Source organism: Streptomyces gardneri, assembly GCF_006539185.1.
Taxonomy (GTDB): domain Bacteria; phylum Actinomycetota; class Actinomycetes; order Streptomycetales; family Streptomycetaceae; genus Streptomyces; species Streptomyces gardneri.
On record NZ_BJMN01000056.1, the window covers coordinates 1 to 56,102 of the forward strand.

Annotated in this window: 54 protein-coding genes (1 of these 54 running past the window's edge); 22 read left to right on the forward strand and 32 right to left on the reverse strand. The window is 71.8% G+C overall.

What is annotated here, in order from left to right:
• Positions 1-1,879, forward strand: a 1,879-nt coding sequence (locus SGA01_RS34515; protein WP_255325323.1) for an ATP-binding SpoIIE family protein phosphatase, incomplete at its 5' end; no start/stop codon positions are given.
• A gap of 83 nt (positions 1,880-1,962) precedes the next feature.
• Here SGA01_RS34515 and SGA01_RS34520 read toward each other — a convergent pair.
• Positions 1,963-4,224, reverse strand: coding sequence for a transglycosylase domain-containing protein (locus SGA01_RS34520; RefSeq protein WP_141301729.1), 2,262 nt, complete (start codon positions 4,222-4,224; stop codon positions 1,963-1,965).
• Positions 4,225-4,502: 278 nt separating this feature from the next.
• Here SGA01_RS34520 and SGA01_RS34525 point away from each other — a divergent pair, with 278 nt between their 5' ends.
• From SGA01_RS34525 to SGA01_RS34535, 3 genes are read left to right on the forward strand one after another with little or no spacing between them, the layout of a single operon-like run.
• Entirely contained in the window at positions 4,503-5,027 is a 525-nt protein-coding gene (locus tag SGA01_RS34525) for a PadR family transcriptional regulator (protein WP_141301731.1), read from the forward strand.
• Positions 5,024-5,725 carry an ABC transporter ATP-binding protein gene (locus SGA01_RS34530; RefSeq protein ID WP_141301733.1) on the forward strand — a complete coding sequence of 234 codons (702 nt, stop codon included), beginning with the start codon at positions 5,024-5,026 and terminating at the stop codon, positions 5,723-5,725. Before SGA01_RS34525 ends, SGA01_RS34530 begins: the two co-directional genes overlap by 4 nt.
• Positions 5,722-8,094 carry an FtsX-like permease family protein gene (locus tag SGA01_RS34535; RefSeq protein WP_141301735.1) on the forward strand — a complete coding sequence of 791 codons (2,373 nt, stop codon included), beginning with the start codon at positions 5,722-5,724 and terminating at the stop codon, positions 8,092-8,094. Before SGA01_RS34530 ends, SGA01_RS34535 begins: the two co-directional genes overlap by 4 nt.
• A gap of 128 nt (positions 8,095-8,222) precedes the next feature.
• Here SGA01_RS34535 and SGA01_RS34540 read toward each other — a convergent pair whose 3' ends face one another.
• Complete coding sequence (locus SGA01_RS34540) at positions 8,223-9,197, reverse strand: hydrogen peroxide-inducible genes activator (protein WP_055641548.1); 975 nt, start codon at positions 9,195-9,197, stop codon at positions 8,223-8,225.
• A gap of 134 nt (positions 9,198-9,331) precedes the next feature.
• On the opposite strand from SGA01_RS34540, the gene SGA01_RS34545 reads away from it, so the two are divergent.
• Both SGA01_RS34545 and SGA01_RS34550 read left to right on the forward strand, forming a co-directional pair.
• Positions 9,332-9,886, forward strand: a complete 555-nt coding sequence (locus tag SGA01_RS34545) for a peroxiredoxin (RefSeq protein ID WP_024758658.1) — start codon at positions 9,332-9,334, stop codon at positions 9,884-9,886.
• 16 nt (positions 9,887-9,902) lie between these two features.
• Positions 9,903-10,436, forward strand: a complete 534-nt coding sequence (locus SGA01_RS34550) for an alkyl hydroperoxide reductase (RefSeq protein ID WP_055641549.1) — start codon at positions 9,903-9,905, stop codon at positions 10,434-10,436.
• Positions 10,437-10,518: 82 nt separating this feature from the next.
• On the opposite strand, the gene SGA01_RS34555 is transcribed toward SGA01_RS34550, so the two are convergent.
• The 5 genes from SGA01_RS34555 to SGA01_RS34575 all read right to left on the reverse strand — a co-directional run bounded on the left by SGA01_RS34555 (position 10,519) and on the right by SGA01_RS34575 (position 16,318).
• Positions 10,519-11,265, reverse strand: coding sequence for a hypothetical protein (locus SGA01_RS34555; RefSeq protein WP_141301737.1), 747 nt, complete (start codon positions 11,263-11,265; stop codon positions 10,519-10,521).
• The gene (locus SGA01_RS34560) at positions 11,262-12,749 is read right to left on the reverse strand and encodes an AI-2E family transporter (RefSeq protein ID WP_141301739.1); all 1,488 of its coding nucleotides are present in this window, start codon (positions 12,747-12,749) and stop codon (positions 11,262-11,264) included. Before SGA01_RS34560 ends, SGA01_RS34555 begins: the two co-directional genes overlap by 4 nt.
• A gap of 95 nt (positions 12,750-12,844) precedes the next feature.
• Positions 12,845-13,567, reverse strand: a complete 723-nt coding sequence (locus SGA01_RS34565; protein WP_055641552.1) for an aggregation-promoting factor C-terminal-like domain-containing protein — start codon at positions 13,565-13,567, stop codon at positions 12,845-12,847.
• 379 nt (positions 13,568-13,946) lie between these two features.
• Positions 13,947-15,272, reverse strand: coding sequence for an RNA 5'-3' helicase PhoH2 (phoH2, locus tag SGA01_RS34570; protein WP_055641553.1), 1,326 nt, complete (start codon positions 15,270-15,272; stop codon positions 13,947-13,949).
• 284 nt (positions 15,273-15,556) lie between these two features.
• Positions 15,557-16,318 carry an isoprenyl transferase gene (locus SGA01_RS34575; RefSeq protein WP_055641554.1) on the reverse strand — a complete coding sequence of 254 codons (762 nt, stop codon included), beginning with the start codon at positions 16,316-16,318 and terminating at the stop codon, positions 15,557-15,559.
• Positions 16,319-16,446: 128 nt separating this feature from the next.
• On the opposite strand from SGA01_RS34575, the gene mgrA reads away from it, so the two are divergent.
• On the forward strand, positions 16,447-17,484 hold the full coding sequence (mgrA, locus tag SGA01_RS34580; RefSeq protein ID WP_141301741.1) for an L-glyceraldehyde 3-phosphate reductase: 1,038 nt from the start codon (positions 16,447-16,449) through the stop codon (positions 17,482-17,484).
• A gap of 268 nt (positions 17,485-17,752) precedes the next feature.
• Here mgrA and SGA01_RS34585 read toward each other — a convergent pair whose 3' ends face one another.
• On the reverse strand, positions 17,753-18,535 hold the full coding sequence (locus SGA01_RS34585; RefSeq protein ID WP_141301743.1) for a prepilin peptidase: 783 nt from the start codon (positions 18,533-18,535) through the stop codon (positions 17,753-17,755).
• Here SGA01_RS34585 and SGA01_RS34590 point away from each other — a divergent pair.
• On the forward strand, positions 18,534-18,899 hold the full coding sequence (locus SGA01_RS34590) for a DUF192 domain-containing protein (protein WP_141301745.1): 366 nt from the start codon (positions 18,534-18,536) through the stop codon (positions 18,897-18,899). The genes SGA01_RS34585 and SGA01_RS34590 overlap by 2 nt on opposite strands.
• Here SGA01_RS34590 and SGA01_RS34595 read toward each other — a convergent pair.
• On the reverse strand, positions 18,871-19,992 hold the full coding sequence (locus SGA01_RS34595; protein ID WP_141301747.1) for a putative hexosyltransferase: 1,122 nt from the start codon (positions 19,990-19,992) through the stop codon (positions 18,871-18,873). The two genes, SGA01_RS34590 and SGA01_RS34595, sit on opposite strands and share 29 nt — an antisense overlap.
• 42 nt (positions 19,993-20,034) lie before the next feature.
• On the reverse strand, positions 20,035-20,400 hold the full coding sequence (locus SGA01_RS34600) for a hypothetical protein (RefSeq protein ID WP_141301749.1): 366 nt from the start codon (positions 20,398-20,400) through the stop codon (positions 20,035-20,037).
• Positions 20,401-20,564: 164 nt separating this feature from the next.
• On the opposite strand from SGA01_RS34600, the gene SGA01_RS34605 reads away from it, so the two are divergent.
• On the forward strand, positions 20,565-21,506 hold the full coding sequence (locus SGA01_RS34605) for an endonuclease domain-containing protein (protein ID WP_141301751.1): 942 nt from the start codon (positions 20,565-20,567) through the stop codon (positions 21,504-21,506).
• Here SGA01_RS34605 and SGA01_RS34610 read toward each other — a convergent pair.
• The 13 genes from SGA01_RS34610 to SGA01_RS34665 all read right to left on the reverse strand — a co-directional run bounded on the left by SGA01_RS34610 (position 21,503) and on the right by SGA01_RS34665 (position 30,936).
• Entirely contained in the window at positions 21,503-22,114 is a 612-nt protein-coding gene (locus SGA01_RS34610; protein WP_141301753.1) for an OmpA family protein, read from the reverse strand. The two genes, SGA01_RS34605 and SGA01_RS34610, sit on opposite strands and share 4 nt — an antisense overlap.
• A 9-nt stretch (positions 22,115-22,123) precedes the next feature.
• On the reverse strand, positions 22,124-22,696 hold the full coding sequence (locus SGA01_RS34615; protein WP_141301755.1) for a hypothetical protein: 573 nt from the start codon (positions 22,694-22,696) through the stop codon (positions 22,124-22,126).
• A gap of 31 nt (positions 22,697-22,727) precedes the next feature.
• Positions 22,728-23,336, reverse strand: a complete 609-nt coding sequence (locus SGA01_RS34620; protein WP_255325326.1) for a pilus assembly protein TadG-related protein — start codon at positions 23,334-23,336, stop codon at positions 22,728-22,730.
• Positions 23,337-23,341: 5 nt separating this feature from the next.
• Complete coding sequence (locus tag SGA01_RS42385; RefSeq protein ID WP_229917655.1) at positions 23,342-23,548, reverse strand: Flp family type IVb pilin; 207 nt, start codon at positions 23,546-23,548, stop codon at positions 23,342-23,344.
• 87 nt (positions 23,549-23,635) lie between these two features.
• A complete protein-coding gene (locus tag SGA01_RS34625) occupies positions 23,636-23,767 on the reverse strand; it encodes a hypothetical protein (protein ID WP_371866268.1) in 132 nt (43 codons plus the stop codon).
• 96 nt (positions 23,768-23,863) lie between these two features.
• Positions 23,864-24,751 (reverse strand): DUF5936 domain-containing protein, encoded by an 888-nt coding sequence (locus SGA01_RS34630; RefSeq protein WP_055641565.1) that lies wholly within the window; start codon positions 24,749-24,751, stop codon positions 23,864-23,866.
• A gap of 14 nt (positions 24,752-24,765) precedes the next feature.
• Entirely contained in the window at positions 24,766-25,710 is a 945-nt protein-coding gene (locus SGA01_RS34635; RefSeq protein WP_141301760.1) for a type II secretion system F family protein, read from the reverse strand.
• A gap of 12 nt (positions 25,711-25,722) precedes the next feature.
• Positions 25,723-27,066, reverse strand: a complete 1,344-nt coding sequence (locus tag SGA01_RS34640) for a TadA family conjugal transfer-associated ATPase (protein ID WP_141301762.1) — start codon at positions 27,064-27,066, stop codon at positions 25,723-25,725.
• Positions 27,063-27,449, reverse strand: coding sequence for a TadE/TadG family type IV pilus assembly protein (locus SGA01_RS34645; RefSeq protein ID WP_141301764.1), 387 nt, complete (start codon positions 27,447-27,449; stop codon positions 27,063-27,065). Before SGA01_RS34645 ends, SGA01_RS34640 begins: the two co-directional genes overlap by 4 nt.
• A complete protein-coding gene (locus SGA01_RS34650) occupies positions 27,446-27,826 on the reverse strand; it encodes a TadE/TadG family type IV pilus assembly protein (RefSeq protein ID WP_141301766.1) in 381 nt (126 codons plus the stop codon). The genes SGA01_RS34645 and SGA01_RS34650 overlap by 4 nt, the downstream gene beginning before the upstream one ends.
• Positions 27,827-27,829: 3 nt before the next feature.
• On the reverse strand, positions 27,830-29,086 hold the full coding sequence (locus SGA01_RS34655) for a CpaE/TadZ family protein (protein ID WP_055641570.1): 1,257 nt from the start codon (positions 29,084-29,086) through the stop codon (positions 27,830-27,832).
• Between the two features lie 7 nt (positions 29,087-29,093).
• Complete coding sequence (cpaB, locus tag SGA01_RS34660) at positions 29,094-29,801, reverse strand: Flp pilus assembly protein CpaB (RefSeq protein WP_141301768.1); 708 nt, start codon at positions 29,799-29,801, stop codon at positions 29,094-29,096.
• Between the two features lie 94 nt (positions 29,802-29,895).
• Positions 29,896-30,936, reverse strand: a complete 1,041-nt coding sequence (locus SGA01_RS34665; RefSeq protein WP_229917633.1) for a hypothetical protein — start codon at positions 30,934-30,936, stop codon at positions 29,896-29,898.
• Between the two features lie 387 nt (positions 30,937-31,323).
• On the opposite strand from SGA01_RS34665, the gene SGA01_RS34670 reads away from it, so the two are divergent.
• Positions 31,324-33,045 carry a chitinase gene (locus SGA01_RS34670; protein WP_174867619.1) on the forward strand — a complete coding sequence of 574 codons (1,722 nt, stop codon included), beginning with the start codon at positions 31,324-31,326 and terminating at the stop codon, positions 33,043-33,045.
• 58 nt (positions 33,046-33,103) lie between these two features.
• Here the strand turns inward: SGA01_RS34670 and SGA01_RS34675 are convergent, their stop codons facing one another.
• The gene (locus SGA01_RS34675; protein WP_141301772.1) at positions 33,104-34,438 is read right to left on the reverse strand and encodes a serine/threonine-protein kinase; all 1,335 of its coding nucleotides are present in this window, start codon (positions 34,436-34,438) and stop codon (positions 33,104-33,106) included.
• A gap of 90 nt (positions 34,439-34,528) precedes the next feature.
• Between SGA01_RS34675 and SGA01_RS34680 the strand changes: the two genes are divergently transcribed.
• Positions 34,529-35,887 carry a M14 family metallopeptidase gene (locus SGA01_RS34680; protein WP_055641573.1) on the forward strand — a complete coding sequence of 453 codons (1,359 nt, stop codon included), beginning with the start codon at positions 34,529-34,531 and terminating at the stop codon, positions 35,885-35,887.
• A gap of 133 nt (positions 35,888-36,020) precedes the next feature.
• A complete protein-coding gene (locus SGA01_RS34685) occupies positions 36,021-36,977 on the forward strand; it encodes a hypothetical protein (RefSeq protein WP_141301774.1) in 957 nt (318 codons plus the stop codon).
• Positions 36,978-37,069: 92 nt separating this feature from the next.
• Here the strand turns inward: SGA01_RS34685 and SGA01_RS34690 are convergent, their stop codons facing one another.
• Genes SGA01_RS34690 through SGA01_RS34700 form a run of 3 tightly spaced genes read right to left on the reverse strand, consistent with a single transcriptional unit; the run spans position 37,070 to position 39,389 of the window.
• The gene (locus SGA01_RS34690) at positions 37,070-37,483 is read right to left on the reverse strand and encodes a RidA family protein (RefSeq protein WP_141301775.1); all 414 of its coding nucleotides are present in this window, start codon (positions 37,481-37,483) and stop codon (positions 37,070-37,072) included.
• The gene (locus SGA01_RS34695) at positions 37,480-38,241 is read right to left on the reverse strand and encodes an IclR family transcriptional regulator (protein ID WP_055641575.1); all 762 of its coding nucleotides are present in this window, start codon (positions 38,239-38,241) and stop codon (positions 37,480-37,482) included. The genes SGA01_RS34690 and SGA01_RS34695 overlap by 4 nt, the downstream gene beginning before the upstream one ends.
• Positions 38,238-39,389 carry a sugar kinase gene (locus SGA01_RS34700; protein WP_141301777.1) on the reverse strand — a complete coding sequence of 384 codons (1,152 nt, stop codon included), beginning with the start codon at positions 39,387-39,389 and terminating at the stop codon, positions 38,238-38,240. Before SGA01_RS34700 ends, SGA01_RS34695 begins: the two co-directional genes overlap by 4 nt.
• Positions 39,390-39,512: 123 nt before the next feature.
• On the opposite strand from SGA01_RS34700, the gene SGA01_RS34705 reads away from it, so the two are divergent.
• Both SGA01_RS34705 and SGA01_RS34710 read left to right on the forward strand, forming a co-directional pair.
• Positions 39,513-40,778, forward strand: coding sequence for an alanine racemase (locus tag SGA01_RS34705; RefSeq protein ID WP_141301779.1), 1,266 nt, complete (start codon positions 39,513-39,515; stop codon positions 40,776-40,778).
• A gap of 10 nt (positions 40,779-40,788) precedes the next feature.
• Entirely contained in the window at positions 40,789-42,402 is a 1,614-nt protein-coding gene (locus SGA01_RS34710) for an N-acyl-D-amino-acid deacylase family protein (RefSeq protein ID WP_141301781.1), read from the forward strand.
• A 35-nt stretch (positions 42,403-42,437) separates the two neighbouring features.
• On the opposite strand, the gene SGA01_RS34715 is transcribed toward SGA01_RS34710, so the two are convergent.
• From SGA01_RS34715 to SGA01_RS34725, 3 genes are all read right to left on the reverse strand, one after another.
• Positions 42,438-42,896, reverse strand: a complete 459-nt coding sequence (locus SGA01_RS34715) for a glutaredoxin domain-containing protein (protein WP_141301783.1) — start codon at positions 42,894-42,896, stop codon at positions 42,438-42,440.
• 141 nt (positions 42,897-43,037) lie between these two features.
• Positions 43,038-44,486: a polyprenol phosphomannose-dependent alpha 1,6 mannosyltransferase MptB gene (mptB, locus tag SGA01_RS34720; RefSeq protein WP_141301785.1), complete on the reverse strand. Its 1,449-nt coding sequence runs from the start codon at positions 44,484-44,486 to the stop codon at positions 43,038-43,040.
• Between the two features lie 65 nt (positions 44,487-44,551).
• Complete coding sequence (locus SGA01_RS34725) at positions 44,552-45,034, reverse strand: hypothetical protein (RefSeq protein ID WP_141301787.1); 483 nt, start codon at positions 45,032-45,034, stop codon at positions 44,552-44,554.
• Between the two features lie 114 nt (positions 45,035-45,148).
• On the opposite strand from SGA01_RS34725, the gene SGA01_RS34730 reads away from it, so the two are divergent.
• The 7 genes from SGA01_RS34730 to SGA01_RS34760 all read left to right on the forward strand — a co-directional run bounded on the left by SGA01_RS34730 (position 45,149) and on the right by SGA01_RS34760 (position 52,558).
• On the forward strand, positions 45,149-46,360 hold the full coding sequence (locus SGA01_RS34730) for a pyridoxal phosphate-dependent aminotransferase (RefSeq protein ID WP_141301789.1): 1,212 nt from the start codon (positions 45,149-45,151) through the stop codon (positions 46,358-46,360).
• Between the two features lie 92 nt (positions 46,361-46,452).
• Positions 46,453-46,851 (forward strand): SCO4983 family protein, encoded by a 399-nt coding sequence (locus tag SGA01_RS34735; protein ID WP_141301791.1) that lies wholly within the window; start codon positions 46,453-46,455, stop codon positions 46,849-46,851.
• A 189-nt stretch (positions 46,852-47,040) separates the two neighbouring features.
• Positions 47,041-48,171 (forward strand): hypothetical protein, encoded by a 1,131-nt coding sequence (locus tag SGA01_RS34740; protein ID WP_174867621.1) that lies wholly within the window; start codon positions 47,041-47,043, stop codon positions 48,169-48,171.
• Positions 48,168-49,397, forward strand: a complete 1,230-nt coding sequence (locus SGA01_RS34745) for a toxic anion resistance protein (protein ID WP_141301793.1) — start codon at positions 48,168-48,170, stop codon at positions 49,395-49,397. Before SGA01_RS34740 ends, SGA01_RS34745 begins: the two co-directional genes overlap by 4 nt.
• Positions 49,394-51,010, forward strand: a complete 1,617-nt coding sequence (locus SGA01_RS34750) for a substrate-binding and vWA domain-containing protein (RefSeq protein ID WP_141301795.1) — start codon at positions 49,394-49,396, stop codon at positions 51,008-51,010. The genes SGA01_RS34745 and SGA01_RS34750 overlap by 4 nt, the downstream gene beginning before the upstream one ends.
• Positions 50,997-51,587: a hypothetical protein gene (locus SGA01_RS34755; RefSeq protein ID WP_174867623.1), complete on the forward strand. Its 591-nt coding sequence runs from the start codon at positions 50,997-50,999 to the stop codon at positions 51,585-51,587. Before SGA01_RS34750 ends, SGA01_RS34755 begins: the two co-directional genes overlap by 14 nt.
• A 17-nt stretch (positions 51,588-51,604) precedes the next feature.
• Entirely contained in the window at positions 51,605-52,558 is a 954-nt protein-coding gene (locus SGA01_RS34760) for a poly-gamma-glutamate hydrolase family protein (protein WP_174867625.1), read from the forward strand.
• A gap of 124 nt (positions 52,559-52,682) precedes the next feature.
• Here SGA01_RS34760 and SGA01_RS34765 read toward each other — a convergent pair whose 3' ends face one another.
• Positions 52,683-54,506, reverse strand: a complete 1,824-nt coding sequence (locus tag SGA01_RS34765; protein ID WP_141301797.1) for a phosphoenolpyruvate carboxykinase (GTP) — start codon at positions 54,504-54,506, stop codon at positions 52,683-52,685.
• A gap of 197 nt (positions 54,507-54,703) precedes the next feature.
• Here SGA01_RS34765 and trhA point away from each other — a divergent pair, with 197 nt between their 5' ends.
• Entirely contained in the window at positions 54,704-55,408 is a 705-nt protein-coding gene (gene trhA, locus SGA01_RS34770) for a PAQR family membrane homeostasis protein TrhA (RefSeq protein WP_141301799.1), read from the forward strand.
• 13 nt (positions 55,409-55,421) lie between these two features.
• Here the strand turns inward: trhA and SGA01_RS34775 are convergent, their stop codons facing one another.
• Positions 55,422-56,102, reverse strand: the 3' portion of a protein-coding gene (locus tag SGA01_RS34775; RefSeq protein WP_141301801.1) for a glycoside hydrolase family 26 protein. Its footprint extends 336 nt past the window's final position; the window shows 681 of its 1,017 coding nt (coding positions 337-1,017); its start codon lies off the right edge, out of view; its stop codon occupies positions 55,422-55,424.

Here is a 56,102-nt window from a genome sequence, read left to right on the forward strand (position 1 = left end):
GGCGGGGGCGTCCGCCGCCCCCGGAGCGCCCGCCTCTTCCGGGCCACCCGCCTCTCCCGGCTCTCCCGCCTCGCCCGCTGAGGCGGGCGGCGGCCCGGGCGGCGGGGCCGGCTCCCCCGGCGCCGCGGGCATCGCCGTCGCCGTGTCCGCGCAGAGCCCCGGCGCGGGCCGCGGCCCCGAGGGCGCCGCGCGGCGCGAGGGCGAGCGGCTGCGGTTCGTCGGGGCCGCGACCCGGCGGATCGCGCGCGGGCTCGACCTCGACGAGATCGTGCTCGGCCTGTGCCGGGCGACCGTGCCCACCTTCTCCGACGAGATCCTGGTCTACCTGCGCGATCCGCTGCCGGTGGGCGACGAGCGCCCGGTGGCGCCCTTCGTCCTACGGCTGCGCCGCACCGACCGGCTCCGGTTAAGCGAACTGGAGGGCGAGGAGCTCGTCCTCGTACCCGATCCGGATCCGACCCCCGCGGCCGAACTCTGCGAGGTGCGGTCCGGTGGGGCGCTCGCCGAGGTACTGCGCGGCGTGCGGCCGGTCTTCGGCGACTCCGCCGCCGCCAAGACCGCGCTGGCCGAGCTCCTCGGCCCCGAGCATCCGCTGCCCGGCGGGCTGCGGGCGGTCCTCGCCCCGCTGCGCGGCCGGCGCCGGGTGATCGGCGCCGCCGTCTTCCTGCGCCGCCCCGAGCGGGCCGGTTTTGAGCCGAACGACCTGCTCGTCGCGGCGCAGCTGGCGACGCACACGGCGCTCGGCATCGACAAGGCCGTCCTGTACGGCCGGGAGGCGTACATCGCGGACGAGCTCCAGCGGACGATGCTGCCGGACTCCCTCCCGCAGCCGACCGGTGTCCGGCTCGCCTCGCGCTACCTCCCGGCCGCGGAGACGGCCCGGGTCGGCGGCGACTGGTACGACGCGATCCCGCTGCCCGGCAGCCGGGTCGCGCTGGTCGTCGGCGACGTCATGGGCCACTCGATGACCTCGGCGGCGATCATGGGGCAGCTGCGGACCACCGCGCAGACCCTGGCCGGGCTCGACCTGCCGCCGCAGGAGGTCCTGCACCACCTGGACGAGCAGGCGCAGCGGCTCGGCGAGAACCGGATGGCCACCTGTATGTACGCGGTGTACGACCCGGTCTCGCACCGGATCACCGTGGCCAACGCCGGGCATCCGCCGCCGATACTGCTCCACCTCGGCGGGCGCGCCGAGGTGCTGCGGGTGCCGCCCGGCGCCCCGATCGGGGTCGGCGGCGTCGACTTCGAGGCGGTCGAGCTGGACGCCCCTGCGGGCGCGACGCTGCTGCTGTACACGGACGGTCTGGTGGAGTCCCGGCTGCGGGACGTCTGGACCGGGATCGAGCAGCTGCGGGAGCGTCTGGCGGCGACCGCGCAGCTGACGGGCCCGGACCACTCGCCGCCTCTTGAGGCGCTGTGCGACGACGTCCTGGACATGCTGGGTCCGGGCGACCGGGACGACGACATCGCGCTGCTCGCGGCCCGTTTCGAAGGGATCGCGCCGAGCGACGTGGCGTACTGGTTCCTGGAGCCGGAGGACGCGGCCCCCGGCCGCGCCCGGCGGCTCGCCCGGCGGGCGCTCGCCCGCTGGGACCTGGAGGAGCTGACGGACTCGGTCGAGCTGCTGATCAGCGAGGTCGTGACGAACGCCGTGCGGTACGCGGAGCGGCCGGTGACCCTGCGGCTCCTCCGGACGGACGTGCTCCGCTGCGAGGTCGGCGACGACTCGCCGCAGCTGCCCCGGCAGCGGCGGGCGCGGGACACGGACGAGGGCGGTCGCGGTCTGTTCCTGGTGAACCGGCTGGCCAGGCGGTGGGGGGCGACCCGGCTGTCGGGCGGCAAGGTCGTCTGGTTCGAACTGGCCACGCGCGGCTGAGCATCCCTGAAGACGACATGACGGTGGCCGGACCCCGCGGGGTCCGGCCACCGTCATGTCATGCCGTCCTCACGCCCTCGCCGTCACCGGCCCGGGCGCTGCGTGCCGCTGTTGCCCGTCTGCCCCTCTTCCGGGTCCGGGTCCGGCGGCTGGACGGTCGTCGGACCGGTCGTCGGCGGCTCGGTCGTCGGCGGCGGCGTGGTCGGATCCTGGGTCGGCGGCGTGGTGACGGGGTCGCGCGTCGGCTCCGGCGGCGTGGTGACGGGGTCGCGCGTCGGCTCCGGCGGCGTGGTGCCCGTGGAGGTCGGCGGGGGCGTCGGGTCCGGGGACTCGGTGGTCGGCTCCTCGGTCGGCTCCTCCGACGTCTCGGAGGTCCCGGTGGGCTCCGGGTCCGGCTCGTAGGTGGCCGTGTTGTCGGTCTCCAGGTCGAACTCGGCGTCGGAGCCGCCGCCGAGTGCGCTGGTGGTGTAGTCGCCCCAGATCTGCGCGGGGGTGCGGCCACCGTTGGCGCGGCCCTCGTTGATGGTGTTGGTCAGGGTGACCTGGTTGCCCTTGGTGTCCTCGCCGAAGAGGCCGACGGCGGTGACGAGTTCGGGGGTGTAGCCCACGAACCAGGCGGAACGGTTGTTCTCGGAGGTGCCGGTCTTGCCCGCGGCCTGGTAGTCGCCGGCGGCGCGGAAGCCGGAGCCGCTCTGCACGACGCCCTGCATGGCCTTGGTGACGGTGTCGGCGGCCTCGCGGCTGATGACCTGGCTGCCGATCGCGTCCGCGGGCTCCAGCTTGCGGTCCTTGTGCGTGGCGGCCTTCACCAGGGTCGGGGTGACCCGCTTGCCGTGGTTGTCGAGCGTGGCGTACACGCCGGCCATGTCCATGGTCGAGGCGCCCATGGTGCCGAGGGACATGGCGGGGGTCTCGCCGAAGTCCTGGCCGTCCTTCATGCCGAGGGCGAGGGCGGTCTTCTTGGTCTTGGCCGGGGTGACGTCGACGATCATCTGGGCGAAGACCGAGTTGATGGACTTGTTGGTGGCCTTCTGGACGGTGACGGGGCCGTAGCTGTAGTCGTCCTCGTTCTCGGGCGCGAAGTCGATGTCGCTGCCGACGACCTTCCGCTGGCTGTTGCCGTCGTAGATCGTGCCGAGACCTATGGTCTGCCCGTCCTGGGTCTCCGCCATGTTGTCGAGGGCGGAGGCGAGGACGATCGGCTTGAACGTCGAGGCGGGCTGGTAGTCGCGGCGGGTCGCGTTGGACATCCAGTGCTGGGTGGCGCCGACGCCGCCGTACATGGCGACGACCGCGCCGCTCTTCGGGTCGACGGAGGTGGCGCCGGCCTGGACGGTGGCCTGCTTCTTGTCGCCCTTGCGGTCGAGCTTGGCCTCCAGCTGCCGGTCGACGGCCTTGACGAGGTCCTTCTGCTTCTTCTCGTCGATGTTGAGGGTGATCGTCCAGCCGCCGGCCTTGATGTCCTCCTCGCTGATGCCCTGGCGCATCAGCTCCTGGTTGGCGGCCTCGACGATGTAGCCGGTCTGGCCCTCCATGCCGGGGGCGGGCTTGGGCTTCTGCGGCACGGGGAACTTCATGCCGGCGCGCTCGGTCTGCGAGAGCCAGTCCTCGCCGACCATGTTGTCGAGGACGTAGTTCCAGCGCTCCTCGACGAGCTTGCGGCCGGTGGCACTGGCGGAGGTCCAGTCGTACTGGTTGGGCGCCTGGAGCAGCGAGGCGAGGTAGGCGCCCTGGGCGGTGGTGAGCTGGGTGGCGTCGACGCCGTAGTACGCACGGGCGGCGGCCTGGATGCCGTAGGCGCTGCGCCCGTAGTAGCTCGTGTTCATGTACCCGGCGAGGATCTCGCCCTTGCTCGTCTCCTGGTCGACCTTGACGGCGATGACCATTTCCTTGAGCTTGCGCGTCGCCGTCTGGTCCTGGCTCAGGTAGAAGTTCTTGACGTACTGCTGGGTGATGGTCGAACCACCCTGCTTGCCCTGGCCGGTGAGGGTCGACCAGGCGGCGCGCGTGGTGCCCTTGATGTCGACGCCGTTGTCCCGGTAGAAGCTCTTGTTCTCGGCGGCGACGAAGGCCTTCTGGACCTTCTCGGGGATCTTCTCCAGGCCGACGATCTCGCGGTTGATCTGGCCGGTGCGGGCGAGGATCTTGCCGTTGGCGTACTTGTAGATGTTGCTCTGCATGGTCGCCTCGGCGTTGGCCGTCGGCACGGGGACCAGGAGGTAGACGACGTACAGGGCGCCCATGGCCAGCAGGCAGAACACGAAGAAGGTGCCCAGGAGCTTCTTCCAGGAGAAGAAGCGGCGTATGCCGCGTCTCTTCGCCTTGCTCTTGTCCGGTCGGCCCATGGGTCCTGTCGCTCCAGTCGTCGTGTGTCTCGGCGCCTCGGCTGTCCGGCGTCCACCTCGGATCAGCTCAGCAAGCTAACACCGACGATGCAGACAAAGGGCAACCGATCACGCCTTTTCCGGACGTGAGAATCAGCACCCACCCCCAGAGGAACCGACGCTCGAAAGAGCCCGATGGTTGCCTCTTCGAGCCCTCCGAACCGGGCGCGCCCCAGGGGTCCCGCTCCCCGCCAGGTCACTATGCACACCGCGTATACACCCCGTGTACAGTGACGCGCATGTCCATCGGTCACGCCCTCCTGGGGCTCCTGGAATCCGGACCGCGCCACGGCTACGACCTCAAGCGCGCCTTCGACGAGCGATTCGGCCACGACCGGCCCCTGCACTACGGCCAGGTCTACTCGACCATGTCCAGGCTCCTGAAGAACGGCCTGGTCGTCGTCGACGGCATCGAGGCGGGCGGCGGGCCCGAGCGGAAGCGGTACGCGATCACCGATGCCGGCATCACCGATGTCGCCGCGTGGCTCGCGACCCCCGAGAAGCCCGAGCCGTACCTCCAGTCCACGCTCTACACCAAGGTCGTCCTGGCGCTGCTCACCGGCCGCGGAGCCGCCGAGCTCCTCGACACCCAGCGTTCCGAGCACCTGCGGCTGATGCGCGAGCTCACCCGGCGCAAGAAGGACGGCGACCTCGCCGACCAGCTCATCTGCGACCACGCCCTCTTCCACCTGGAAGCGGATCTGCGCTGGCTGGAACTGACCGCCGCCCGCCTCGACCGGCTCGCCGAGGAGCTCCACCGATGAACACCGCCCCCCAGGACCCCCGGGTCCCGCTCCTCCGGGCCATCGGCCTCGACAAGGCGTACGGCTCCACGCCGGCGCTCGCGGGCGCCGACTTCTCCCTGCGCGCCGGCGAGGTCGTCGCCGTCATGGGCCCCTCCGGCTCCGGCAAGTCCACGCTGCTGCACTGCCTGGCCGGAATCGTGCGCCCCGACGCGGGCACGATCACCTACGACGGACGCGAGCTCACCGCGCTCTCCGACACCGCGCGCAGCGCCCTGCGCCGCACCGACTTCGGCTTCGTCTTCCAGTTCGGCCAGCTCGTCCCCGAGCTGACCTGCGTCGAGAACGTCGCCCTCCCGCTCCGCCTGAACGGCGAGAAGAGGAAGTCCGCCGAGGCCAGGGCCGTCGAGTGGCTGGCCCGTCTGGAGGTCGACGACACCGCGGCCAAGCGCCCCGGCGAGATATCCGGCGGCCAGGGGCAGCGCGTCGCCGTCGCCCGCGCGCTCGTCACCTCCCCGCGGGTGATCTTCGCCGACGAACCGACCGGCGCGCTCGACTCCCTCAACGGCGAACGGGTCATGCGCCTGCTCACCGACGCCTCCCGGGACACCGGCGCCGCCGTCGTCCTCGTCACCCACGAGGCCCGGGTCGCCGCGTACTCCGACCGCGAGATCGTCGTACGGGACGGGTCCGTCCGGGACGCGGAGTGGGCGGTATGAGCCTCGCCACCTGGACCCGCGACCTGGCGCTCGGTGCCCGGTTCGCGGTCACCGGCGGCCGCCCCGGCCTCCTCCGCACCCTGCTGACCGCGACCGGCGTCGGCTTCGGCGTGGCCCTGCTGCTCCTCGCGGTCTCCCTGCCCAACATGCTCTTCCAGCGGGAGGTACGGGAGGCCGTCCGCGCCGTCGACGGCAGCGAACAGATCGACTCCCCCCGGGCCGACTCCTTCCTCCACCTCGGCCGGACGACGACCTACCGGGACGACGTCGTCACCGGACTCCTGGTGACCCCCGAGGGCGACGCGCCGCCGGTACCGCCGGGCACCGCCGAGCTGCCGGCCGCCGGCGAGATGGCCGTCTCCCCGGCGCTCAGCGAGCTGCTCGACTCCCCCGAGGGCGCCCTCCTCAAGGAGCGGATCCCGTACAAGGTCACCGGAACGATCGGACCGGCCGGCCTGATCGGTCCGAGCGAGCTGCGGTACGTCGCCCGGGTCGACTTCCTCACCACCGAGAACTTCGACGGGCGTGGCACGCGCTACGGCTGGTCGGTTCCCGAGGAACCGATGAACGCCTTCCTCGTCCTCCTCGTCATCGTCGCCTGCGTCGTCCTGCTCCTGCCGGTGCTCGTCTTCATCGCGACCGCCGTCCGCTTCGGCGGCGAGCAGCGCGACCGGCGGCTCGCGGCGCTGCGGCTCGTCGGCGCGGACATCGCGATGACCCGCCGGATCGCGGCCGGCGAGTCCCTCGCGGGCGCGCTGTTCGGCCTCCTGGTGGGCCTCGGACTCTTCGCCGTGGCACGGCAGTTCGCGGGCGCCTTCACCATCTGGGACGTCAACGCCTTCCCCTCCGACGTCGTGCCGCTGCCCGCGCTCGCCGTGATCGTCCTCGCCTCGGTCCCGGTCGCCTCGGTCGTGGTCACGCTGTTCGCGCTGCGCGGGGTGGCGATCGAGCCGCTCGGTGTCGTCCGCGTCTCCACGCCCCGGCGCCGCAGGCTGTGGTGGCGGCTGCTGCTCCTGGCGGCCGGCGCGGCCCTGCTCGTCCCGCTCATGGGCGAGGTCCAGGTGACCGAGACCCGCATCGACAGCACGGGCGTCGTCGCCGGCACCACCCTCGCCCTGATCGGCCTCACCACGCTCCTGCCCTGGCTCGTCGAGGCCTTCGTGAAGCGGCTCCACTCGGGTCCCGTGGCCTGGCAACTGGCCGTCCGCAGGCTCCAGCTGAGCAGCGGCACCGCGGCCCGCGCGGTCAGCGGCATCGTCGTCGCGGCCACCGGCGCGATCGCACTCCAGATGCTCTTCCAGGCCATGGAGCGCGACTTCACCGAGCTGACGGGCCAGGACACGTCCCGCGCCCAGATCGCGGTCGGCGCCGACGCGAGGAACGCCGACGAGGCCCGCGGGATGATCGACCGCATCGCGCGGACCGAAGGCGTCGCCGGTGTCATCGGCGTCATCGAGTCGCGCGTCTGGCGGCCCGGCCCCCTGAAGGGGTCCGAGGAGTGGGCCCCGACGACCTCGCTCAGGATCGGCGACTGCGCCTCCCTCGGGCAGTTCGCCACGCTCCCCTCCTGCAAGGACGGCGACGTCTTCGTCTTCCTCGCGCACGGCGCACAGGGCAACCCGGACGACGCCCAGGTCACCGGCGCCGCGCGGCCCGGGGCCACGGTCGTCCTGCGCGACCCGCACCCGCACCCGAGCGCCCCGAAGCCCCCGAAGGGCACGCCGCTGCCGCAGTGGCGCATCCCCGCCACGGCCCGGATCGTGGACTCCCGCCCGGACCCGACGGGCATGTACCAGTACGGCGTCCTCGCCACCCCGTCGGCGATCGACGCCGGGCTCGTCGACGAGCCCGACGCGCAGGCCCTGGTCCGGCTCGACCCGGCCGTGCCGGACGCCGCCGACCACGTACGGAACACGGCGGCGGGCATCGACCCGACGTCCTGGGTCCGCGACCTGAAGGACATCCAGCGGGACGCCGCCTTCTCCAGCGTCCGCACCGGCATCCTGGTCGGCTCCACCCTGACGATGCTCCTGGTGGCGGCCTCGCTCCTGGTCTCGACCCTGGAGCAGCTCAAGGACCGCAAGCGGCTGCTCTCCTCGCTCGTCGCCTTCGGCACCCGCCGCTCGACCCTGAGCTGGTCGGTCCTGTGGCAGACGGCGGTCCCGATCGTCCTCGGTCTCGTCCTCGCCGTGGCGGGCGGGCTCGGCCTCGGGGTCGTCCTGCTGAAGATGGGCGGACAACAGGTCCAGGACTGGTGGGCCTTCCTGCCCGTCGTCGGGATCGGGCTCGCGCTCATCGCGGCCGTGACGCTCCTGAGCATGCCGGTCCTGTGGCGGCTGATGCGGGCGGACGGGCTGCGCACGGAGTAGCCCGTCGAGCGGATGTACGCCGGGTGGGCGCGGGCACCTGGAGCCGGGGGGCTCCGGGAACCCGCGCCCACCCGGCGTACAGGCGTCGGAAAGCCGGCCCGCCACCCGTCCGGCTCGCCCGCGGGAGGTCAGGAACCGCCGTCCACCACCCGCACCGGAAGCCCCCTCATCGCGCCGCGCAGCTCCTGCGCCAGCTCCTCGAACTCGGCGTGCCTGGCCGCCCCGGTCCGCATCGCGAGGGCGATCCTCCGCGAGGGCGCAGGTTCCGTGAAGAGCCCCGTCCACAGGGCGCTGTTACGGGCGGTCTCCACCGTCACGGCGGTGCGCGGCAGCAGGGTCACCCCGAGGCCGCCGGCCACCAGCTGGACCAGGGTGGAGAGCCCGGCGGCGGTGGTGGTGACCTCGGCGCCGTCGGTGCGGCCGGCCTCGCGGCAGATGTCGAGGGCCTGGTCACGCAGGCAGTGCCCCTCGTCAAGGAGCAGCAGCCGCAGCTCCTTGAGGGCCTCGCGCGGGATGTCGTCCCGCCCGGCCAGCGCATGCCCCTGCGGGGTGACGAGCACGAAGTCCTCGTCGAAGAGGGGCAGTTCGGTGACGCCGGGCACACCGAGCGGGACCGCGAGCAGCAGCAGGTCGAGCCGCCCGGCCGCGAGCCCCTCCAGCAGGGAGGAGGTCTGCTCCTCGTGGACCTGGAGGTCCAGGTCCGGGTAGCGCCGGTGGACAAGCCGCAGGACGGTGGGCAGCAGGTACGGGGCGACGGTCGGGATCACCCCGAGCCGCAGCACCCCGGTGAACGGCGCCTGGGCCGCCTCCGCCTCCTCCAGAAGCTCGGCGACCGCGTCGAGGACGGCCCGCGCGCGCACCGCGAGCCGCTCCCCGGCGGGCGAGAGCAGCACCTTCCGCGTCGTACGCTCGAGGAGCTGGACACCGAGTGCCTCTTCGAGAGCCGAAACCGCGCCCGAGAGCGCGGGCTGGCTCATGCCGATGGCCGCGGCCGCATCGCGGAAGTGCAGATGCTCGGCGACCGCGGCAAAGGCTCTGAGCTGCGAAAGGCTCGGCTGCTTGCCTCGGTGCGGGCTGTACGGCGGGGTGTACGGGGACGCCACTGATAACCACCTTCGATCAACACGACCCACTCTAGCTATTTCACTGATCAATGCACTCCGTGCCATGCTGTGAACACGTCCAACCCCCACGGAAGACCTCAAAAGGGACCCTTCCCGTTTCGCAAGGAGAGCGCGTGCTCACTGTCGGTGACAAGTTCCCCACCTACGACCTGACCGCCTGCGTGTCGCTGGAGAGCGGCAAGGAGTTCGAGCAGATCGACCACAAGGCCTACGAGGGCAAGTGGCGCGTGGTGTTCTTCTGGCCGAAGGACTTCACCTTCGTCTGCCCCACCGAGATCGCCGCGTTCGGCAAGCTGAACGACGAGTTCGCGGACCGCGACGCCCAGATCCTCGGCGTCTCCGGCGACTCCGAGTTCGTGCACCACGCCTGGCGCAAGGACCACGCCGACCTGCGTGACCTGCCCTTCCCGATGCTCGCCGACTCGAAGCACGAGCTCATGAGCGACTGCGGCGTCCGGGGCGAGGACGGCTTCGCCCAGCGCGCCGTCTTCATCGTGGACCCGAACAACGAGATCCAGTTCACCATGGTGACCGCCGGCTCCGTCGGCCGTAACCCCAAGGAGGTCCTGCGGGTGCTCGACGCCCTGCAGACCGACGAGCTGTGCCCGTGCAACTGGAACAAGGGCGAGGGCACCCTCGACGCCGCCGCGCTCCTCTCCGGCGAGTAAGGGCGAGTGATCTGAGATGGCTCTCGACGAACTCAAGTCCGCCATACCGGACTTCGCCAAGGACCTGAAGCTGAACCTCGGTTCGGTCATCGGCAACAGCGAGCTCCCGCAGCAGCAGCTCTGGGGCACCGTGCTCGCCTGCGCGATCGCCTCGCGCTCGCCGAAGGTCCTCAAGGAGCTGGAGCCCGAGGCCCAGGCCAACCTGAAGCCCGAGGCGTACCAGGCCGCCAAGTCCGCCGCCGCGATCATGGCGATGAACAACGTCTTCTACCGGACCCGGCACCTGCTGTCGGACCCCGAGTACGGGACGATGCGCGCCGGTCTGCGGATGAACGTCATCGGCAAGCCGGGCGTCGACAAGGTCGACTTCGAGCTCTGGTCGCTGGCCGTCTCCGCGATCAACGGCTGCGGCCAGTGCCTCGACTCGCACGAGCAGGTCCTGCGCCAGGCCGGTGTCGACCGCGAGACGATCCAGGAGGCCGTGAAGATCGCCGCGGTCATCCAGGCGGTCGGCGTCACCCTCGACGCGGAAGCGGTCCTCGCCGAGTAGGGCGTGACCGTCGCACGAACCGTCGTACGAGAAGGGCCCCGGGGCACGAAGCCCCGGGGCCCTTCCGTCGTCCCCGGACGGGTCACTTCTTGAGCGCCGCCATGAGGGCGAGCATGTCCTGGGCCAGCGGGACCTCGACCCCGGAGAGGTCGACCTGCTTGGTCTGGCGGGTCGGTTCGTCCGTGTCCTCGTTCCAGCCGGACGTCTCGTGGAAGCTGATCGAGATCTCCACCTGGCCGTCGAGCACGCGTAGCTCGGCCCCCATGTTGTCGTAGACGCTCAGATAGGCCTTCTCCCCCAGCCCCTCGTACGGCTCGACCTCGCCGTAGCGCCGCGCCAGGGCGTCGAACTCGGGCCCGGGGTCGGTCACCAGATGGCGGGTGTACGTGACGTCCCCGCTGTAGCCGGTCTCGGGGGGCCCGAACATCAGCGAGCACTGCGCTATCTCCAGCACCCGAGGCTCGGCCCCCTCCGCGCCGCCGACCGACCCGCTGTCGACGCCGGAGTCCGATCCGCCCTGGGAGCTGCTGTCCCATCCGCTGTCGATCGACCGCTTTCCCAGGACTCCGACGAGCCCCTTGAGCTCCGCCGCCTCGCAGAGGCTCGCCGTGCTCTTGTACCCACGCATGTCCAGCCCCTGGTCCTGGCTCTTCTCGTACGCGTAGAGCCCGCCGGCCCACACCGCCGATGCCACGACCGCGCCGCCGAGCGCCCACAGCCAGGGGCGACGGGCCCGGGGCGGGCCCGGCGGGCCGGGTGGCGGGGTCTCGGTGAGGACCTCGGAGACGACGAAGCCCTCCCCACCGACGAGTTCCGGCTCGGATATCACGTGTGCTGCTCCCCCTTGACGGCCACCGAGCCCGGTGCCGGGGTCGGTGCCACTGCGAACGCGGTCGCGCCGCGCGGTTCCGGTGTGCTGCGCAAGGCCTGTTCGGTGCTGTACGCGCGCAGGTAGCCGACCACCGTGTTGGAGACGGCCACCAGCGGGACGGCGACCACGGCTCCGCCGATGCCCGCGGTCAGACCGCCGGCCGCGACCGCCAGGACGACGGCCAGCGGGTGGACCCGAACCGCCCGGCCGAGGATGAACGGCTGGAGCACATGGCCCTCGATCTGCTGCACGGCGAGGACGACGACGAGCACCATGAGCGCGGTGAACAGGCCGTTGGTGACGAGGGCGACGACGACCGCGAGGGCACCGGAGATCACCGCGCCGACCAGCGGGATGAAGGCGAACAGGAAGATGAAGACGGCGAGCGGCACGGCCATCGGCACGTCGAGGAAGTAGAGGCCGAGGCCGATGAAGACCGCGTCGATCAGGGCGACGAGCACCGTGCCGCGCACATAGGCGGTGAGGGTGCGCCAGGCGCGCGGTCCCGCGCCGGCGACGCCGGGCCGGGCCTGGGCGGGGACGAGCTTGAGCGTCCACTCCCAGACCTTCTTCCCGTCGTAGAGCAGGAAGAGCGTCGAGAACATGGCGAGCAGGATGCCGGTGATCGTCTCGACGACGACCGTGACGCCCTGGAGTCCGACCTGGGTGATCTGCTCGGCGTTGGTCCCGACGGAGTCGCTGAGGTTCTTCGCGATCCCGTTGATCTGCTGCTCGGTCACGTGGAAGGGGCTGTTGAGCAGCCCGCGCTTGAGCTCCTCGATGCCGTCCTTGACCTGGTCGGACAGGTTGTCGATGTTGTCCATGACCTGCCAGACCACGAACCAGCCGACGAGGCCCATCACGACGAAGCCGGACACGGCGGTGACGGCGGTCGCGAGTCCGCGCGGCAGGCCCATGGTGCGGAGCCGGGCGACGGTGGGCTGGAGCAGGGCGGTGACGAGCAGCGCGGCGACGAAGGCGAGGACGACGAGCTGGACGGAGCTGATCACCTTCATCAGCACCCAGAGCGTGCCCGCGAAGACGAGGAGCCGCCAACTCGCCTCCGCCGCCACGCGCATGCCCCAGGGGATCGCGGCGGCGGGGTCAGGGCGGGCCGCGACGGCGGGCGCGTACGAGGGAGGAGCCGGTACGGAGCGTCCCGTTCCGTCCTCCTCGTCGGCCGTCGGGACCGGGGTCGCCGGAGCGGCCGCCGGGAGGGGCGGGGCGGTGTCGGCGTCCGAGGGGGCGGGCCACTCGGGTACGGGGGCGGTCGCGTCCTCACGCGGAGCGGACGCGGTCGCGTCCCCACGCCCGGACTCGCTCTCGTACGGCGGCCCGAGCGGATCCTCGCGCTCCGCCTCGGCCCTGCGCTCGTCCAGGCGTTCGCCCATGCGGCTCAGGCCCTCACCCAGCCGCGCCAGCCATCCCGGCAGTCTCGACATCGCTTCCTCTTCCCCCCGCTCGTTTTCGCAACCTACACGCAAGAGCCCCTCACCGTAGGACGGTGAGGGGCTCCACGAGGTTGAGCACGCCGGTACTAGTACCAGCGGTTGGCCTGCCAGAACGACCAGGCGCCACAGGGGCTGCCGTAGCGGCTGTCCATGTAGCTGAGGCCCCACTTGATCTGGGTCGCGGGGTTGGTCTGCCAGTCGGCGCCGGCCGAGGACATCTTGCTGCCCGGCAGGGCCTGCACGAGACCGTAGGCGCCCGAAGACGGGTTGACCGCGCGGTAGTTCCAGGTGGACTCGTGGTTCACGATGTTGCTGAAGCACTGGAACTGCGAGGCCGGGATCATCTGGCGGGCCATCGCCTTGACCTCGGCGACGGAGTAGGAGCCCTGCGCGGAGAAGCTGGAGGCGTCGCGTACCGCGGAACGGCTGGCGCGCTCGGCCTCTTCCTTCTCGCGCTCCTTGCGCTCCTCCTCGGCCTTGGCCTCGGCGGCAGCCTTGTCGGCGGCCTCCTTCTTGGCCTCGGCGTCCTTGGCGGCGCGGAGCCGGGCGTTCTCCTCCGCGGTCTTCTTCGCGGTGGCGTCGGCGGCCGCGGCCTGGACGTCGGCCTGCTCCGAGAGCGAGGAGACCTGTACCTGGGCCTGCTCACCTGCGGGGATGTCCGCCAGCAGCGTCGTGTCGGCCGCGGTGGCCTCGAAGTTGTCATCCGAAGCCTGCGCGACGTTGCCCGAGGCAACGCCGACGACGGCGCCGACGGTGGTGACCGCAGTGGCCGAAGCCACCGCGAATCCCCGGACCGAGATCCGGCTCACACGGTTTCCTTCCAGCATCGCTCGCACAGGTGACCACGCGGGCGAAATCGTGCCCCTGGCGCTGGTCTCCGACGTACTGGGTCACTGAAGACACGGGCCCGTGGTGCTGTGGGCGGCATACGGCTGACGGCTGTTGAGTTGTTCATGGGGTGTGCGCCACTGAGGGTGCACGTGTGCCGTATGCGGGGCCTGACGGAAGCAAGACTTTGCCGGACGGCGACACCGCAAGGCAATTCTGCGTTGCGTGTGAAAGCTCACACCTCGGTGGACGCAGGTGTTTTCGGAGATACAGCGGACAGAAGTGCGCCGCCCGGCTAAGCTCCTGTGCTTTGCCGGGCGGCGCCAACTGCCGTACGCGTACAGAGGCGTACGAAACGGGTCAGATCTGACCGTCCTCCAGCATCTCGGTGACGAGCGCGGCGATCTGGGAGCGCTCGGAGCGGGTGAGGGTGACGTGGGCGAAGAGCGGATGCCCCTTCAGTTTCTCGACCACGGCGACGACTCCGTCGTACCGGCCGACCCGGAGGTTGTCGCGCTGGGCGACGTCATGGGTCAGCACGACCCGCGAATTCGCCCCGATCCGGGACAGAACGGTCAACAGGACGTTCCGCTCCAGGGACTGGGCCTCGTCCACGATGACGAAGGCGTCGTGGAGGGAGCGGCCCCGGATGTGGGTGAGCGGCAGGACCTCCAGCATCCCGCGCCCCAGCACCTCCTCGATGACCTCGCGGCTCGCGACCGAGGACAGCGTGTCGAAGACCGCCTGAGCCCAGGGGCTCATCTTCTCCGCCTCGCTGCCCGGCAGGTAGCCGAGCTCCTGGCCGCCGACCGCGTACAGCGGACGGAAGACCATCACCTTCTGGTGCTGCCGGCGCTCCAGGACCGCCTCCAGGCCCGCGCAGAGCGCGAGCGCGGACTTGCCCGTACCGGCCCGGCCGCCCATCGAGATGATGCCGACGTCCGGGTCGAGGAGCAGATCGAGCGCGATCCGCTGCTCGGCGCTGCGGCCGTGGAGCCCGAAGGCCTCCCGGTCGCCGCGGACCAGCTTCACGTTCCCCTCGGCGGTGACCCGGCCGAGTGCCTTGCCGCGCTCGGACTGGAGCACCAGGCCCGTGTGGACCGGGAGCTCGGCGGCCTCCGGGACGTACAGCGTGCTCTGCTCGAAGAGCAGGTCCACCTGCTCGCCGGAGAGGGCGAGCTCGGTCATCCCGGTCCAGCCGTTGGCGTCCGTGATGGCGAGCTCGGCGCGGTACTCCTCGGCGAGAAGACCGACCGAGGAGGCCTTGATGCGCAGCGGCAGGTCCTTGGAGACGACCGTGACGTCGTACCCCTCCGCCTGGAGGTTGCGCGCGACCGCGAGGATCCGTGAGTCGTTGTCCCCCAACCTGTAGCCGGCGGGCAGGATGCCGGGGTCGGAATGGTTGAGTTCGACACGCAGGGTGCCGCCCAGCTCCCCGACGGGGAGAGGGGCGTCGAGGCGTCCGAACCTGACCCGGAAGTCGTCCAGCAGGCGCAGGGCCTGCCGGGCGAAGTAGCCGAGCTCGGGGTGATGCCGCTTGGCCTCCAACTCGGTGACCACGACGATCGGGAGCACCACTTCGTGCTCGTCGAACCGGGACACGGCGTTGGGGTCGGCCAGCAGGACGCTGGTGTCGAGAACATAGGTGCGCCGGTCGTTAAGGCGGCGCTTCGTGCTGGTCACCACGGAAGGACAGACCCCCTCTGAAGACCCCATAGAGGTCGGGGCGCGACGGAACCGGTGTCGCTGCGGAATGGGACCGGGCTCAGGCCTCGATGCGCGGGCCGAACCACGGCCCTCCGCTTCTCCCGTACGTGTCCCGCACGGTCGTCCTGGTGCAAGGGGCCTCCCGGGTGGCGGTCTCCGTGCCGCTCACTTCACCAGGGATATGCCCTCGAACCACCTCTGCCATGCCATGGCATATGACGACGTGTTCGTGAACACGAGGTGATCGGTTCCGACCGGGTCTGTCAGGTGCCGTAACGCCGGTGCCGGGCCGCGTAGTCGCGCAGGGCCCGCAGGAAGTCGACCTTGCGGAAGGCCGGCCAGTGCACTTCACAGAAGTAGTACTCGGAATGGGCGCTCTGCCACAGCATGAATCCGGACAGCCGCTGCTCGCCACTCGTACGGATCACCAGGTCCGGGTCGGGCTGACCGCGCGTGTAGAGGTGCTCCGAGATGTGCTCCACGTCGACGATCTCGGCGAGCTCCTCGAAGCTCGTCCCCCGCTCCGCGTGCTCCAGGAGCAGCGAGCGGACCGCGTCCGCGATCTCCTGGCGGCCGCCGTAGCCCACCGCCACGTTCACCAGTATTCCGGTGTTGGTGTGGGTGGCCTGCTCGGCCTCCTTCAGCACCGACTGGGTACGGGCGGGCAGCAGGTCCATCGTGCCGACGTGGTTGACCCGCCAGCGGCCGTCGGCGGCGAGCGCACGCACGGCGTTCTCGATGATGCCGAGCAGCGGGATCAGCTGCTCCTCGGGCCGGTTCAGGTTGTCCGTGGACAGCATCCAGAGCGTGACGACCTCGACGTCCGTCTCGGCGCACCAGCCGAGCAGCTCCTGGATCTTGTCCGCGCCCGCCTTGTGCCCCTGCTCGGGGGTCCCGCCGGACGCCTTGGCCCAGCGCCGGTTCCCGTCGAGGATGACCCCGATGTGCTTGGGCACCTGGGCATGGTCGAGGCGGCCTTCCACCCGGCGTGCGTAGAGCCCGTACACCAGGTCGCGCAGGTTCACTGTTCTTTACCTCTCCATGCAGCGGCGGGTCCGCCCGGCAGCGGCGGTCCGCAAGCCGCCACACTACTGCGCACGGGCGACAGGCTCCCAGCCCGGGACTGTCACAAGTCCGTGATAAGCAGAGATACGTGACTGATTCCCCCCTGTACCGCGCCTCCGCGGACCGCTACGACACCATGGAGTACCGCCGCACGGGCCGCAGCGGTCTGAAGCTCCCGGCTGTGTCCCTCGGCCTCTGGCACAACTTCGGCGACGACAAGGCGCTCGACACCCAGCGCGCGATCCTGCGCCGCGCGTTCGACCTCGGCGTGACCCACTTCGACCTGGCGAACAACTACGGGCCGCCGCCCGGCTCCGCCGAGCTGAACTTCGGCAAGCTCTTCGCCCAGGACTTCGCGCCCTACCGCGACGAGCTGATCATCTCGACCAAGGCCGGCTACGAGATGCACCCCGGCCCGTACGGCGAGTGGGGCTCCCGCAAGTACCTGCTGTCCTCGCTCGACGCCTCCCTGAACCGGATGGGCCTCGACTACGTCGACATCTTCTACTCGCACCGCTTCGACCCGCACACCCCGCTGGAGGAGACGATGGGGGCCCTGGCCTCCGCCGTCCAGCAGGGCAAGGCGCTGTACGTCGGCGTCTCCTCGTACAACAGCGAGCAGACCGCCGAGGCCGCCCGGATCCTCCAGGAGATGGGTGTCCGGCCGCTCATCCACCAGCCCTCGTACTCGATGATCAACCGCTGGACCGAGGAGGACGGCCTCCTCGACACGCTGGAGGACGCCGGCATGGGCTGCATCTCCTTCGTGCCGCTGGCGCAGGGGCTGCTCACCAACAAGTACCTGAAGGGCATCCCGGAGGGCTCGCGGGCCACCCAGGGCAAGTCCCTCGACCCGAACCTGCTCTCCGACGAGGTGCTGCGGCGTCTGCGCGGCCTCGCGGGCATCGCGGAGCGGCGCGGTCAGTCGCTGGCGCAGCTCGCGCTGGCGTGGGTGCTGCGCGACGAGCGGATGACCTCGGCGCTGATCGGCGCGTCCAGCGTCGCCCAGCTGGAGGAGAACGTGGCCGCGCTCGCGGGTGCGCCGCTGACGGCCGAGGAGCTGAAGGAGATCGACTCGTTCGCGGTCGACACCGCCGGAACGAACATCTGGGCCGGCCGGGGCTGACGCCTCTCCTGTGACCCCGGGAAAAGAAAAACGGGCCGGTCCGTGGGGGGGGATACGGACCGGCCCGAGGGGGGGTTTCCACCATAACCCTTCGATAGTCGTGCTGCGCGCCACGTGCGCGGAACTCATCGCACGGGATGCGGTGGATCCCAGTCCGCACAAGGGCTGTGAGGCCGTGTGGCGGGTTTGCGCCCCGGCGTGGCGGCGGGGTTCCGTCCCTCCGAAGAGGGACCGGCCGGCAGAGGCGCGGCGTTGACGGGAAGGCCTGTCACGGGAGCGCGCTGAACGCCCCGAGGAGCAGCCCGAGCAGGGCGCCCACCAGCATGAACGGGCCGAAGGGAATCGCCGAGGAGCGGTCCGCGCGGCGCAGCAGGACGAGCCCGAGGCCGTAGACGGCGCCGAGGAGGAAGCCCGCGAAGGCCCCGGCGAAGAGGACGCCCCAGCCGTACCAGCCGAGGGCGGCGCCCAGCGGGAGCGCGAGTTTGACGTCGCCGAAGCCGAGGCCGGCCGGGTTGACCACGTACAGCACGAGATAGGACCCGCCGAGGGCGAGCGCGCCGAGGAGTGCGTGGAGCCAGGAGCCCGCGTCGTACGGCAGGAGCTCGGCGGCGCCGAGGAGCAGCGGGACGGCGGCGGCGAGCGGCAGGGTGAGCCCGTCGGGGAGCCGGTGGACGCGGGCGTCGACGCAGGCGAGGAGGACGGCGAAGGGCGCGCCGAGCAGCCAGACCGCCAGCTCGGGCCGGGGCCCGCCGGTGGCGGCGGCGAGCGCGGCGCAGGCGAGGGCGGTGAGGAGCGGCGCGGCGAGCGGGGTCGGGGTGGTCGCGCAGTCCTGCCGCCCGGGCCCGCCGAGCCAGCCGCGCGCGGGTCCCGCGAGCGGGTGCCCGGCGGGGCAGCGGTCCCGCCACGGCTCCTCGGCGGGCACGGCCAGCCGGTACGCGGCGCGCGGGACGAGCAGCCCGACGGCGGCCCCCCACAGGGCGGCGGCGACGATCAGCGTGACGACGTACACGGAGCTGACCCTAGGCGGCGATGCCGCTACGGTCTGGCGCATGGGGAAATGGGAGGACGGGCCGGGGACCCTGGCGGTGGCGGCTCTGGAGCTTCCGCTGGAGGTGGCGGCCTCGTACCGGGCGCGGCGGCGGGGGCTGCTGGGCCGGGACGGGATCGCGGGGGCGCTGCTGATCACGCGGACGAACAGCGTGCACACCTTCGGCATGCGGTTCGCGATCGACGTGGCCTATCTGGACCGCTCGCTCCGGGTGCTGTCGGTGGTGACGATGCGGCCGGGGCGCCTCGGCATGGTCAGGCCGCGCGGCCGGCACGTCCTGGAGGCGGAGGCGGGCGCGATGACGGGGTGGGGTCTGCGGCCGGGTGCCCGGGTGATCGTCACGGCGGGCCCGAACCGAGCAGGGTGAAGGCCCCGTAGGCGGCGGAGGCGAGCGCGAGTCCGGCGAGGACGGGCACGGCGGCACGCGTGCGCAGGCGCGCGAGGGCGACGGCGGGCGGGAGCAGCAGCCCGAACGCGGGCATCATCAGACGCGGCCGGGACCCGAAGTACGCGGCGCCGACGAGCGAGACGAGGACGACGCCGATCGTGTAGACGAGCAGCGGGAGCGGCTGCTTCTGCCGTACGCAGAGGGCGACGAGCCAGCCGAGCAGCCCGAGCGCCGCGCACAGCCCGAGGGCGGCGGGCCAGGGCAGGCCGGCGATGAAGCGGGCGAGGGCGACACCGCCGTCGATGGAGTTGCCCCAGGCGGCCTGGACGTCGAAGTAGGCGGTGAGGCTCTTCTCGCGGATCCCGACGTAGGCGATGTACGCGAACCAGCCCAGCGGCGCGATCAGCACTCCGGCGACCGTCCGGAGGGGCAGCCTCCGATCCCGTACGAGGGTGACGAGGGCCGTGATCCCGAGGGCGGCGATCAGCGCGACGGCGGTCGGCCGGGTGAGACCCGCGGCGGTGCACAGGGCGCCGGCCAGGATCCACCGCCCGCGCAGGACGGCGTACAGCGACCAGGCGGCGAAGGCCGTGAACAGCGTCTCGGTGTACGCCATCGACTGGACGAACGCGGTCGGGTACACGCCCCAGAGGACGGCGAGCAGCACGCCGGCGCGCTCCCCCGCGAAGTGGGCGCCGCACTTGTAGATGCCGACGGCGGCGGCGAGCCCGGCCGACCAGGACACGACAAGACCGGCGGTCGCGGCGTCGACGGGGAGGACGGCGGACAGGCCCCGCTCCAGGGCGGGGAGGAGGGGGAAGAAGGCCAGGTCGGAGTGGACGTCGCCGTTCGGCAGGGTGACCTCGTACCCGTATCCGTGCTCGGCGACGCGGACGTACCAGACGGAGTCCCAGCGCCCCTTGAGCCGGTGCAGCCCGTCCTTGCCGGTCGCGGCGGCGGCGATGGCGAGGACGGCGAGTCCGATGACGCGGGTGAGGACGTAGCCGCCGACGGCGGTGAGGGTGGGGCTGAGGGGACGGCGGAGGCTGAGGGGACGGTCGGGCGCGGGCATGCCGCCGATTATCCCGATAATCCCTACGGAGCCGCCGCCCCCTCACCCAAGGGGCCTTATCCGGACGAACTTCGCGGACAGGGCAGGACCGAGCTGATGGACGATGGCGTGACCGGGCTCCTGCGGGGAGGGCAGGTCACCGAGGAACGAGGTCACGATGACCTCGTCGATGCCGAGAACACCGCGGCAGCACTGCTCCTCCAGGAAGTCGAGGGTGCGGCGCCAGTCGGCGGCGGTCGGGTCCTCCCCGAGGAAGGAACGGACGGTGCCCTGGACGACGTCCCAGAAGAAGACGTGCGGCAGGACATCGCCCTGGGTGAAGACATGGGTCTCGTACACGCCCCGGAACTCGGGAATCCGGGTGACGAGATCACTGACCAGTTGGACACTCGGCGTCGTCGACGTCATCGGCAGCCCACTTCGGAACGGACCCTGTGGTGTCGGGTACTCCGCTCCAGAATGCTCCTCGCCGACGAGGGCGTCCCGTCACTTTTGCGCTTTCCTGACGACGAGTTTCACCGGGTTTTCCACAGGGGGTGCGAACTGTCCCTCTTCCGTGGATCGTTGGGCGTATGTACGAGTTGGCGATCCTCGCGAGGGGCGGGGTACTCCTCACGGTCTGGGCGCTCGCGGCGGGCTGGCCCCGGGGCCGCCTGGCCGGCCGCCTGCGCCGGGACGGATGGCAGGGGATCTGCCGGGGCGCGTGGGCGGCCCCGGGCAAGGAGGTCGACTGGCGGGTGCGGGCGACGGCGCTCCAGTTCCTCCGTCCGGAGCTGGTGTGCAGCCACGGGACGGCGGCGCGGCTGCACCGCATCGAGCTGCTGGGAGCCACTGTCGGCGTGGGGCCGCCCCTCGACTTCACGGCACCGGCGTCGTCCCGTTCGGCACGCGACTCCCTGATACGGGTGCACGCCACGACCTCCCTCGCGGACGGGGACTGCGCCGTGCGGCGGGGGCTGCGGGTGACCACCCCGGCGCGAACGGTCGGCGACCTCATACGGAGCTGCGGCAGCCGCGAGGAGGCGGTCGTCGCGGCGGACTCGGCGCTGGCGCGGCGGGTGGTCGGAGGCGTACGGCGCGAGGCGCTCGTCCGGTACGAGGACCTGGCCGCCGAACTCGCCGCGCCCCGCACGGGCGGGCCGCGCGCCCGCGCCTGGCTGCCGCTGACCGAGGCGGCCTCGGGCTCCCCTGCGGAGACGGTCGCGCGACTCCGGATGCGGGACGCGGGCCTGCACCCTGAGTCGCAGCCGCCGCTCCGTGCGTCCGAGGGCGGCCGGACCCTGCGCCCGGACTTCCTCTTCCGCGAGGCGGGCCTGGCGGTGGAGGTCGAGGGCTACGCCTTCCACGGCACACGCCGGGCCCACGAACGGGACGTCGCCCGCTTCAACGCGCTCCAGTCCTGCCCGGAGGTACGGCGGGTGCTCCGCTTCACGGCGAGGGAGGTCTTCACGGCCCCGGACCGGATGACGGCGACGATCCGGGCGGCGCTGGCCTCGCTCGCGGACAGGGCCTAGGGCGCCGTCGTCCGGGGGAAGGACACCTCGACGCGCCGGTTCTTCTTCCGGCCCTCCTCGGTGGCGTTGTCCGCGATCGGGTAGTCCTCGCTGTAGCCGCGGATGTCGAAGGTCGTACCGGGGTCGAGACTCCGGGCGAGGACCTGCTGCACGGCGACGGCACGCTGCTTCGAGAGCTTGAGCCCGTGCTCGTACGTCCCGAGGTTGTCGGTGAACCCGAAGACCCGGACGCGACCGGAGCCGAGATTGTTGACCTCGGCGGCGATGGCGGCGATCCGGGAGGTCGCGGCGGGGCTCAGCTTGGCGCTGTTCTTCGGGAACAGCACCTCGGCCTGCAGGGCGAAGGTCACGTCCACGTTGGTGTCCTGCCGGCGCTCCGCACCGCCCTCCTCCTCGACGATCTGCTTGATGTCGAGCACCTTGGCGGGCGCGAGGGTGGCCCCGTCGGGAAGCATGAGCCCGGACGCGTTCGCGTCGATGGCGGGCGGCGGAGCGGCAATGCCGGCGGAGCCGGGCGGATCGTCGGCGTGCGCGGTGGGCACGGTGAGCGGCCAGATGGCCACGGAGACGAGGGCCAGGGCGGCCAGGCGGCGGTTCGTCGTCGTCATGGCGTCGCCTCAGGAGAGTTTGAGGGTGGCGGGTTCGAAGGTGGGGAGCTGGAAGGAGACCTCGGTGGTGGAGGCGGGGGGTGCGGGGAATTGCATGAAGACGGGGGTCGACTTGCCGGGGCCGAGGCTGTCGAGCGCGGAGGTGGTGAGCGGGCGCCCGTCTGTGTCCCTCAGGACGTAGTAGCGCTTCTTGCCTACGGAGTCGACGAGGGTGGCACCGCCGAGCGAGTTGCCGTGCTTCACCACCTCGGTCTCGTCGCCGCTCATCTGCGCGGGGATGATGGTGGCGGTTTCGGACGTGTTCTTAAGGCGACCCTTGATGGTGACGAATCCGCCCGCGTCCCGTTCCACCGAATTGATAGCGAGTTCCAGGCCCTTCCGCCCCTTCAGAACTGCCAGTGTCTCGGTCGGCTCTTCCGCAGGCTGCTGCTCCTGCGTGCCTGATGTCCCAGGGGGAGCGACTGTGGTCGTGGCCGGCTTGTTCGCGATCGGCTTGTCCTCTGCTCCGCAGCCGCCCGCGAGTAGAGCCACCGAAGCAACTGCGAGGGAGGCCAGCCCCCTGCGTGCGTAACGAACGTTCATGAAGCGCGCTTCCTTTACTCGTCGGCACAGGTCATTCGGACAGCCGGACCGTGAAGAGGTCGACAGCGTCGGGCAGAGTCGGGTTCTCCGGATCGATCTCCCAGTCCACTCCGGCGCACTCGAGTCCATCGATCGGGATCGTTTCTTCCTCCTCGCCTTCACCGGGTGCCGTTGGCGTGGGAGTCGGCTCTGAAGTGGGCTCCGGCTCCGTGAACGAGCAGCGCGGTTCGATGACTGCTTCGGCAGACGCCGTCGCCTGCCGCGACTCCGCACCCGTCGTACGTACCGTCACACGAAATCCCCATGAGGCGAGAGGCGCACAGCCACCCCCCGAGAGCGTTGCCTGGTTCCGGGCCGCGAACTCCCCCGCCTGTTGACACGCGGCAGGGTCCATGAAGGCCACACCGTGGAGGAAACCGCCCCATTGGTCCGGGGAGAGAATGACTTCGAGCCAGTCCTTACGCAACCGATCCCGAGCATCCTGCGCAGCTGCAAGAGCTGCGGCGTCTGCGGCAGTTTGGGCGCTGTTCCGAGTGAAAGCGGCCTGCCCCACGGCAAAGTAGGCGAAGGCCAGGAACAAGAGGCCTGCCACGACGGCGATGTAGACGGGGAATGCCTGCCCCTCGTCTCCCCCGCCCAGAGCCCCTACTCGCCACCGCCTCCGGTGAGTTCGGTGATCTTCTGAGCGATCGCATTCTTGATCGACTGGCCGAGGTCCGTGCCGGTGATCGCCACCACGATCGCCACCACCACCACAATGATCCCCAGGTACTCCACCGCCGTCTGCCCCCGGTCCCCGGACAGCAGTCGGCTCGTCAGTCGCACCTTGGCCTTCGTCACGGCCTTCAGCATCGCGTCGTTCATCGTGGTCCCCTCCGCGTCGGTTCGCCGGTGGTCGTGTCGGCTCACAGGGCCCTGGGGCCCGTCTGTGGGCCCCGGTCATCGCGTGGGCCTGGTGCCCAGCCAGGAGGCTAGGGCCTCGGCGCGCGTGGCGGTGTGGAGTTCGGTGTTCTCGACCGTCTTGTCGGTGATGAAGCAAGTCGCGGCGATCTGCCGGTTGTTCAGGTCCATCACACCCACCCCTCTCACACCCTGTCCGCACTCTGTCACATGCGGTTGTGTGCGCGAAGCGGGATCGTCAACCTTCGATGGAATTGAGACAGTGGCTCACTCGCCCGTGACCGAGCCGAAGTCCGTCCCCGTGCCCAGGAACAGGCCCGCGCCCAGGAGGATCATCGTCGCCGGGACCATCAGGGTCGTGATGACCATCGTGGCCTTCGGGACCGCCTTGGCCGCCTTGCGGCGGGCGTTCTGGGCGTCCGTACGGCGCATGTCGTTGGCGATCTGGATGAGCGTGTCGACGATCGGCGCGCCCAGCTCCTCGCCCTGCTGGAGCGCCGTGACGAACTGCGCCACCTGTTCCGAGTCGTTGCGGCGGCGCAGTTCGTCGAAGGCCTGGCGGCGGCTGACGCCCATGTCCATCTGGCGGAGCGTGATGCGGAGTTCGTCGGACCACGGGCCCGCGTATTGCTCCGCGACCCGCTCCAGGGCCTGCCGGAAGCCGAGGCCCGCGCTGACGACGACGGCGAGGACGTCGAGGAAGTCGGGGAGGGTCCGCTCGATCTGGTCCTTGCGGATGCGGACGGCCGACCAGATGCCGACCTCCGTCCAGAACGCGCCGAAGGCGAAGAGGAGCAGCGCGACGAGGACCGAGCCCCTGCCCAGCATGAGCAGGCCGCCGAGGACGCCGAGGAAGCCGTAGACGGCCCGCCGCGCCCCGTACCGGTCGATGGTGAGTCCGCCGGGGTTGCCCGCGAGGTCGATGCGGCGGCGCACGGCGTTGACCCGCTTGGGGCCCATGAGGCGCAGGACGGCCGGCGACCAGCGCATGCCGAGCCGGTCGACGGCCGAGTCGACCGCGCCGGTACGGGTCGCGCCGACCTCCAGGGCGAGTTTGAGGTCGTCGGGGAGGCGGGCGTCGGCGCGGTAGAGGCGCAGGCCGTAGGCGATGCCGGCGACGGCGAGGCCGGCGAGCAGGGCGAGAAGGAGGTCCATGGCGCGCGCCCGTCCTATACGTCGATCTTCGAGAAGCGGCGGATGGCGACGAAGCCCACCACGTACAGCGCGAAGGCCGCGACCACGGCGAACTGTCCGACGGTCGAGCCGGTCATGCGGTCGAGGGCTCCGGGCTGCATGTTGTCGATGAGGAGGAGCGAGCCGACGCCGATGACGGGGACGGAGTACGCGGTCATGCTCACCTGGGAGAGCTGGGTGCGGACCTCGCGCCGGGTCTCCTTGCGCTCCTCCAGGGTCTCGGTGAGGTTCCGGAGGGAGGAGACGACGGTGCCGCCCGCCCGGTTGGCGAGGACGAGGGTGGTGACGAGGACGACGAGCTCGCGGGAGGGGAGGCGCTCGGCGAGCTCGCCGAGGGCGTCGTCGAGGGACGTGCCGACGGCCAACTGCTGGGCGACCTTCTCCAGTTCGTCTCCGGCCGGGGACTCCATCTCGTCGGCGGCGAGGCTGAGCGCCATGCGCAGGGCCAGTCCGGCCTGGGTGGCGTTGGCCAGGATGCGGGAGAGTTCGGGGAGTTGGTTGATGAACTTCTCGATGCGCTTCTGTCGCTGCCAGCTGAGGTACCCGAGGGCGACCCAGACGCCGAGGAGACCGCATATCGGGCCGAAGAACGGGGAGAGCGCCGACTGCCCCACCGCCCAGAGGACGGCCACGGTCGCCGTGAGGGCGACCGTGAACTCGCCGGGGGTGATGTCGAGCCCGGTGGCCGCGATGCGCAGTTCCAGCTTCCGGCCGAGGTTCGTCCGGCGGACGCGTCGGTCGATGCCCCGGAAGTGGCGTCGGCGGCGGCCGGTCGTCTCGGGCTCGCCCGTCTCGTCGAGCCGGGCGACGAGGGCCGCGTGCCGCCGGGCCCCGCTCGCGTACAGCTGGACGCCGACGATGCCCAGGACGCAGCAGAGCAGCGCCACGCCGAGTGTCAGCCACACAGGATCGGTGGTCATGGGCTCCTGCTCCTACTTCGCTTCGCGGGTGGCGAGCCCGGCGTCGGTCACGGCCACCCCGAAGGCCTGCGGGATCGGCTGGCCGGCCATGTACAGCCGCTCCGCGACCCTCCGGGGCAGCGGGTGGTACGTGAACTGTCCGTACACCCGGCCGTCGGCCGCGACCGGCTGCGCCTGGAAGCGGCAGATCGTGGCGAGGAGGAAGCGCTCGCGCCCGTGGGAGGCGAGGACGGTTATCTCGGTGATCCGGCGGGTGCCGTCCGGGTGGCGGGTCAGCTGGACGAGGACGTCGACCGCGCTGTTGATCTGGTCGCGGAGCGCCTCGAAGGGCACCTTCACCTCGGACATCGAGGCGAGCGTCTGGAGCCGCATCAGGGCGTCCTCGGCCGAGTTGGCGTGGACGGTGGCGAGCGAGCCGTCGTGGCCGGTGGACATCGCCTGGAGCATGTCGAGGGTCTCGCCGCCGCGGACCTCACCCACGATGATGCGGTCGGGGCGCATGCGCAGGGAGTTGCGGACGAGGTCGCGGATGGAGATGGCGCCCCGGCCCTCGATGTTCGGCGGGCGGGCTTCGAGGCGGATGACGTGGGCCTGCTGGAGCTGGAGCTCGGCCGAGTCCTCGATGGTGATGATCCGCTCGCCCTCCGGGACGAGACCGGAGAGGGCGTTGAGGAGGGTGGTCTTCCCCGTGCCGGTGGCGCCGGAGACGATCAGGTTGAACTTGGCCTGAACCAGTCCGGACAGCAGGAGCAGCATCTGCTCGTCGAGCGAGCCGAGGCCGATCATCTCGTGGAGCGTGTACGCGCGGGGGAAGCGGCGGATGGTGAGCGTCGCCCCGGTGAGCGAGAGCGGCGGGATGATGACGTTGACGCGCTCGCCGGAGGGGAGGCGGGCGTCGACCATCGGGTTCGACTCGTCGACGCGGCGGTTGACGGTCGAGACGATCCGCTCGATGGTCTGCATCAGCTGGTCGTGGGAGGCGAAGCGGAGCGGCAGCAGCTCGACGCGGCCGGCGCGCTCGATGAAGATCTGGTCGGGTCCGTTGACCATGATCTCGGTGATCGAGGCGTCTTCGAGGAGCGGTTCGAGGACGCCGAGCCCGAGGGCCTCGTCGACGACCCGACGGATCAGCTGGCCCCGCTCGGCGGTGGAGAGGACCGGGCCCTCGCGGCTGATGATGTGGCCGAGGACGCGCTCCAGGCGGGCACGCCGTTCGGCGGCCGCGAGCGCGGACATCTCGGTGAGGTCGATCTCCTCCAGGAGCTTGGCGCGGAAGGCGGCGACGAGGTGCCCGTCCTCCCGGCCGGCTCCGGCGCCCTTGTCCTCGGGGGCGTTGATCCGGGAGCGCAGACTCATGGCAGGTCCTCCTCGTCGGGCATCGGCATGGTGGCGGTCTTCGTCACGTCGTCGAAGCTCCAGAAGGGGACGACCTGGGGAATGCGGACGCTGACGCGGGCGACGGCCTCGCCGCCGTCGGCAGCGACGTCGACGGAGGTGACCCAGTCGGCGGCTGCCCGGCCGGCCGCATTGCCCGCCGCCACGGGGTTGTCCGCGTTCGCGTCGGTGGTTGCTGCCCGTGCCGCGGCGCGGGCGGCCGTACCCGCCTGCTGGGCGGCGTACGCGGCGACGCCGAGCTGGAGGCCCGCGAGGCCGACGATGAGCAGGATGGGGAGGAAGCCGAGGTACTCGATGGCGGCCTGGCCCCGGTCGCGGGTCCTCGCGCGCAGGAATCTCGTCATGGCGTGGACTCCTTCTCCTCCGAGACCGCGCCCGCCGTGGTCTCCACGGTGAAGAGGCCGCCCACGCCCGGGAAGAGGACGGGGACCTGGATCCTGACCACCGCTTTCACCAGGCCGTCGTCGCCCGGCGGGCATGTCGCTTCCAAACCGCTCGCCCAGGCCCCGTCCAGGTGCCGCATCGCGGCCTCGTGGCAGTCGTCGCCGACGGCCGCGGCTCGGGCCGCCTCGTCGGCGGCGTTTCCGGCCAGCGTGTACGTGTACCCCACCAGAACGACCTGCCACAGCAGCGCCAGCGTCAGCAGGATCAGCGGCACCATGCCGAGGAACTCGATCGCCACCTGTCCTCTGTCGTCGCCGTCCCGGATCGTCGGCCGCATCGCTCAGCGGCCTCCGGTGCGGCGGCGCAGGCCCAGCGAGCCCCGGTCGCCGGCGCGGGCGAGCTGCTTGCCGGGGGCGGTCGGTGCCGGGGCGCCGACCAGGCCCAGTTCGCCGGCCAACGCCCACAGCGCCTGCTTGACCGTCGACTTGGCGTCGAGGTCGTGGAGCCGGCCCGCGTCGACGACGGCCTGGAGTTCCTTGAAGTTGGCGGGGACGGAGACTCCGGCCGTACGGGTGCCGGTGATCTTCTGGACGAGGGGCGGCTGGATCTCGGTGGAGCGGTGGTGGCGGTTGACGAGGGTGACGGTCTCCTCCGCCTTGCGTACCTGGAGGCGTTCCCACATCCGTACGGTCCGCTTGGCGGCCCGCACCGCGACCACGTCCGGCGTGGTGACGAGGAGGGCGGTGTCGGACATCTCGATGGCGGCGGCGTTGGCGCCGGTGAGCTGGGAGCCGCAGTCGACGACGACGACCTCGTGCCGGGCGCGCAGGGCGCTGACGATCTGGCGGGCGGCCCGGTCGGTGACCTCCTCGCCGCGTTCGCCCTCCGCCGGGGCGAGGAGCAGTGCGAGGCCGGTCTCGTGGACGAAGACGGCGTCCTGGAGGACGCGGGGCGAGATGTCGGTGATGGCCGCGAGGTCGGCGGCCGACCGCCGGAACTGGACGTCGAGGTAGGAGGCGATGTCGCCGCCCTGGAGGTCGAGGTCGAGGAGGGCGACGGTCCGGCCCGAGGCGCGGGCGGCGAGGGCGAGGTGGACGGCGGTGACGGTGGTGCCGACGCCGCCCTTGGCGCCGCTGACGGTGACGACGGTGCCGCCGGGTCCGGTGGCGATCTCGGCCCCGGCGCCGAGGTGGCGGCGGACGCCCGCGGACCACTGGGCGGCGGCCTGCACGCGGCTGGCGAGCTCCTCGTATCCGAGGGGGAGGGTGACCAGGCCCCGGGCGCCGGAGTCCATGGCGGCCGAGAAGAGGACGGGGCTGGCGTCGGCGGTGATGAGGACGACGCCGACGGCCGGGAAGCGGAGGGCGACCTCGCGGACGACGTCGAGTGCGGGGACGGGTCCGATCCGCTCGTGGACGAGGACGACCTCGGGGAGTTCGTCGAGGGACTCGGCGGCGAGCCGGGCGAGGGTGTCGACGAGCTGGGTGGAGTCGGTGACGGGCGCGGCGGGTTCGGCGTCGGGGAGCTGGCTGAGCAGGGTGACGACGGACCGGGCCGCGTCGGGGTCCCCGACGGCCGGCAGGATCCTGGTGGTCATACCGGCCTCACTTGTCCTTGTCGAGCGTGTAGGTGCGGTCGCGCTGGTCGGCCGGGGCGCCGCCGGTGGTGGGGGCGACGAGGGCGAGGCGTACGTGCTCGGCGAAGGACTCGGCGTACGCGACGCGCTGGGTGTCGAGGGTGGAGAGCGCGAAGCTGATCGGGACGGCGTTGGCGGCGCGGCCCGAGCGGTCGTTGTTCTCGGAGATCGGGGTGAGCTTGCCGACGGAGAGGACGCGGGCGCCGGCGACGATCATCCGCGACTGGGAGGGGTCGTCCTTCTTCTCACCCTCGAAGGTGGCGTAGATGTTGACGGTGGCCCCGGCGGTGATCTTGCCCGCGACGCCCGTCGCGGCGTCGATCATGATCGCGATCTCCTGCTGACCCGGCTGGAGCTCGGGCTGCTCGACGATCATGTCGGTCTGGAGGAGGGATCCCGCCTTGAGCTCGGTGACGGCGATCCTGCCCTCGATCTGGCGGAGATCGGTGACGGCGGTGGCGGAGAGCCAGCGCTTGGGCATGGAGATCTTCTCGAACTGGTCGGCGCTCAGGGGTTTGTAGGGGGCCACGTTCTTCGTGAGCCGGTACGCGGTGACCTCGGGTCCGACCTTCGCGTTCACGTCGCTGATGACCGTGAGGACGCCGGCGAAGGCGCCGAGGGCGCACAGGACGGAGAGCAGCAGGAGGATCACGCCGCGGCGCTGGCGGGAGTTCATGGCCGTACTTCCTCGATCGGATCCGTGGGTCTGGGCGGACGGTGGTCGTGCGCGGGGCGGGGGTGCTGCGCGGGGCGGGGGCACACGGCGGGGCTCACGGGACGGTGCGCGGGTCGATCGCGGGTGCGGAGCCGGGTGCGGGGAGGGGGCGGGCGGCGTGCGCCGGTGCGGCCCCGAGGGCCCTCGTGGCGCCTCGGGCCGGAACCGCGTCGAGGGCGGGGGCCATGCCACGGGCCGGAACCGCTGCGAGCGCCTGGGTCGCCCCGTGGGCCGGCGCCGTCCCGCCCCCGAGCGCCGCCGGGCCCGCGAGGGCCGTCAGCGGGGCCGCGCAGAAGCCGCAGCGGTCGCCGATGAGCTCCATCCCGCACCAGTGGCAGGTCTCGCGCCGTACGGAGGAGACGAGTTGGTAGAGAACGGGCAGGTCGGGGAGGTACGCGGCGAACTCCACGAGCTTGCCGGTGCCCCACCAGCCGGGTGAGGCCTCGGGCAGCGCGGCCTCCTGGACGGGGCCCTGGATCTGCCACGCGGGTACGAGGGCGGTGGTGGGCCAGTCGGTCTGGAGCTGTCCGCGCGCGACGAGGAGCTGCGTGGCGAACTCCGGTCCCGCGAGGCGCTGGTCGCCCGCTCCGCCGAGCCGGACGATCTGCGGCGTGGGTCCGGCGAGGACCGCGAAGTGGGCTCCGGGCAGCCAGCCCTTGAGGTGGGAGGAGAGGCTGACGGGTACGCGGTCGAGGCGGGACACCGAGCCGAGTACGGCCCCGGCGTAGATGTAGTGGGCGAGCAGCCTGGCGGCGGAGGCGAGCACGCCGGGGCTGAAGTCGCAGGCCGCCAGTTGCCGTAACTGCCGGACGAGCACGGCTGCTCCGAGTGGCGGCAGGTCGGTTCTGACCAGCGCGATCCGGTCGCTTTCGAGGAGGCCCCGGACGGCGTGCAGGCGCCGCTCGACGGCGGCGGGGGCGGAGGTGGGGCAGACGACGACCACGCTGCCGTACCGCGCGAGGAGTTGCTGCATGTCGGCGAGGGAGGCGTCGAGGGACCGCGTCTCGGGGGCCGGGAGCACGGCGGCGTTCGGCGTCTGCGGGTCGGTCGGCGGCAGCACCAGGTCGGTGCTGGTGACCGCGATCGCTGTCGGCACGTCAGACCCCCGTCCCCTCCGACCTCCGGGGTCCCGGGGGCCGCAGATCACCTACCGCGTTCGCGGCGTCACCGCAGGGTGCCGCCGCCTCTGCACTTTATCCACGCCACCCGGGGTGGTGAACACACAATCCGCCAAGCTCCCCTCACTTTCTTCGGGCCCGGCGGCGGGGGCCCGAAGCGCCTTCGCCGCCAGTCGGGGTGCCGACTTCACCCCCTCCGACCTCCCCTTGTTGCCAGAGGTCTTGACAACACGATTGGTCTGGACCAGCTTGTTCCGACAACGGTGGCCACCGTCCGCACCCCCGCACCAGGCTCGTACCCCCGTACGCGCCCCTCCGTACGACGACGTACGGCACCTCCACATCCCCAACTCCCCCACCGGAGGATGCACGTGGACCGCACCACCACCCGCCCTCACGGACGTCGATGGCTCGGCGGAGCCCTCGCGATCGCCGTCGGATCCGGGCTCGTCCTCGTCGGCGGAGCCGGCACCGCGCAGGCGGCCGACGTCAACGTCGCCAAGAACGCCGGGTTCGAGAACGGCCTGGCCAACTGGTCCTGTTCCGCCGGGAGCGGCGCCGCCGTCTCCTCGCCGGTACGCACCGGGGCCGGCGCCCTGAGGGCCACCCCGGCCGGTCTCGACAACGCCAAGTGCGTGCAGACCGTGACCGTCAAGCCCAACTCCACGTACACGCTGAGCGCCTGGGTCCAGGGCGGTTACGCCTACCTCGGCGCGAGCGGCACCGGGACCGGCTCGGGCAGCGTCTCCACCTGGACGCCCGACAGCGCCTCGTGGAAGCAGCTCACCACCACCTTCACCACCGGCGCGAGCACCACCTCGGTCGAGGTCTACACCCACGGCTGGTACGGCACCACCCCGTACTCCGTCGACGACGTCTCCGTGTACGGCCCCGACGGGGGCGGCGGCCAGGACCCCGACCCGGTCGTCCCGGCCACCCCGGCCGGCCTCGCCGCGGGCACCGTCACCTCCTCCTCCGTCGACCTGAGCTGGGCCGCCGTCTCCGGCGCCACCGGCTACAAGGTCTACCGCGACGGCGTCAACCCCCAGGCGGTCACGGGCACTTCGACGACCGTGTCCGGTCTCACCGCCGACACCGCCTACCAGTTCCAGGTCGCCGCGACGAACTCCGCGGGCGAGTCCGCCAAGTCGTCCGCCGTATCCGCGCGGACCGCCAAGGTCACCGACCCGGGCCCCGGCCCGGCCGTGCCCAAGCACGCGCTGACCGGCTACTGGCAGAACTTCAACAACGGCGCGACCGTCCAGAAGCTGCGGGACGTGCAGTCGCAGTACGACATCATCGCCGTCTCGTTCGCCGACTCCACCACCACGCCCGGCCAGATCGTCTTCAACCTCGACCCGGCCGTCGGCTACGCCTCCACCGCCGACTTCAAGGCCGACATCGCGGCCAAGAAGGCGGCCGGCAAGTCCGTCATCATCTCGGTCGGCGGCGAGAAGGGGAACGTCACGATCAACAGCGACGCCTCAGCCACCGCCTTCGCGAACAGCGCCTACGCCCTGATGCAGGAGTACGGCTTCAACGGCGTCGACATCGACCTCGAGCACGGCATCAACTCCACCTACCTGACCAAGGCGCTGCGCCAGCTCTCCGCCAAGGCGGGCTCCACCATGGTCCTGACGATGGCCCCGCAGACCATCGACATGCAGAGCACCGGCACCGAGTACTTCAAGACGGCGCTCGCCGTGAAGGACATCCTCACGGTCGTCAACATGCAGTACTACAACAGCGGTTCGATGCTGGGCTGCGACGGCAAGGTGTACAGCCAGGGCTCGGTGGACTTCCTCACCGCGCTCGCCTGCATCCAGATCCAGGGCGGCCTCGCCCCGTCCCAGGTCGGCCTGGGCGTCCCCGCCTCCACGCGGGGCGCGGGCAGCGGCTACGTCGACCCGCAGATCGTGAAGAACGCGCTCGACTGCCTGACCAAGCTCACCGGCTGCGGCACCTACAAGCCGGCCCAGGCCTGGCCGACGCTGCGCGGCGCGATGACCTGGTCGACCAACTGGGACGCGACGGCCGGCAACGCCTGGTCGAACGCGGTGGGTCCGCACGTGCACAACCTGCCGTAACGGCAGGCGAGTCGACCGCGCCGCGCCGCCGCTCCCCCGGCGGCGCGGCGCCGTCGCCTCACGCGGGCAGGTACCGGGCGAGCACCGGGTCGAGCCGGAGGATCCACTCGTCGACCCGGGCGGCACGGCGGCCGTCGACCTCGCAGTCGAAGACCGTGCCGTCGTAGAGGGTGACGGCCACCCGCAGCACGCGGCCGCGCCGGACCCGTTCGTACCGCACGGCCCCGATCTCCGCCCAGACGAAGTCGGCCTCCTCGTCGAAGAGGTGCAGGGACACGCCGCTCGCGTCGACGGCGATCCCCGAGTTCCGGTCGGCGGCGACGAAGTCCGGCGCGGGCAGCGGCGGAGCGGAGGGCTGCGGCGGTACGACGAGGGTGGCGGGGTGCGGTACGGGGGCGGGGAGCTGCGCGGGGGCGGGGACGGCGTCCTGGACGTCGGCCGTCTGCGTCGGCAGCGCGTGAGCGGGCGTCGGCAGCGCAGGGGCGGATGGCGGAACCGCGTCAGCGGGCGTCGGCAGCGCGTCGACGGTCACTACGCCGGACTCGGCCCTGGCCACCGAAGGCGAAGGCGAAGCCGAAGCCGAAACCCCAGCCCCCGCACCCAGCACATCCAGGATCTCGTCCGGCGTAGGCCGCTCGGCCGGGTTCTTCGCGAGGCAGCGCCCCACCAGCTCCCGCAGCCCCTCGGGCACGGTCGCGAGGTCCGGCGCCTCGTGCACCGACCGGTACATGAGCCCCATCGGCGTGCCCTCCCCGAAGGGCCGCCCGCCCGCCGCGGCGACGAGCACGGCGCCGAGCGCGAAGACGTCCGCGGCGCCCGTCACCTCCTCGCCGAGCGCCTGTTCGGGCGCGAGGTAGCCCGGGGTGCCGAAGGCGGAGCCGGTGGCGGTGAGGCGGGTCGACTCCAGGGCGCGGGCGATCCCGAAGTCGAGCACGCGGGGCCCGTCGGGGGCCATGACGATGTTGCCGGGCTTGAGGTCCCGGTGGACGAGCCCGCAGGCGTGGATGGCCTCCAGGGCCTCGGCGAGCGCGGCCCCGAGCGAGCGCAGCGCCGCCTCCCCCATCGGGCCCTGGGCGACGAGGAGGCCCGAGAGGGTGGGGCCGGGGATGTAGGCGGTGGCGAGCCAGGGCGCCTCCGCGTCGGGGTCGGCGTCGACGACCTGTGCGGTGTGGAAGCCGCCGACCTGACGGGCGGCCGCGACCTCGGCGCGGAACCGCGCGCGGAAGGACGGGTCGGAGGCGAGTTCCGGCCGTGCGACTTTGACGGCGACGGCGCGCCCGCCGCGCGATCGGGCCAGGTAGACGGTTCCCATGCCGCCTTCACCTAGCTTGTGTTCGATGACGTATCTGCCGATGAGGGTCCCCACGCGGGACAGTATGGCCGAACTCGTCATCTTGACCGGTCCATGACATGCCTTCACCATGTGGCCGGACACCCGCACGAGTTTGTCGCACTCCCCCACACTCCCCACCCAGGAGACAGCATGCGACGTCCCACCCGCGGCAGAAGGTCCGCCACCCTCGCGGCCCTCGTGGCGCTCGCCCTCGCGGCGCCCCTCTCCGCCCTCTCCTCACCCGCCGGGGCCGACCCGGCGCCGACCGCCGCCCGTATCGCCTCCGGCGCCGAGGAGGTGATCCGGCAGTACGAGATCGCCGGACCGTCCACCGTCGCCGCCCGCACCGCGCTGACCGCCACCGGCGTCTCGATCGACGAGGTCGACGCCCGCTCGGTCGTCGTCAGCGCCAACACCGAGCAGCTCGCCAGGCTCAAGGCACTCGGCCACAAGCCGGTCGCCCTGCCCGCCCCGCCGAACCGGAAGACCGCCGAGGACCAGAGCCTCGGCCCGCTCGACTTCCCCTCCGCCGACGCGAGGTACCACAACTACGCGGAGATGAACGCGGAGATCGACCAGCGCCTCGCGCAGTACCCGTCGATCATGCGCAAGCAGGTGATCGGGAAGACGTACCAGGGCCGGGACATCGTCGCGATCAAGATCAGCGACAACGTCGCCACCGACGAGAGCGAGCCCGAGGTCCTCTTCACGCACCACCAGCACGCCCGCGAACACCTCACGGTCGAGATGGCGCTCTACCTCCTGCGCGAGCTCGGCGCGGGCTACGGCACCGACTCCCGGGTCACCAACGCCGTGAACGGGCGCGAGATCTGGATCGTCCCGGACCTCAACCCGGACGGCGGCGAGTACGACATCGCCTCCGGCTCGTACCGCAGCTGGCGCAAGAACCGGCAGCCCAACTCCGGCTCCTCGTACATCGGTACGGACATGAACCGGAACTGGAACTACAAGTGGGGCTGCTGCGGCGGCTCTTCCGGCTCCAAGAGCTCGGAGACGTACCGCGGCACGGCTCCCGAGTCCGCCCCCGAGGTGAAGGTCGTCGCCGACTTCGTCCGCTCGCGGGTGGTCGGCGGCAAGCAGCAGATCACCGCGGCCATCGACTTCCACACCTACAGCGAGCTGGTCCTCTGGCCCTTCGGCTGGACGACGGCGAACACCACCACCGGCATGACGCAGGACGACCGCGACGCCTTCGCGACCGTCGGCGGCAAGATGGCCGCGAGCAACGGCTACACGCCGGAGCAGTCCAGCGACCTCTACATCACGGACGGCTCGATCGACGACTACCTGTGGGGCACGCACAGGATCTTCGGCTACACCTTCGAGATGTACCCGGCCTCGTCCGGCGGGGGCGGCTTCTACCCGCCCGACGAGGTCATCGAGCGCGAGACGAGCCGCAACCGCGACGCCGTCCTCCAGCTCCTGGAGAACGCCGACTGCATGTACCGCTCGATCGGCAAGCAGGCCCAGTACTGCACCACTGCCTGACGGTCCATGAGCGAGCCGGGGCCGGCGGGGCGCGTTCCGCCGGCCCCGGCCCCTTTCCCGTTTCCCAATGGGCCTCCGTAGCAGTCCTGTTGAAACCGAATCGGCGGCCATCGGGGTCCTGTAGGTTCTCGCCATGGCCAAGAGCAAGGTGATGGAGAACCCGGAGTCACGCTTCTCCGCGGTGCTGGCGAGCGCGGCAAACCTGCCGGGTGTACGGATCAACAGGGAGGCGTATCTCCGAAAGGCGCTGGCTCGCCATTGCTCGGAGGACGACATCCGCAGAGCGATCGAAGAGACCCCCGCGGCGGCGGGTATCCCTCTCGAGGTTCTGGACCGAGCGGCGAACGACTCCATCGGCTACGAGACCGCCAAGGCCAGCGCTCTCTCCGCGGCTGCCGGGATCCCCGGCTTCATCGCCATGCCGGCCACCGTCCCCGCCGACATGGCCCAGTACTTCGGCCACATGCTGCGCATCGCGCAGAAGCTCGCCTACCTCTACAGCTGGCCCGATCTGTTCTCCGGCGACGGCGACGGGGTCGACGACGCGACCAAGGGCGTCCTCACGCTCTTCTTCGGCGTGATGTTCGGCACCCAGTCGGCGAACGCCGCTGTGGGGCAGATCGCCGCGATGATGTCGAAGGAGGTCGCCAGGAAGCTGCCCCAGAAGGCACTCACCCAGGGCGTCGTCTATCCGATCGTGAAGAAGGTCGCGGGCTACCTCGGCGTTCAGATGACGAAGCAGACCTTCGCGAAGAGCGTGTCGAAGGCCATCCCTGTCGTCGGGGCCGTCGTTTCCGGCGGGCTCACGTATGCGACCTACCGGCCCATGGCGAAAAGGCTGAAGAAGCACCTCGCCGGCCTGGAACTGACGAACCCGACTCGCCGAGCGGCAGACACGGACTCCGTGGACACGGAATTCATGGACCCGGACTTCGTGGACCCGGACTTCGTGGACGGGGAGGTCGTCGACGCCGAATTCGTGGACGGCGAATTCATGGACGCGGAGGTCGCGGACGGGGAATTCGTGGACGCGGAATTCGCAGAAGTGCACGACTCCACCACGGACCGGTCCGAGACTGCCTCGACCTGACCTGTGCGCCGGCCACGGACGACGGACGAGCGGGCCGCGCCCCCGAAGGTGCGGCCCGCTCGGTCGTGCTCGGCCCCACCCGGGGACCCGTCTCAGCCGAGGACGGCGAGCGCGTCGATCTCGATGAGGAGGCCGGCCGGGAGGCCGACGTAGACGGTCGTCCGGGCGGAGGCCGGGGCCTTGAGGCCCTCCTCCTGGAAGTACTGGTTGTAGATCGCGTTCATCTCGGCGAAGTGGTCCACATCCGTCAGGTAGACGCGCGTCATCATGACGTCGTCCCAGCTCGCGCCGCCCTCCTCCAGGATCGCCTTGACGTTGGCGAAGGTCTGGAGGGTCTGCTCGCGCAGGGTCGGGCCCGCGACCACCGGGGGCTGGCCCTCGACGGCGGGGAGGAAGCCGACCTGGCCGGCGACCTGGAGGATGTTGCCCTTCTTCACGCCGTGCGAGAACTTCGCGGGCGGGACGGTGTGGGTGGCGGGGGTGAGGGCGATCTTCTCGGTGGTCATCCGTTGTCCTTGGTGGGTGCGGTGCCGGAGTACTCACGGCTGATGGCTTCCGCGGTGCGGCGCACCTGCGGGAGGAGGGTGAGGAGTTCCTCGGCCGTGACGACCACGTTGGGCGCCGAGACCGACATGGCGGCGACGACCCGGCCGTCGGCGCCGCGGATGGGGGCGCCCACGCAGTTGATGGACTCCTCGTGGCCGCCGAGGTCGGTGGCCCAGCCCTGTTCGCGTACGGTCGCCAGCTCCTTGAGGAAGGCGGCGGCGTTCGGGGTCGAACGGGGCGTGTACGGGGGGTAGTCGAGCTTCGCGGCGACGGCGCGGCGCTCGGGCTCGGGCAGGTCGGCGAGGAGCAGTTTGGCGACGGCGGCGACGGTGATGGCGACCGGCTTGCCGATGCGGGAGTACATCCGGACCGGATAGCGGCTCTCGACCTTGTCGATGTAGACGACCTCGCCCTCCTCGTACACGGCGAGGTGGACGGTGTGCCCGATCCGCTCGTTGAGCGCGGCGAGGTAGGGGTGGGCGATCTCGCGGACGTCGAGGTTCTCGACGGCTTCCTGCGCGAGGGCGAAGAGGCGGGCGCCGAGGCGGTAGCGCTGGTCCTGCTGCCGGTGGACGAGGCCGTGCTCGTGGAGGGTGCGCAGGAGGCGCAGGGCCGTGGACTTGTGGACGCCGAGCTCGTCGGCGACCTGCCCGAGGTCGGCGGGGCCCCGTGCGAGCAGCGGCAGGATGCTGAGCGCCCGGTCGACGGTCTGGCTCATGGCGTACGTACCTCCTGGTCGTCCCCCGTCCAGCCGGGGCCGAGGTGAAGTGTGCCCCAGGCGCCGGCGTCGAGGGCGGCGAGCCGGTCGGCGTGGGCGCGGCGGGGCGGGACGGCGACGTCGCCGGGGACGGTGAGGGCGGCGGCGGCCATGAGGTGGCCGTGGCGGAGGCGTGCGGTCATGTCGAGTCCCCGGAGGGTGGCGGAGAGGAATCCGGCGGCGAAGGCGTCGCCGGCGCCGACGGGGGCGAGGACGTCGACGCGGGGGGCGGGGACGGTGGTGACGGTGTGGGGGGTACGGGTCTCGGGCGCGGGTACGGGGCCGCTGCGCGGGGCGGTTGCATCTTCAGCCCGTCCGGCGTTTGAGGACCGGGGTCCGGGGCGGAGCCCCGGTTCGGGAAGGGGCGGGGTGGGGAAGGAAGCCGCGCAGCGCTCGAACGCGACCGCCCCCTCCCCGCCCCGCTTCACCACCAGCACCGCCGGCTCCGGCAACGCGGCACGGATCGCGAACGGGTCCATGAGGCCCCACAGCTCCTCCGCCTCGTCCGCGCCGACGAAGACCAGGTCGGCGCGGCGGGCGAGTTCGAGCAGCACCTCGGGCGCGGTGCCGTCGCGCCACAGGGCGGGCCGGTGGTTGACGTCGAAGGAGACGAGGGGGCGCCCTGGGCGCGGGGCGGTCAGCTCGCGCATGAGGGCGAGGCAGTCGGCGGAGAGGGCGGCCGTGATGCCGGTGAGGTGCAGGACGCGGCCGTCGGCGACGGAGTCGTACGGGACGGTGGCGGGCGACATCGCGGAGGCGGCCGAGCCGGCGCGGTAGTAGACGACCTCGTGGGCGTCGGCGGCCCGGTCGTCGGCCGTGCGGAAGTAGACGCCGGTCGGGCGGTGCGGGTCGCGGCCGACGGCCGTGACGTCCACGCCGTGGGCGCCGATCGTCTCGACCAGGTGGTGACCGAAGCCGTCCCGGCCGACGCGGCCGACCCATCTCACGCGGTGTCCGGCGGCGGCGAGGGCGCAGGCGACGTTGGACTCGGCGCCGCCGATCGCCCGGGCGAAGGAGGGGACGTCGGCGAGGCGGCCGGGCCGGGAGGGAAGGAAGGTGACCATGGACTCGCCGAGGCAGACGAAGTCCGGGGGCGCGTGTCCGCTCACTCTCGGGCTCCCTGTGGCTCCTACGGGTCCATTGACCCGGCCTTGGCCCGGATGTTAGACAGCCATGAGCAGTATGCGCAATGAGCGTTGCACATCACGCAACGCCCACGACGAGGAGGCCCCATGCCCGACCTGGCGAACGAGCGAGTCGACCACCGCTTCAAGGGGCTGCCCCCGGACGCCGAGGGCCTGACCGTCGGCGAGCTGGCCGCGCAGCGCCGCTCCCTCTTCACCGGCGGCTTCACCACCCCGGTCCTCGCGCTCTCCGCCGAGTCCGTCGAGCACAACCTCCGCCTCCTGGAGGTCTACGCCGAGCGCCACGGCCTCGCCTTCGCCCCGCACGGCAAGACCTCCATGGCGCCCCGGCTCTTCGACCGCCAGCTGGAGCACGGCGCCTGGGGCATCACCGCCGCCATGCCGCACCAGGCCCGCGTCTACCGCGTCCACGGCGTCTCCCGGATCTTCCTCGCCAACGAGCTCGTCGACGCCGTCGCCCTGCGCTGGCTCGCCGCCGAGCTCGACGCCGACCCGAACTTCCGCTTCGTCTGCTACGTCGACTCGGTGCGCGGCGTCGAGCTGATGGACGAGGCCCTGCGCGCGGCCGGCGCGGCCCGCCCGGTCGACGTCGTCGTCGAGCTGGGCGCCGGCGCGACCGGGCGTACGGGCGTACGGACCGAGGCGGAGTGCGCCGCCGTCGCCGACGCGGTCGCGGACGTCCCCACCCTGCGGCTCGTCGGCGTCGCCGGATACGAGGGCACGATGCCCGGGGCGGACGGCGAGCGGGTCAGGGAATGGCTGCACCGACTGGTCGGCCTCGCGGCCGACTTCGACAAGGCCGGCCGCTTCGACCCCGCCATCGGCGAGATCGTGATCAGCGCGGGCGGGAGCGAGTGGTTCGACGCGGTCGCGGACGTCTTCGCGGAGATCCCGGGCCTCTCCCTCCCCGTCCTGAAGCTGCTGCGCTCCGGCGCGTACGTCTCGCACGACGACGGGCAGTACCGCGAGAAGACCCCCTTCAACCGGGTCCCCGAAGAGGGCGCGCTCCAGCCGGCGTTCAGGCTCTGGTCGCAGGTCGTCTCCCGGCCGACGCCCGAACAGGCCTTCACCAACGCGGGCAAGCGGGACGCCGCTCACGACCTCCACCTCCCCGAGGCGCAGGTCGTCCGCGACGCCCGCACCGGCGAGATCCGCGCCGCCGAGGGCGTCACCGTCACCGGCCTCTCCGACCAGCACGCCTGGCTGCGCACGGCCCCCGAGGCGGACGTGGAGGTCGGCGACTGGGTCGGCATGGGCCTGTCCCACCCGTGCACGTCCTTCGACAAGTGGCAGCTGATCCCGCTGGTCGAGGCGGACGGCACGGTCGTCGACTACATCCGCACCTTCTTCTAGGAGCAGGTTCATGGACCTCGTCTTCCGCGACGCGGAGGTCGTCGACGGCAGCGGCGGCCCGTCCTACCGGGCCGACGTGGCGATCGACGGCGGCCGGATCGCCGCGATCGTCAAGGAGGGCGCCGCCGCCGGCTGCCAGCGCCCGACCGCCCGCCGCGTCGTGGACGCCGAGGGCCTCGCACTCTCCCCCGGCTTCGTCGACATGCACGCCCACAGCGACCTCGCGCTGCTCCGCGACCCCGACCACAGCGCGAAGGCCGCGCAGGGCGTCACGCTCGAAGTCCTCGGCCAGGACGGCCTGTCGTACGCACCGGTCGACGACCGCACGCTCGACGAGGTGCGGCGGACGATCGCCGGCTGGAACGGCGGTGCGCCCGGGGACACGACGGTCGACCTCGACTGGCGGACGGTCGGCGAGTACCTGGACCGCCTCGACGGCGCGCACGGCGGCCGGGGCATCGCGGTCAACGCCGCGTACCTCGTCCCTCAGGGGACGGTCAGGATGTACGCGGTCGGCTGGGAGGACCGCCCGGCGACCGGGCCCGAACTGGACCGGATGCGGCAGCTCGTCGCCGAGGGCCTGGAGCAGGGCGCGGTCGGCATGTCCTCCGGCCTGACGTACACCCCCGGCATGTACGCGCCGGACGCCGAACTCACCGCACTCTGCCGGGTCGTGGCGGAGTACGGCGGCTACTACTGCCCGCACCACCGCTCGTACGGCGCCGGGGCCCTCCGGGCGTACGAGGAGATGGTCGCCCTCACCCGCGAGGCGGGCTGCGCCCTCCATCTGGCCCACGCCACCATGAACTTCGGCGTGAACAAGGGCCGGGCGCCGGAGCTGCTCGCCCTCCTGGACGAGGCGCTCGCCGGGGGCGCGGACATCACCCTCGACACGTACCCGTACACGCCCGGCAGCACGACCCTGGTCGCCGTCCTGCCGAGCTGGGCGGGCGAGGGCGGCCCGGAGGCGGTACTGGCGCGCCTGCGCGACGAGGGGACGGCGGAGCGGATCCGCCACGACCTGGAGGTCGTCGGCTCGGACGGCTGCCACGGGGTGCCGATGGAGTGGGACACGATCGAGATCGCGGGCGTGGGCGACCCCGGTCTCGCGGGGTTCGTGGGCCGCCGCCTCGACGGCTGGAGCACGGCCCGCCGGCTCCTGCTCGACGACCGGCTCGGCACGACGATCCTCCAGCACGTGGGCCACGAGGAGAACGTCCGGGCGATCATGCGGCACCGGGTCCACACGGGCGGCTCGGACGGCATCCTCCAGGGCCTCAAGCCGCACCCGCGCGCGTACGGCACGTTCCCGGAATACCTGGGTCGGTACGTGCGCGAGCTCGGCGTCCTCTCCCTGGAGGAGTGCGTCGCCCATCTGACCTCCCGCCCGGCGGCCCGCCTCCGCCTCCCGGACCGGGGCCTGGTCAAGGAGGGGTACGTGGCGGACCTGGTCCTCTTCGACCCGGCGACGGTCGCGGCGGGAGCTACGTACGCGTCCCCCCGCACTCTCCCGGTGGGCATCCCCCACGTCCTGATCGACGGCAGGTTCGTCGTCGAGGACGGCCGCCGGACGGACACCCTGGCGGGCCGCGCGATCCGCCGGACTCCTGTGACGCGGGGCTAGCGCGGGGCTCGGCGGGGGCCCTGGATCGCGGGGGCCTAGCCGGCGGGCTCGGCCGGTGCCTCGCGCGTGAGCTGTGCGCGCACCCAGGCCGGATCGGGGTTCACATGGGCCCGGCCCGCCACGACGACGGTCGGCACCGTCTCGTCGCCGCCGGTGGCCGCCCGTACCTCCGCCGCGCCTTCCGGGTCGCGCCAGATGTCGACCCAGTGCGCCCGGCGGGCGCGGGCGCCCAGCCGGAGGCGCAGGCGCAGGCAGTAGGCGCAGCCGGGCCGCCAGTAGACGACCGGGCGGCCGTCGGCCTCGGCGCGGCGCCGGGCCTCCGCCGCCCCGGTCGACCTCGGGAAGACCAGGGGCGAGGTGACGGCCGCGAGCAGCAGGAAGAGCAGCAGCAGGGGGGCGACCACCGCGACGGATCCGCCGTCGGCGGCCCGGGCACCGGCGACGAGCCCGCCGCAGAGCAGCAACAGCACCGGCAGGATCCATGCGCGCGTCATGCTGCCGGAGGCTACCGGGACGGGGCGTCCGGCGGGCGTGCAGGGGGCTGCCGTGACAGGCGTCCCGCCGGCGTGCCAGGCGCTACCGGGCCGAGGCTCCCGCAGATCGGCCGGAGGCCACCGCGACCGGGCGACCGGAGGCTACCGGGACCGGGCCTCCCGCAGGTCCGCGCGGAGCCCGTCCGCCGGTGCCACGGACGCGGCCGGCGGCCAGGCGTCCCGCCGGAGCCACACCAGGCCGAGCGCGAGCACGCAGCCCGCGAGCACGAAGCCGTACCAGGGGGTGTGGCCCGAGGGTGCCGTCTCGTACACGAGCGCCGCCGAGAAGACGGCGAGGACCTGACCCGCCCGGCTGTGCCAGGCGACGGCCGCGACGACGACCGTCCCCCACAGCAGGTACCAGGGCTGCACCATGGGCGAGAGCGCGACCAGGGCGACCAGGGAGAGCCCGAGCCCGAGGACGGGGTCGATCCGCCCCTTCCAGGCCCGCCACGCGAGCGCCAGGATCAGCCCGACGGCGACGAGGAGCCCCAGCTTCTGCACGACGCCCTTGACCGGGTCGGGGTCGTCGGCGAGGAGCGTGCCGAGCGCGAGCCCGAGGTCGCTGGTGACGGACAGGGCGGTGTGGATGGCCCCCGCGACGCTCTGCGTCCGCAGCCACCCGAATCCGGTCCCGGCGGCGAGCGTCGCCGCCACGGCGACCCCGCCCGCGACGAGTCCCGGCAGGACCAGGCCCTTCGCGACACCCCGCACGCCGCCCCCGTCCCGGCGGGCGATCATGACGCCGATGAACAGCAGGGCCACCGCCGCCGGCGACTTGACCATCATCGCGAGGCCGACGAGGACGCACCCGAGCACCCACCGCCCGCGTGCGGCGAGCAGCACCCCGCCCAGCATGAGGCCGATCATCAGTCCGTCGTTGTGCATGCCGCCGACGACATGGATCAGGAGCAGCGGGTTGAGCGCGGCCAGCCACACCGCGCCGTCTCGGTCGGCCGCCCCGCCCGCGAGGCCCCGTACGGCCCAGACGATCAGCGCGAGCGCGCCGAGGGCGATCAGCCGCATGCCGAGGACGGCGGGCACGATCGCTCCGCCGGTCGGTCCGACGACGGCTTCGGCGAGGAGCAGGAAGACGGGGCCGTACGGTGCGGGGGTGTCGGTCCAGTTCCCTCCGACGCTCGCCGCCGCGTCCGCGCCGAGCTCGCCGGGGCCGAGGACGGAGGGCCCGCCGCCGTAGACGTCGTGTCCTTCGAGGACCATCCCGCCCTGGGCGATGTAGCTGTAGACGTCCGCGCTGTACAGCGGCGGGGCGAGGAGCAGCGGCGCGGTCCACCAGACGAGAGTCCGGAGCACCCCGTCCCGTACGCCCCGGGCGAGCAGGACGCCGTACCGCCACCAGGCGGCGACGAGCAGGGTCAGGCCGAGGTACGCGAGGACGGCGCCGGCCACGGTGAGAGCGGAGCCGCGCGGCTCCCAGAGGCCCCCGCCGCCGCGTACGGGCAGCGTCCCGGCGGCCCACCCGCCCAAGGCGACGGCGAGCGATCCGGCAGCACCCAGCCACCGGCATCCGGAGGCACTGAAAACCCACATGACGTGCCAACCTATCCCGCCCGCCGGAGACCCCCGAATCCTTCGCCCGGGGGCCCCTGCTCCGGCTACTTCGGCCGCTTGGTGGCGCCCCGTCCGCGGCCCGGCTTCCCCGGGTGATCGGTGGTGACCGGGGCCTCGGCGGTGGGTGAGGCTCCCGGACCGGCTGTCGCGGACCCGGACGGCGCAGCCGTCGCCGTCTCCTTCGGGCCCTTGTCCGTGGCGGTCGGGCCGGTACGCCCCGGGACGGTCACGGCCGCGGTGACGCCGGAGCCGGAGCCGCCCGGACCGGAGGGTTCGGGCGTCCGGGTGGTCTCGGCGGCATCGGTCGGATCCGCCTGGATCAGCGCGGGCGGCCCGCCGGAGCCGCCCTCGGGGGAACCCGTCCCGCCCTTCGTGCCGGAGCCGCCCGAGAGCAGCGCGGCGGCGGCGCCGAGGACGGCGACCCCGCCGGCGGCGAGCAGCCACACCGGGCCGCGGGCCCGGCGTGCGGGGGCGTGGCGGCGGCGGGCGCGCCGGGATCCGGCGGCTCCGGGGTCGTGCTGGCTCATGGGCCCGAATTGTAGGGAGCACGACACCGACGATGCGACGGGGGTCACATCGGAGGTGTCCGACGTGTCCCAAAACACGAGGCGTCCCGCCCGGCCCCGCCGTAAGCTCTCGTCATGCAGGTGATCCAGTCCACGAAGCTCGCCAACGTCTGTTACGAAATCCGGGGTCCGGTGCTCGAAGAGGCGATGCGGCTTGAGGCTGCGGGTCATCGCATCCTCAAGCTCAACACGGGCAACCCGGCCGCCTTCGGCTTCGAGTGTCCGCCCGCCATCCTCGAGGACGTGCTGCGGAACCTCTCCGAGGCGCATGGCTACGGCGACGCGAAGGGCCTGCTCTCGGCCCGCCGTGCGGTGATGAGCCACTACGAGACGAAGGGCATTCCGCTCTCCGTCGAGGACATCTACCTCGGCAACGGCGTCTCGGAGCTGATCCAGATGTCGATGCAGGCGCTCCTCGACGACGGCGACGAGGTCCTCGTACCGGCGCCGGACTATCCGCTGTGGACGGCCTCGGTCTCGCTCGCGGGCGGTACGGCCGTGCACTACCGCTGCGACGAGCAGGCGGACTGGATGCCGGACCTCGCCGACATCGAGCGGAAGATCACCGACCGCACCAAGGCGATCGTGATCATCAACCCGAACAATCCGACGGGCGCCGTCTACGACGACGAGATGCTCCGCTCCCTGACGGAGATCGCCCGCCGCCACAATCTGGTGGTCTGCTCGGACGAGATCTACGACAAGATCCTCTACGACGGTACGACGCACACGCCGACCGCCGCGATCGCCCCGGACCTCCTGTGCCTCACCTTCAACGGGATGAGCAAGAACTACCGGGTGGCGGGCTTCCGCTCCGGCTGGCTCGCGGTCTGCGGCCCGAAGCACCACGCGACCTCGTACATCGAGGGCCTCACGATCCTCGCCAACATGCGCCTGTGCGCGAACATGCCCGCGCAGCACGCGGTGGCCGCCGCCCTCCAGGGCCGGCAGTCGATCGAGGACCTCGTCCTGCCGGGCGGGCGGCTCCTGGAGCAGCGGGACACGGCGTACGAGCTGCTGACCCAGATCCCGGGCGTGACGTGCGTGAAGCCGAAGGGCGCGCTGTATCTCTTCCCGCGTCTCGACCCGAACGTCTACAAGGTCAAGGACGACCGGCAGATGGTCCTGGACCTGCTGCGGGCCGAGAAGATCATGGTCGTGCACGGGACGGGGTTCAACTGGCACGAGCCGGACCACTTCCGGATCGTCACGCTGCCCGCGGCGGCGGACCTGGCGGACGCGGTGACGAGGATCGGCCGGTTCCTGGACGGCTACAGCCAGCCCTGAGACCCGCCACGCCGGACCGCTGCCGGACATCGCTCAACTTTAGACAGAATCTAAGCTAGGATGGCCCCAGAGCACTACAGGAGGCCATCCCCATGTACGAACCGATCCGCACCAAGTCGGTCCACCGGATGGCCGACGACGACCAGACGTACCCGCACCGCTCCCGCGAGGAGGAGCTGGACATCCAGCTCGCCGGACACCTCGCCGCCCTGCTCGCCGTCACCGACGAGCTCGGCGACACGGAGGCCGGCGCGCTCATCGCCCGCCAGGTGGCACGGCTGCGCGGCGCGCCGCCCGCCCGCCACGCGGGCCTGAGCGGCTCGCCGGCGCAGGACCTGCACCGCAAGGCGCACGCCCTCGCGGGCCGCGCCCTGGTCGTCGCAGCCTCCCGGGCCGACACGGCCGCCGCGATCCTCGCCGCCGGGCGCATGGACGCGCACACCGCGGCACTGGCCGGGGACCCCTCCCTGGCAGCAGCCGGCGCCCCCTGACGGCCCCGGTCCGCGCGGCACGAACCGCGCGGACCGGGTGCCACCCATCCCCGCCCCCTTCGAGGACGCACGGGGACACACAGGCACACCCACGGATACACAGGGATACGCGGGGATACGGCAGCCCCCGCTCCGGTTCGGTACCGGGATCGGCACTTCACGCGCCGTACACCCAACTCCCCCTGGAATGTGGGTTTCCGCGAGCACTCTGCCCGCGTGAGACGCATCCTGGGAATCGTCCTGGCCGTTCTGCTCCTCGGCGGCGTGGCCGCCGTCCTCGTGACGGGCGGCGACAAGGACACAGGAACGGCAACGAAGACCGTGCGAGGAGTCATCGGGTCGGAGAAGGCCGAGTTCTTCGCCGACCCGCAGGTGGTGAAGGCGCTCGCCGCCAAGGGCTTCACCGTGGGCACCGAGACCTCCGGGTCCTGGGACATGGACGAACTGCCCCTCGAAGGCTACGACTTCGCCTTCCCTTCCTCCCGAGGGCCCGCCGACGGGCTCCGCGCGAAGGCGAAGACGAAGGACAAGGCGACCACCGCCCCCCTGCGGCCCTTCTACTCGCCGCTCGTCGTGGTCGCGCACAGCCCGGCGGCCCGGGTCCTCGCGGCCAACGGCCTCGCGACCCTCGGCCCGCGCGGGACGACCGGCACCCTGAAGATGGACGCCTATCTGACCGCCGCCCGGGCCGACCGCACCTGGCAGCAGCTGAAGGGCTCCGCCGGGCACGCCGAGCTGAGCGGCACCCTCTTCATCACCTCCACCGATCCGGTCGCCTCCAACTCCGGCGCCCTCTACCTGGCGGCCGCGAGCTATGTCGCCGACGGCGGCAAGGTCGCGGGCGACACCGCAGCCGTCACCCGCACCGCACCCCTCATGCGCAAGCTGATCCAGGTGCAGGGCGCCCAACAGGCGGGCTCCGACGCCCCGTTCCGCGACTTCATCAGCGGCGTCGGCAACCCCCTGGTCCTGGTGTACGAGTCCCAGGTCGCCGCCCAGCTCCTCGCCGGCCGGCCGATGGGCGACCTCGTCGTCCTCTACCCGGACACCACGGTCAGCAGCGACCACACCCTCGTACCACTCACCGAGAACGGCCGGGCTCTCGGCGAACTCCTCTCCACCGACCCCGAGTTGCGCAAGCTCGCGGTCCGCCACGGCTTCCGGCCGCAGGGCCCGGAGGGCGAGTTCACCTCGGCCACCGGCGCCCACACCGCCTACCTCAACCAGACACTCACCGGCGTCCGCCAGGCACCCGTGCCCACCAGCAAGGTGCTGCACGAGATGGCACTGCGGGCCCGCGACCAGGGGGACACCGCATGACCGGCCGGCAGCCCGAGGATCCGAGAAGAACGATGGCCCTGACCCCGCCCGAGCACGACACCCCGCTCGTCCTCACCCCGCCCGAGCCGGTCGCACCCGTCCGCACCGCGCAGGCCGCCGCCGGCCTCGTACCGCTGGACGAGTCCACCCGCACCGAGATGTCCCGGCGGGCCGTCGAGTACGTCACCACACTCGAAGGGCTCGACCCGCGCTCCCCCGAGTTCTCGGGCCGCATCGGCGAGATCGCGGCGCTCGGCGCCGGCGAGATGCGCTCCGCCGCCCAGCAGTCGAACCGCATGCTCGACCGCACGGTCCGCTCGCTCGGCACCGGCGCGCCCGGCGGCGACGCCCAGACCCGGGTCGGCGCCTCACTCGTCGAGCTCCGGCGCACGGTCGAGGACCTGGACCCCCGGGACACCCCCGCCAAGGGCATCAAGGGGCTGCTCGCCAAGCTCCCCGGCGGCAACAAGCTGCGCGACCACGTCGCCAAGTACGCCTCCTCGCAGGCCACGCTGAACCGCATCGTCGGCTCCCTCCGCGGCGGCCAGGACGAACTGCGCCGCGACAACGCCGCGTTGCAGACCGAGCGGTCCCGCCTGTGGGAGACCATGGGCAAGCTCCAGGAGTACGCGGTCCTCACGGAGGCCCTCGACGCGGCCGTCGAGGAGCGCGTCACGCTCACCCCGGACCCGGCCCAGGCGGACGCGCTGCGCGCCGACGTCCTCTTCCCGGTCCGGCAGAAGCACCAGGACCTGCTGACCCAACTCGCCGTCTGCGCCCAGGGGTACATGGCGATGGACGTGGTCCGCCGGAACAACGACGAGCTGATCAAGGGCGTGGACCGTGCGGCGTCGACGACGCTGACGGCCCTGCGGATCGCGGTCATGCTCGCCTCCGCCCTGGAGAACCAGCGCAAGGTCACCGAGCAGGTGAACGTGCTGCGGTCGACGACGGAGGGCCTGATCCTCGGCAACGCGGCGATGCTGTCGCAGCAGGCCGACGACATCCAGGAGATCGCGGCGAACCCTGCGGTGGGCGCGGAGACGCTCCGCACGGCGTTCCAGCAGATCTACTCGACCCTCGACGCCATCGACACCTACAAGGTGCGGGCGACGGAGTCCATGGCGGCCACGGTCGAGTCCCTCACCGCGGAACTCCAGGTGGCCGGCGCCCACCTGGAGCGCAGCCGCCGCACGAGCGCCCTGGAGGGTGGCAGCCCCGCATGACAAGGACCGCCTCCCCCCGCTCCCTCCCCCGGGCGATCGCCGCCCTCGCCCTCGCCCTGCTCGTCACGGCCACCGGCAGCTCCTGCTCCACCGTCGACAACAGCACCGTCGGCGGCCAGGGCGGCCCGACCCCCGACCGGCACGGCACGAGCTACGCCCCGGGCACGCTCCGGGTCCTCGCCTCCTCCGAGCTGGCCGACATGGCCCCCGTACTGGAAGAGGCCCGCAAGGCGACCGGGGTCACCGTCCGCCCCACCTACGCCGGCACCCTCGACGCCGTCGAGCAGATCGCCTCCGGCGAGGCGGAGAAGGCGTACGACGCGATCTGGCTCTCCTCCAACGACTACCTCAGGCTCCGCCCGGACACCGCCGGACGGATCACCGGCGAGACCCCGATCATGACCTCGCCGGTGGCCGTCGGCGTACGGCCCGCCGCCGTCGCCCGGCTCGGCTGGGACCCGGCGAAGGTCACCTGGTCGCAGCTGCACAAGGCCGTCGCCGAGAAGAAGCTGACGTACGGCATGACGGACCCGAAGCGCTCCAACTCCGGTTTCTCCGCCCTGGTCTCGGTCGCCTCGGGGCTCTCCGGCGCCCAGTCCGCGCTCACCGGTCAGGACGTCACCCGGGCCACCCCCCGGCTGAAGGAGTTCTTCGCGGGCCAGAAGCTGACGTCCGGCTCCTCCGGCTGGCTCGCGACCGCCTACGACCGCCGGGCCGACGTCGACGCGCTCGTCAACTACGAGTCCGTGCTGCTGTCCGCGCCCGGGAAGCTCACCGTGATCCGGCCGTCGGACGGCGTCGTGACCGCCGACTATCCGCTCACCCTGCTCACCTCCGCGCGCACCGAGGCGAAGGAGGCGGCCGGCCGGCTCACCACCTATCTGCGCACCCCGGACGCCCAGCGGCGCATCACGGAGACGACCCTGCGCCGCCCGGTCGTCCTCGGCGTCCCGCCGGCCTCCGCGCTCGCCGAGGACAAGCGGCGTGAGCTGCCCTTCCCCGGCAGCCGGGCCATCGCCGACGGTCTGCTCGACTCCTACGACAACACCCTGCGCAGGCCCTCCCGCACGGTCTACGTGCTCGACACGTCCGGCTCCATGGCGGGCGAGCGCCTCGAACGCCTCAAGACGGCGCTGGCCGAGCTCACCGGTGACTTCCGGGACCGGGAGGAGGTCACCCTGATGCCCTTCGGCTCCGCGGTGAAGCAGGGCGAGGTCCGTACGCACAAGGTCGACCCGGCCTCGCCGCGGGCGGCGCAGGACGCGATCCGGAGCGACGCGGGGCGCCTCTCGGCCTCCGGCGGCACCGCGATCTACTCCAGCGTCCAGGAGGCGTACCGCTTCCTCGGCACGTCCTCGGGCGACGACACGTTCACCTCGATCGTGCTCATGACGGACGGGGAGAACACCGACGGCGACCCGGCCTCCGCGTTCGACTCGTTCTACCGCTCCCTGCCCGCCGAGCAGCGGCGCACCCCTGTCTTCCCGATCCTCTTCGGGGACTCCGACCGCGGCGAGCTCGACCACATCGCGAGCCTGACGGGCGGCAAGCTCTTCGACGCCCGACAGGGTTCGCTCGACGGCGCCTTCGAGGAGATCCGTGGCTACCAGTAACCGCCTCCTGCGGTACGCCGAGTCCCGCAAGAACCTGACGGGCTGCGCCGCCGGCCTGGCCGGTCTCGCGCTCACCCTCACCGGGGCCGCGGGCGCCCTGTGGCCGCTGGTGGTCGTGGGCCTGTACGGGGCGGGGGCGCTGATCGCCCCGCCCGAGCGCCCGGACACCCCCCGCTTCCCGAGCGCGAGCGAGCAACTCGACGAGCTGCGCACCGATTTCACGGCCCTGCGCGTCTATCTGGCCGAGGTGGACCTGCCGCCCGCCCCGCGCGAGCGGCTCACCGCGCTCGACACCCTGCTCGAAGCCCTGCTCGAACCGGGCTGGGTGAGCGACCCGGAGCACCTCCACGTCCTGGCCCGCGCGGTCCGCCTGGACGTCCCGGAGGCCGTCGACACCTTCGTACGGACCCGGTGGTGGTCGCGGTTCACCTCGGGCGCCGAAGCCCCGGAGGGCCATCTCGAACGGCAGTTGGCCGCGCTCCACGAGGAGGCGACGGCGATCGCCACCGCCCTCCAGGAAGCGGAGGCGATCCGTCAGCACATCCACACGGAATACGTGGAAGGGCGCGGCAACTGATCGACTACGGTCCGCACATGACACCTTTCGAACACTCCGCCTCCCGCCGCACGATCCTGACGGCACTGGCCGCGGCAGCCACGACGGGAGCCCCGGTCCTCGGCCAGCTCGCCGCCGCCACCCCGGCCTCCGCCGCCCTGCCCTCCGACGTCACGCTTCCGGACCCGATCGAGTACAAGTCGAACACCCTTCTCTACCAGGACACGAACCTGGTCGAGGGCACCTCGTACAGCCGCCGTTACCGCCGGCACCAGCAGTTCGACCTCAAGATGAGCCAGAAGTACGGCTTCCAGCGCACCGCGATCCTCGCGCTGCACGGCGGCGGCATCGAGATAGGCACGAGCGAGCTGTGCCTGGGCATCGCCGGCTACAGCCCGGGCAGCGCCCCGGGCGAAGGGATGGGCGACCCTGCGGGCGACCCGATCCTGCCGACCGTGCACGACTACTTCATGTTCGAGGGCCTGCTCTCCGACGGCAACAGCGCCCTGCACGTCACCTCGAAGAACTGTGACGACCACGTCGCCCTGGCGACCGCGGCGAGCCACCTCAACGTCCTGTCCCTGCACGGCTGCAAGTTCGAACAGCTGAACCTGCCCACGGCCACCTACCCGCCGACCGGAGACCTCGGCGTCGCCGTCGTCGGCGGCCTCAACGCCGCGTTCCGCGCGGCCCTGGTGACGGAGATCAACAGCGCCGGCTTCCAGGCGGTCGACGCCTACGACCCCCGGTACTCCGCCACGCTCGGCGAGTTCAACGGCAGCCACGACAAGAACCCGTGCAACCGCACGATGCTCGCCATGGGCGCCCAGCTGGAGCTGACCACGGAGCTGCGCAAGAGCCTCTTCGGCAACCCGTCCTCCCGCGGCGGCCGCGCGGAGTCCTGGTACAAGTCGGGCGGTCGCTTCGAGGCCTTCCGCGACGCCTGCCGCCGGGCGATCGCCACCGTCGAGGCCGGACAGCCGATCCTGTAGCGGACATGCGCCGGCCCCCGGAGCCTGAGGGGGCTCCGGGGGCCGGATGCGTCGTGATGGGCCGTCGTGACCCCACTGGTCAGGGCGGTGTTTCGGGGCAACCCACCACGAGTTTCGGAGGGGACTAGCCCAGGCGCTCCACGAGCGCGTTGTACTGGTCCCACAGCTCCTTCGGCGTGTGGTCGCCGAAGGTGTTCAGGTGGTCCGGGACGAGGGCGGCCTCTTCGCGCCACACGTCACGGTCGACCTTGAGGAGGAACTCCAGGTCCTCGGCCGGCAGGTCCAGGCCCTCGGTGTCGAGCGACTCCGGGGTCGGCAGGATGCCGATCGGGGTCTCGACGCCCTCGGCCTTGCCCTCCAGGCGCTCCACGATCCACTTCAGGACGCGGCTGTTCTCGCCGAAGCCGGGCCAGACGAACTTGCCCGCGTCGTTCTTGCGGAACCAGTTCACGTAGTAGATCTTCGGCAGCTTCGCGGCGTCCGCGTTCGCGCCGACCTTGACCCAGTGGGCCATGTAGTCGCCCATGTTGTAGCCGCAGAACGGCAGCATGGCGAAGGGGTCGCGGCGCAGCTCGCCGACCTTGCCCTCGGCGGCGGCGGTCTTCTCGGAGGCGACGTTCGCACCGAGGAAGACGCCGTGGTTCCAGTCGAAGGACTCGGTGACCAGCGGGACGGCGGAGGCGCGGCGGCCACCGAAGAGGATCGCCGAGATCGGCACGCCCTTCGGGTCCTCCCACTCCGGCGCGATGATCGGGCACTGCCCGGCCGGGACGGTGAAGCGGGCGTTCGGGTGGGCGGCCGGCGTCTCGGACGCGGGCGTCCAGTCGTTGCCCTTCCAGTCCGTGAGGTGCGCGGGGGCCGTCTCGGTCATCCCCTCCCACCACACGTCGCCGTCGTCCGTGAGGGCGACGTTCGTGAAGACGGAGTTGCCCCACATGGTCTTCATGGCGTTGGCGTTGGTGTGCTCGCCGGTGCCGGGCGCGACGCCGAAGAATCCGGCCTCGGGGTTGATCGCGTAGAGGCGACCGTCCTCGCCGAAGCGCATCCAGGCGATGTCGTCGCCGATGGTCTCGACGGTCCAGCCGGAGATCGTGGGCTCCAGCATGGCCAGGTTGGTCTTGCCACAGGCCGACGGGAAGGCCGCGGCCACGTACTTCGACTCGCCCTGCGGCGGGGTCAGCTTGAGGATGAGCATGTGCTCGGCGAGCCAGCCCTCGTCACGCGCCATGACGGAGGCGATGCGGAGCGCGTAGCACTTCTTGCCGAGCAGGGCGTTGCCGCCGTAGCCCGAGCCGTACGACCAGATCTCGCGGGTCTCCGGGAAGTGCGAGATGTACTTGGTGGTGTTGCAGGGCCACGGCACGTCCTCCTGGCCCTCCTCCAGCGGGGCGCCGAGGGTGTGGACGGCCTTGACGAAGAAGCCGTCGGTGCCGAGCTCGTCCAGGACGGGCTGTCCCATGCGGGTCATGGTGCGCATGGAGACCGCGACGTACGCGGAGTCCGTGATCTCGACGCCGATGGCGGAGAGCGGGGATCCGACGGGGCCCATGCAGAAGGGCACGACGTACATGGTGCGGCCGCGCATCGAGCCGCGGAAGATGCCTTCGGAGCCCGCGAAGAGCTCCTTCATCTCGGCCGGGGCCTTCCAGTGGTTCGTCGGGCCCGCGTCCTCCTCCTTCTCGGAGCAGATGTACGTACGGTCCTCGACGCGCGCGACGTCGGAGGGGTCGGAAGCGGCGTAGTACGAGTTCGGACGCTTGACCGGGTCGAGCTTCGTGAAGGTCCCCTTGGCGACGAGCTCCTCGCACAGACGCTCGTACTCCGCCTCGGATCCGTCGCACCAGACGATGTTGTCCGGCTGGGTGATCTCGGCGATGTCGTTCACCCAGGAGACGAGCTCCTGGTGCTGGGTCGGGACGGTGGTGGGAGCCGCGTTGTCGCGCGCCACGATTGCTCCTTGTTGAGGGGTTTTTTTGGTGTATGCCCCGTGGGGGCCGCGACCCGGATGCTTCGTAGCTGCTCATCCGGTGCCGACCGCACTCATTTGATCATCCGATGTTAACGCCCATATGTCCAGAGGGCCGCACACGTGAGCATCGCCACTCATATCCGGGACCTACGGGGGCGTAGGTACGATGCGGTCTCATGACTGCAGCCATGCCGGAAGTGACCCCGACCGAAATTCCCGGGTCGGTCGAGAACCCCCTGTCGCTCCCGCCGAAGCCTCGGCTCAGAGGCTGGCTGCACGCCGGCATGTTCCCCGCCGTGATCGTCGCGGGCCTCGTCCTCGTCGCCTTCTCCGACTCGCCCCGCGCCCGAGTGGCCTGCGGGATCTACGTCCTCACGGCGTGCCTGCTCTTCGGCATCAGCGCGCTCTACCACCGGGGGAACTGGGGACCGCGCGGCGAGGCCATCCTGCGCCGCCTCGACCACGCCAACATCTTCCTGATCATCGCGGGCACCTACACCCCGCTCACCCTGCTCCTGCTCCCCGACTCCACGGCGAAGCCACTCATGTGGGCGGTCTGGGCGGCGGCCCTCGCCGGCATCGCCTTCCGCGTCTTCTGGGTCGGCGCACCGCGCTGGCTGTACACGCCCTGCTACATCGCGATGGGCTGGGCCGCCGTCTTCTTCCTGCCGGACTTCATGCACGCGGGCGGCATCGCCGTCCTCGTCCTCGTCATCGTCGGCGGCCTGCTCTACAGCGCGGGCGGGGTCATCTACGGCATGAAGCGCCCGAACCCCTCACCCCGCTGGTTCGGCTTCCACGAGGTCTTCCACTCGCTGACCCTCGCGGCCTTCATCGTCCACTACGTCGGCATCTCGCTGGTCGCCTACCAGCACGCCTGACCTGCGACGACGGTCAGGGGCGGGCGGGAGCCCCCAGCGCGCCCCTGACGATCCGCGCCGACTCCGGATTGTCCGCGCACTCCCACACTCCGTGCGGGCAGTAGTCCGTCACCGTCTGGTAGACGGGCCGGTGCGCCGCGAACCAGTCGAGCATCCCCCGCACGTAGACGGGGTTGTCCCCGTTCCTGAAGAGCCCCCACTCCGGGTACGAGACGGGCTTCCCGTGCGCCGCCGCGAACCGCACGTGGTGCTCGAGGCCGTACTCCTCGGTCACCTGCTCCTCGAAGGAGACCCCGGCCGGCTGGTCGTAGGCGTCCATCCCGATGATGTCGACGACGTCGTCCCCGGGGTAGCAGAGCGGCCACGCCACGGCGTCGAGCCCCCGGCTCGGCGTGAAGTCGAAGCGGAACCGCTGCCCCGCCACCTCCCGCAGCACCCCCACGACCCGCCGCCAGTACGCCTTCCAGGCCGCCGGGTCCGGGCCGCAGCGATGGCTGTACGTGGTGCCGTTCATCTCCCAGCCGAGCACGAGCACCGCGTCGTCGAGCCCGTGCTCCACGAGCCGCTCCCCGAGCACCCTGAAGTGCGCGTCGAAGGCGCCGCCCGCGCCGCGCCGCAGCCCCGCGCGCACCTCCGCGTCCGGCAGTCCCGCCTCGTTGCGGTCGAGCAGCGGCACGTTCAGGACGAAGAGCCG

Coding starts and splice junctions, on each gene's coding strand:
- SGA01_RS34520 (WP_141301729.1), bottom strand. CDS start 4,224: ATGGGCCGACCGGACAAGAGCAAGGCGAAGAGACGCGGCATACGCCGC.
- SGA01_RS34525 (WP_141301731.1), top strand. CDS start 4,503: ATGTCCATCGGTCACGCCCTCCTGGGGCTCCTGGAATCCGGACCGCGC.
- SGA01_RS34530 (WP_141301733.1), top strand. CDS start 5,024: ATGAACACCGCCCCCCAGGACCCCCGGGTCCCGCTCCTCCGGGCCATC.
- SGA01_RS34535 (WP_141301735.1), top strand. CDS start 5,722: ATGAGCCTCGCCACCTGGACCCGCGACCTGGCGCTCGGTGCCCGGTTC.
- SGA01_RS34550 (WP_055641549.1), top strand. CDS start 9,903: ATGGCTCTCGACGAACTCAAGTCCGCCATACCGGACTTCGCCAAGGAC.
- SGA01_RS34560 (WP_141301739.1), bottom strand. CDS start 12,749: ATGTCGAGACTGCCGGGATGGCTGGCGCGGCTGGGTGAGGGCCTGAGC.
- SGA01_RS34590 (WP_141301745.1), top strand. CDS start 18,534: ATGGGGAAATGGGAGGACGGGCCGGGGACCCTGGCGGTGGCGGCTCTG.
- SGA01_RS34585 (WP_141301743.1), bottom strand. CDS start 18,535: ATGCGCCAGACCGTAGCGGCATCGCCGCCTAGGGTCAGCTCCGTGTAC.
- SGA01_RS34595 (WP_141301747.1), bottom strand. CDS start 19,992: ATGCCCGCGCCCGACCGTCCCCTCAGCCTCCGCCGTCCCCTCAGCCCC.
- SGA01_RS34600 (WP_141301749.1), bottom strand. CDS start 20,400: ATGACGTCGACGACGCCGAGTGTCCAACTGGTCAGTGATCTCGTCACC.
- SGA01_RS34605 (WP_141301751.1), top strand. CDS start 20,565: ATGTACGAGTTGGCGATCCTCGCGAGGGGCGGGGTACTCCTCACGGTC.
- SGA01_RS34610 (WP_141301753.1), bottom strand. CDS start 22,114: ATGACGACGACGAACCGCCGCCTGGCCGCCCTGGCCCTCGTCTCCGTG.
- SGA01_RS34615 (WP_141301755.1), bottom strand. CDS start 22,696: ATGAACGTTCGTTACGCACGCAGGGGGCTGGCCTCCCTCGCAGTTGCT.
- SGA01_RS42385 (WP_229917655.1), bottom strand. CDS start 23,548: ATGCTGAAGGCCGTGACGAAGGCCAAGGTGCGACTGACGAGCCGACTG.
- SGA01_RS34625 (WP_371866268.1), bottom strand. CDS start 23,767: ATGGACCTGAACAACCGGCAGATCGCCGCGACTTGCTTCATCACCGAC.
- SGA01_RS34630 (WP_055641565.1), bottom strand. CDS start 24,751: ATGGACCTCCTTCTCGCCCTGCTCGCCGGCCTCGCCGTCGCCGGCATC.
- SGA01_RS34635 (WP_141301760.1), bottom strand. CDS start 25,710: ATGACCACCGATCCTGTGTGGCTGACACTCGGCGTGGCGCTGCTCTGC.
- SGA01_RS34640 (WP_141301762.1), bottom strand. CDS start 27,066: ATGAGTCTGCGCTCCCGGATCAACGCCCCCGAGGACAAGGGCGCCGGA.
- SGA01_RS34645 (WP_141301764.1), bottom strand. CDS start 27,449: ATGACGAGATTCCTGCGCGCGAGGACCCGCGACCGGGGCCAGGCCGCC.
- SGA01_RS34650 (WP_141301766.1), bottom strand. CDS start 27,826: ATGCGGCCGACGATCCGGGACGGCGACGACAGAGGACAGGTGGCGATC.
- SGA01_RS34655 (WP_055641570.1), bottom strand. CDS start 29,086: ATGACCACCAGGATCCTGCCGGCCGTCGGGGACCCCGACGCGGCCCGG.
- cpaB (WP_141301768.1), bottom strand. CDS start 29,801: ATGAACTCCCGCCAGCGCCGCGGCGTGATCCTCCTGCTGCTCTCCGTC.
- SGA01_RS34670 (WP_174867619.1), top strand. CDS start 31,324: ATGCACGTGGACCGCACCACCACCCGCCCTCACGGACGTCGATGGCTC.
- SGA01_RS34675 (WP_141301772.1), bottom strand. CDS start 34,438: ATGACGAGTTCGGCCATACTGTCCCGCGTGGGGACCCTCATCGGCAGA.
- SGA01_RS34680 (WP_055641573.1), top strand. CDS start 34,529: ATGCGACGTCCCACCCGCGGCAGAAGGTCCGCCACCCTCGCGGCCCTC.
- SGA01_RS34685 (WP_141301774.1), top strand. CDS start 36,021: ATGGCCAAGAGCAAGGTGATGGAGAACCCGGAGTCACGCTTCTCCGCG.
- SGA01_RS34690 (WP_141301775.1), bottom strand. CDS start 37,483: ATGACCACCGAGAAGATCGCCCTCACCCCCGCCACCCACACCGTCCCG.
- SGA01_RS34695 (WP_055641575.1), bottom strand. CDS start 38,241: ATGAGCCAGACCGTCGACCGGGCGCTCAGCATCCTGCCGCTGCTCGCA.
- SGA01_RS34705 (WP_141301779.1), top strand. CDS start 39,513: ATGCCCGACCTGGCGAACGAGCGAGTCGACCACCGCTTCAAGGGGCTG.
- SGA01_RS34710 (WP_141301781.1), top strand. CDS start 40,789: ATGGACCTCGTCTTCCGCGACGCGGAGGTCGTCGACGGCAGCGGCGGC.
- SGA01_RS34715 (WP_141301783.1), bottom strand. CDS start 42,896: ATGACGCGCGCATGGATCCTGCCGGTGCTGTTGCTGCTCTGCGGCGGG.
- mptB (WP_141301785.1), bottom strand. CDS start 44,486: ATGTGGGTTTTCAGTGCCTCCGGATGCCGGTGGCTGGGTGCTGCCGGA.
- SGA01_RS34725 (WP_141301787.1), bottom strand. CDS start 45,034: ATGAGCCAGCACGACCCCGGAGCCGCCGGATCCCGGCGCGCCCGCCGC.
- SGA01_RS34730 (WP_141301789.1), top strand. CDS start 45,149: ATGCAGGTGATCCAGTCCACGAAGCTCGCCAACGTCTGTTACGAAATC.
- SGA01_RS34735 (WP_141301791.1), top strand. CDS start 46,453: ATGTACGAACCGATCCGCACCAAGTCGGTCCACCGGATGGCCGACGAC.
- SGA01_RS34745 (WP_141301793.1), top strand. CDS start 48,168: ATGACCGGCCGGCAGCCCGAGGATCCGAGAAGAACGATGGCCCTGACC.
- SGA01_RS34750 (WP_141301795.1), top strand. CDS start 49,394: ATGACAAGGACCGCCTCCCCCCGCTCCCTCCCCCGGGCGATCGCCGCC.
- SGA01_RS34760 (WP_174867625.1), top strand. CDS start 51,605: ATGACACCTTTCGAACACTCCGCCTCCCGCCGCACGATCCTGACGGCA.
- trhA (WP_141301799.1), top strand. CDS start 54,704: ATGACTGCAGCCATGCCGGAAGTGACCCCGACCGAAATTCCCGGGTCG.